The 57,671-nt window shown below is 41.0% G+C and carries 46 protein-coding genes (2 of these 46 cut by a window edge); 27 read left to right on the plus strand and 19 right to left on the minus strand.

Features of this window, described 5'->3' with window-relative positions; genetic code table 11:
* The 8 genes in view from KXJ59_RS06500 to KXJ59_RS06535 are tightly spaced (at most 35 nt apart) and all read left to right on the plus strand, a layout consistent with a single transcriptional unit that may run on beyond the window.
* Positions 1-857 carry the 3' portion of a hypothetical protein gene (locus KXJ59_RS06500; protein WP_295202298.1) on the plus strand. Its footprint begins 514 nt before the window's first position, so only the last 857 of its 1,371 coding nucleotides appear in the window; its start codon lies beyond the left edge, outside the window; the stop codon is at positions 855-857.
* Positions 847-2,094 carry a hypothetical protein gene (locus KXJ59_RS06505; RefSeq protein ID WP_295202300.1) on the plus strand — a complete coding sequence of 416 codons (1,248 nt, stop codon included), beginning with the start codon at positions 847-849 and terminating at the stop codon, positions 2,092-2,094. Before KXJ59_RS06500 ends, KXJ59_RS06505 begins: the two co-directional genes overlap by 11 nt.
* Positions 2,084-3,094, plus strand: a complete 1,011-nt coding sequence (locus tag KXJ59_RS06510; protein ID WP_295202301.1) for a hypothetical protein — start codon at positions 2,084-2,086, stop codon at positions 3,092-3,094. Before KXJ59_RS06505 ends, KXJ59_RS06510 begins: the two co-directional genes overlap by 11 nt.
* Positions 3,095-3,129: 35 nt before the next feature.
* Complete coding sequence (locus tag KXJ59_RS06515; protein ID WP_295202303.1) at positions 3,130-4,512, plus strand: hypothetical protein; 1,383 nt, start codon at positions 3,130-3,132, stop codon at positions 4,510-4,512.
* Entirely contained in the window at positions 4,509-5,972 is a 1,464-nt protein-coding gene (locus KXJ59_RS06520; RefSeq protein WP_295202306.1) for a hypothetical protein, read from the plus strand. Before KXJ59_RS06515 ends, KXJ59_RS06520 begins: the two co-directional genes overlap by 4 nt.
* 27 nt (positions 5,973-5,999) lie before the next feature.
* Positions 6,000-9,104 carry a hypothetical protein gene (locus KXJ59_RS06525; protein ID WP_295202308.1) on the plus strand — a complete coding sequence of 1,035 codons (3,105 nt, stop codon included), beginning with the start codon at positions 6,000-6,002 and terminating at the stop codon, positions 9,102-9,104.
* A 35-nt stretch (positions 9,105-9,139) separates the two neighbouring features.
* On the plus strand, positions 9,140-13,534 hold the full coding sequence (locus tag KXJ59_RS06530) for a DUF6443 domain-containing protein (protein ID WP_295202310.1): 4,395 nt from the start codon (positions 9,140-9,142) through the stop codon (positions 13,532-13,534).
* 10 nt (positions 13,535-13,544) lie between these two features.
* Entirely contained in the window at positions 13,545-13,937 is a 393-nt protein-coding gene (locus KXJ59_RS06535; RefSeq protein WP_295202312.1) for a hypothetical protein, read from the plus strand.
* Positions 13,938-14,195: 258 nt separating this feature from the next.
* On the opposite strand, the gene KXJ59_RS06540 is transcribed toward KXJ59_RS06535, so the two are convergent.
* The gene (locus tag KXJ59_RS06540; protein ID WP_295202314.1) at positions 14,196-15,455 is read right to left on the minus strand and encodes an integrase core domain-containing protein; all 1,260 of its coding nucleotides are present in this window, start codon (positions 15,453-15,455) and stop codon (positions 14,196-14,198) included.
* Between the two features lie 199 nt (positions 15,456-15,654).
* On the opposite strand from KXJ59_RS06540, the gene KXJ59_RS06545 reads away from it, so the two are divergent.
* Genes KXJ59_RS06545 through KXJ59_RS06560 form a run of 4 tightly spaced genes read left to right on the plus strand, consistent with a single transcriptional unit; the run spans position 15,655 to position 21,624 of the window.
* On the plus strand, positions 15,655-19,065 hold the full coding sequence (locus KXJ59_RS06545) for a response regulator (RefSeq protein WP_295202316.1): 3,411 nt from the start codon (positions 15,655-15,657) through the stop codon (positions 19,063-19,065).
* A gap of 23 nt (positions 19,066-19,088) precedes the next feature.
* Positions 19,089-19,922 carry a protein-glutamate O-methyltransferase CheR gene (locus KXJ59_RS06550; protein WP_295202318.1) on the plus strand — a complete coding sequence of 278 codons (834 nt, stop codon included), beginning with the start codon at positions 19,089-19,091 and terminating at the stop codon, positions 19,920-19,922.
* Entirely contained in the window at positions 19,922-20,497 is a 576-nt protein-coding gene (locus tag KXJ59_RS06555) for a chemotaxis protein CheB (RefSeq protein WP_295202320.1), read from the plus strand. Before KXJ59_RS06550 ends, KXJ59_RS06555 begins: the two co-directional genes overlap by 1 nt.
* A gap of 17 nt (positions 20,498-20,514) precedes the next feature.
* The gene (locus KXJ59_RS06560) at positions 20,515-21,624 is read left to right on the plus strand and encodes a response regulator (protein ID WP_295202322.1); all 1,110 of its coding nucleotides are present in this window, start codon (positions 20,515-20,517) and stop codon (positions 21,622-21,624) included.
* Positions 21,625-21,701: 77 nt separating this feature from the next.
* Here KXJ59_RS06560 and KXJ59_RS06565 read toward each other — a convergent pair whose 3' ends face one another.
* From KXJ59_RS06565 to KXJ59_RS06585, 5 genes are all read right to left on the minus strand, one after another.
* Positions 21,702-22,319, minus strand: coding sequence for an ABC transporter ATP-binding protein (locus KXJ59_RS06565; RefSeq protein ID WP_295202324.1), 618 nt, complete (start codon positions 22,317-22,319; stop codon positions 21,702-21,704).
* A gap of 28 nt (positions 22,320-22,347) precedes the next feature.
* A complete protein-coding gene (gene lpxA, locus KXJ59_RS06570) occupies positions 22,348-23,145 on the minus strand; it encodes an acyl-ACP--UDP-N-acetylglucosamine O-acyltransferase (protein ID WP_295202326.1) in 798 nt (265 codons plus the stop codon).
* A 38-nt stretch (positions 23,146-23,183) separates the two neighbouring features.
* Entirely contained in the window at positions 23,184-24,590 is a 1,407-nt protein-coding gene (locus KXJ59_RS06575; protein WP_295202327.1) for a bifunctional UDP-3-O-[3-hydroxymyristoyl] N-acetylglucosamine deacetylase/3-hydroxyacyl-ACP dehydratase, read from the minus strand.
* 127 nt (positions 24,591-24,717) lie between these two features.
* Entirely contained in the window at positions 24,718-25,773 is a 1,056-nt protein-coding gene (gene lpxD, locus KXJ59_RS06580) for a UDP-3-O-(3-hydroxymyristoyl)glucosamine N-acyltransferase (protein WP_295202329.1), read from the minus strand.
* Between the two features lie 85 nt (positions 25,774-25,858).
* Positions 25,859-27,073, minus strand: coding sequence for an HD domain-containing protein (locus KXJ59_RS06585; RefSeq protein WP_295202331.1), 1,215 nt, complete (start codon positions 27,071-27,073; stop codon positions 25,859-25,861).
* Between the two features lie 205 nt (positions 27,074-27,278).
* Here KXJ59_RS06585 and KXJ59_RS06590 point away from each other — a divergent pair, with 205 nt between their 5' ends.
* The 5 genes from KXJ59_RS06590 to KXJ59_RS06610 all read left to right on the plus strand — a co-directional run bounded on the left by KXJ59_RS06590 (position 27,279) and on the right by KXJ59_RS06610 (position 32,324).
* Positions 27,279-28,838: a response regulator gene (locus KXJ59_RS06590; protein ID WP_295202333.1), complete on the plus strand. Its 1,560-nt coding sequence runs from the start codon at positions 27,279-27,281 to the stop codon at positions 28,836-28,838.
* A 187-nt stretch (positions 28,839-29,025) separates the two neighbouring features.
* Entirely contained in the window at positions 29,026-29,298 is a 273-nt protein-coding gene (locus KXJ59_RS06595) for a hypothetical protein (protein WP_295202334.1), read from the plus strand.
* A gap of 55 nt (positions 29,299-29,353) precedes the next feature.
* Positions 29,354-30,130, plus strand: a complete 777-nt coding sequence (locus tag KXJ59_RS06600; RefSeq protein WP_295202335.1) for an MBL fold metallo-hydrolase — start codon at positions 29,354-29,356, stop codon at positions 30,128-30,130.
* Positions 30,131-30,176: 46 nt separating this feature from the next.
* Positions 30,177-31,031 carry a helix-hairpin-helix domain-containing protein gene (locus tag KXJ59_RS06605; protein ID WP_295202336.1) on the plus strand — a complete coding sequence of 285 codons (855 nt, stop codon included), beginning with the start codon at positions 30,177-30,179 and terminating at the stop codon, positions 31,029-31,031.
* A gap of 150 nt (positions 31,032-31,181) precedes the next feature.
* Entirely contained in the window at positions 31,182-32,324 is a 1,143-nt protein-coding gene (locus KXJ59_RS06610) for an acyl-CoA dehydrogenase family protein (protein WP_295202338.1), read from the plus strand.
* A 78-nt stretch (positions 32,325-32,402) separates the two neighbouring features.
* Here KXJ59_RS06610 and creD read toward each other — a convergent pair whose 3' ends face one another.
* The 5 genes from creD to KXJ59_RS06635 form a co-directional block, all read right to left on the minus strand.
* Positions 32,403-34,172 (minus strand): cell envelope integrity protein CreD, encoded by a 1,770-nt coding sequence (gene creD, locus KXJ59_RS06615; RefSeq protein ID WP_295202340.1) that lies wholly within the window; start codon positions 34,170-34,172, stop codon positions 32,403-32,405.
* 52 nt (positions 34,173-34,224) lie between these two features.
* Positions 34,225-34,524: a transcriptional regulator gene (locus KXJ59_RS06620; protein WP_295202342.1), complete on the minus strand. Its 300-nt coding sequence runs from the start codon at positions 34,522-34,524 to the stop codon at positions 34,225-34,227.
* Complete coding sequence (locus KXJ59_RS06625; protein WP_295202344.1) at positions 34,521-35,159, minus strand: hypothetical protein; 639 nt, start codon at positions 35,157-35,159, stop codon at positions 34,521-34,523. The genes KXJ59_RS06620 and KXJ59_RS06625 overlap by 4 nt, the downstream gene beginning before the upstream one ends.
* Before the next feature lie 177 nt (positions 35,160-35,336).
* Complete coding sequence (locus tag KXJ59_RS06630; RefSeq protein ID WP_295202346.1) at positions 35,337-36,119, minus strand: TerC family protein; 783 nt, start codon at positions 36,117-36,119, stop codon at positions 35,337-35,339.
* A 9-nt stretch (positions 36,120-36,128) separates the two neighbouring features.
* Complete coding sequence (locus KXJ59_RS06635; protein ID WP_295202348.1) at positions 36,129-37,217, minus strand: quinone-dependent dihydroorotate dehydrogenase; 1,089 nt, start codon at positions 37,215-37,217, stop codon at positions 36,129-36,131.
* A gap of 71 nt (positions 37,218-37,288) precedes the next feature.
* Here KXJ59_RS06635 and KXJ59_RS06640 point away from each other — a divergent pair, with 71 nt between their 5' ends.
* Entirely contained in the window at positions 37,289-38,464 is a 1,176-nt protein-coding gene (locus KXJ59_RS06640; RefSeq protein ID WP_295202350.1) for an acetyl-CoA C-acyltransferase, read from the plus strand.
* Positions 38,465-38,561: 97 nt separating this feature from the next.
* Here KXJ59_RS06640 and KXJ59_RS06645 read toward each other — a convergent pair whose 3' ends face one another.
* The gene (locus KXJ59_RS06645; protein ID WP_295202352.1) at positions 38,562-39,278 is read right to left on the minus strand and encodes a hypothetical protein; all 717 of its coding nucleotides are present in this window, start codon (positions 39,276-39,278) and stop codon (positions 38,562-38,564) included.
* Positions 39,279-39,474: 196 nt separating this feature from the next.
* Between KXJ59_RS06645 and KXJ59_RS06650 the strand changes: the two genes are divergently transcribed.
* Positions 39,475-40,308 carry a universal stress protein gene (locus KXJ59_RS06650; RefSeq protein WP_295202354.1) on the plus strand — a complete coding sequence of 278 codons (834 nt, stop codon included), beginning with the start codon at positions 39,475-39,477 and terminating at the stop codon, positions 40,306-40,308.
* A gap of 687 nt (positions 40,309-40,995) precedes the next feature.
* Here KXJ59_RS06650 and KXJ59_RS06655 read toward each other — a convergent pair.
* Positions 40,996-42,678, minus strand: a complete 1,683-nt coding sequence (locus KXJ59_RS06655; protein WP_295202356.1) for an NAD+ synthase — start codon at positions 42,676-42,678, stop codon at positions 40,996-40,998.
* A 117-nt stretch (positions 42,679-42,795) separates the two neighbouring features.
* Here KXJ59_RS06655 and KXJ59_RS06660 point away from each other — a divergent pair, with 117 nt between their 5' ends.
* Entirely contained in the window at positions 42,796-43,797 is a 1,002-nt protein-coding gene (locus KXJ59_RS06660) for a hypothetical protein (protein ID WP_295202357.1), read from the plus strand.
* A gap of 38 nt (positions 43,798-43,835) precedes the next feature.
* Here KXJ59_RS06660 and apaG read toward each other — a convergent pair whose 3' ends face one another.
* Positions 43,836-44,222 carry a Co2+/Mg2+ efflux protein ApaG gene (gene apaG / locus KXJ59_RS06665; RefSeq protein ID WP_295202359.1) on the minus strand — a complete coding sequence of 129 codons (387 nt, stop codon included), beginning with the start codon at positions 44,220-44,222 and terminating at the stop codon, positions 43,836-43,838.
* Positions 44,223-44,373: 151 nt separating this feature from the next.
* Here apaG and KXJ59_RS06670 point away from each other — a divergent pair, with 151 nt between their 5' ends.
* Both KXJ59_RS06670 and KXJ59_RS06675 read left to right on the plus strand, forming a co-directional pair.
* Complete coding sequence (locus KXJ59_RS06670; RefSeq protein ID WP_295202360.1) at positions 44,374-45,828, plus strand: NADP-dependent isocitrate dehydrogenase; 1,455 nt, start codon at positions 44,374-44,376, stop codon at positions 45,826-45,828.
* A gap of 130 nt (positions 45,829-45,958) precedes the next feature.
* Positions 45,959-47,593 carry a pyruvate dehydrogenase complex dihydrolipoamide acetyltransferase gene (locus KXJ59_RS06675; RefSeq protein ID WP_295202362.1) on the plus strand — a complete coding sequence of 545 codons (1,635 nt, stop codon included), beginning with the start codon at positions 45,959-45,961 and terminating at the stop codon, positions 47,591-47,593.
* Between the two features lie 100 nt (positions 47,594-47,693).
* Here the strand turns inward: KXJ59_RS06675 and KXJ59_RS06680 are convergent, their stop codons facing one another.
* The 3 genes from KXJ59_RS06680 to KXJ59_RS06690 all read right to left on the minus strand — a co-directional run bounded on the left by KXJ59_RS06680 (position 47,694) and on the right by KXJ59_RS06690 (position 52,529).
* On the minus strand, positions 47,694-50,105 hold the full coding sequence (locus KXJ59_RS06680; RefSeq protein ID WP_295202364.1) for a zinc-dependent metalloprotease: 2,412 nt from the start codon (positions 50,103-50,105) through the stop codon (positions 47,694-47,696).
* 142 nt (positions 50,106-50,247) lie between these two features.
* On the minus strand, positions 50,248-50,574 hold the full coding sequence (locus tag KXJ59_RS06685; protein WP_295202366.1) for a hypothetical protein: 327 nt from the start codon (positions 50,572-50,574) through the stop codon (positions 50,248-50,250).
* Positions 50,575-50,681: 107 nt separating this feature from the next.
* Positions 50,682-52,529, minus strand: coding sequence for a PQQ-binding-like beta-propeller repeat protein (locus KXJ59_RS06690; protein ID WP_295202368.1), 1,848 nt, complete (start codon positions 52,527-52,529; stop codon positions 50,682-50,684).
* 58 nt (positions 52,530-52,587) lie between these two features.
* On the opposite strand from KXJ59_RS06690, the gene KXJ59_RS06695 reads away from it, so the two are divergent.
* From KXJ59_RS06695 to KXJ59_RS06710, 4 genes are read left to right on the plus strand one after another with little or no spacing between them, the layout of a single operon-like run.
* Positions 52,588-53,028 carry a hypothetical protein gene (locus KXJ59_RS06695; protein WP_295202370.1) on the plus strand — a complete coding sequence of 147 codons (441 nt, stop codon included), beginning with the start codon at positions 52,588-52,590 and terminating at the stop codon, positions 53,026-53,028.
* Between the two features lie 44 nt (positions 53,029-53,072).
* A complete protein-coding gene (locus tag KXJ59_RS06700) occupies positions 53,073-53,432 on the plus strand; it encodes a hypothetical protein (protein WP_295202371.1) in 360 nt (119 codons plus the stop codon).
* A 1-nt stretch (position 53,433) separates the two neighbouring features.
* Complete coding sequence (locus tag KXJ59_RS06705; RefSeq protein ID WP_295202372.1) at positions 53,434-53,859, plus strand: hypothetical protein; 426 nt, start codon at positions 53,434-53,436, stop codon at positions 53,857-53,859.
* Positions 53,852-54,214, plus strand: coding sequence for a CoA-binding protein (locus KXJ59_RS06710; RefSeq protein WP_295202373.1), 363 nt, complete (start codon positions 53,852-53,854; stop codon positions 54,212-54,214). The genes KXJ59_RS06705 and KXJ59_RS06710 overlap by 8 nt, the downstream gene beginning before the upstream one ends.
* 42 nt (positions 54,215-54,256) lie before the next feature.
* On the opposite strand, the gene KXJ59_RS06715 is transcribed toward KXJ59_RS06710, so the two are convergent.
* Positions 54,257-56,026 (minus strand): hypothetical protein, encoded by a 1,770-nt coding sequence (locus tag KXJ59_RS06715; protein ID WP_295202374.1) that lies wholly within the window; start codon positions 56,024-56,026, stop codon positions 54,257-54,259.
* Between the two features lie 258 nt (positions 56,027-56,284).
* Between KXJ59_RS06715 and KXJ59_RS06720 the strand changes: the two genes are divergently transcribed.
* On the plus strand, positions 56,285-56,941 hold the full coding sequence (locus tag KXJ59_RS06720) for a hypothetical protein (RefSeq protein WP_295202375.1): 657 nt from the start codon (positions 56,285-56,287) through the stop codon (positions 56,939-56,941).
* A 60-nt stretch (positions 56,942-57,001) separates the two neighbouring features.
* Here the strand turns inward: KXJ59_RS06720 and KXJ59_RS06725 are convergent, their stop codons facing one another.
* Positions 57,002-57,671, minus strand: the 3' portion of a protein-coding gene (locus tag KXJ59_RS06725; RefSeq protein WP_295202376.1) for an enoyl-CoA hydratase-related protein. Its footprint extends 107 nt past the window's final position; only the last 670 of its 777 coding nucleotides appear in the window; its start codon lies beyond the right edge, outside the window; the stop codon is at positions 57,002-57,004.

The raw sequence follows: 57,671 nt of genomic DNA on the forward strand, positions 1-57,671 counted from the left end.
TACTGAATCCATATTCAGGGAAGATTGGGATTGGTACTTTAACACCTGCTACCTTGGTTCATCTTCACGAAGAGGCAGACAAGGATACTTATCTCCATATGACCAATATTAACACAGGTAAACAGTCTGCAGATGGACTTGAATTAAGTGCTAATAGAGATTTAGGTGCCAATGTCTGGAATTATGAGAATGGGTATCTGCGTTTTGCTACGAATAATGCAGAGCAAATGCGTATTACAAACGATGGCAGGATGGGTATTGGTATTTCAAATCCTGTATATAAGATGGATATTAGAAGTGTTGGTACCCCAATTGTTAATATTACACCTTTAAACGGCACTGAAGCAGGTGGATTTCGTGTAGGAAATAATGGAAATACCAGCTTCTTTGTCAATGAGAATAATACAGGGGGTTCTGTTTTCTCTGGTGCATCTCCCTATGCAACAGTTATAGGTAATTTTGAGAATCGGCCACTTCAGTTTGCGACATCAACCTTTGTAAGAATGACCATTTCCAGTAATGGCAATGCATTGATTGGCACTGCCACAGATAATGGTACAGACAAATTGCAGGTTAATGGTAGCGTAAAAGCTAAAAAAATAACTATTTCCCAAACTGGCTGGCCCGACTATGTTTTCGACTCTTCCTACTCACTTCGTCCACTTTCAGCAGTACAAACATTTATTGCTAAACATAAACGCCTGCCGGATATGCCCTCTGCAAAAGATGTGGAAGAGAAGGGTGTTGATATCGGAGATCAACAGGTTCTATTATTAAAAAAAATAGAAGAGTTAACACTGTATGTTCTGCAGTTGCAGGCGAGGATAAAAAAATTAGAGTCTTCAAATGAAAAATAGTATTGGAATGAAATATTATGTGATCAGCATTCTATGTGTCATCTGTTTGATTTATCACACAAATGTTGTTGGTAAACCACATGGTACGGTACCTGAAAAAAAAATAGCTGCTCAGGCTAGTATCTCTGAAGGTAATTTATACGCTATGGCCAACATTCAATATTCAGGCTGGTATAAAATAGCAAGAAGTACAGAGGAATTGGGTTTTGGAGGACGAAGAGGAGGCGTAAAGATATCTGTTACTGCTGCAGGTAATTATTTAATCCCAAGCCAGCAGGTTATATATGGCTTTAAAAATTGGACAAACAGCGTTCATCTAAGTTCGGTATCAGATGCGCTGAATTGTTATTTTACACGATACCGAATTGTTATTGATAACAATACCGCTTATCTGGAAGGGTATTTGCCAAATCTTTACGTTGGTGGTGATAGTTATTTTCATATTGCAGTTGAATCAATCGGTATCTACGCAACTAATTGGGTGGCTTACGACGGAGCTATGACTCCCGGATTAACTAGCCCCCTGGCCGTATCTCAATTAGATATTACTCCCAATGCCCATAATTATGCCTCGCTTGCTGTAAGTGGTAGTATTGGAATTGGAACAACAAACCCGCAAAAAAAACTGGATGTTTGGTCAGGAGCCAATGAATTTGCTGCTTCCGTTGGGAGTATGTTAGGTGTAGGACAGTGGTCAGGTATTCATTTTGGATATAAGGAAAATGGAAACGATAACTATAAACAGGCTGGTTTGGTTTTTGAGCGAACTTCTTATAATGCCCATGCTCCGGGGAAGATTCATCTTTTAAATACTACTTCATATCAAAGTGCCACTTTGGCTGATGCTAAAGTTACCATCGATGAAACAGGAAATATGGGTATCGGGACAGTATCGCCAACTGAAAAATTAGCAGTGAATGGAAATGTGCGTGCTAAAAAAATTATAGTCTCACAATCTAATTGGCCCGATTATGTTTTTGATTCTTCATACTTATTGAAACCATTAAGGGAATTGGAATCTTTTATCAATAAAAATAAACACCTGCCTGATATGCCTTCTGCAAAAGAAGTAGAAAAAAAGGGAATCAGTTTAGGAGATAATCAGGCGTTGTTACTTAAAAAAATTGAAGAATTGACGTTGCATTTGATTCGGCAAGAAAAATTATTAGAAAAGCAATCCAAACAAATTAGTGAACTGCAGAAGAAACTATATAAAAAAGAAATACATGAAAAATAGATGGATAGTTTTTATACTTCTTTTTGGTAACGGTAGTTTATTCGGTCAAACATCTCAGGATATTCAAATTCATGATACCCGGGACACCAACCTTTTACCCAATGCTTTTCATTGGCTTTCTTCATATGCTTATAGAGCCCGGTTTGATTTTAAATACAATCATATAGTTAGTATGCCGGGCTCAGGGGTGTATTCAACAGTACTAACAATTCCGCAATGGCCCGACAATAGTGGAGATAAAATGCACCAGTTAGGCTTTAATAATGGAGGTATTTTCTTTCGGCAAGGATGGCCATCAGGAGCTAATTGGGAAGGTTGGAGAAAAGTTCTTGTTGAGGATGATTATGGAAACATTGGAATTGGAACTTCTCTTCCGGGTATAGTGCCGAATGCAAGTTTAAGTGGTACTCCAGCTAAGTTAGAAGTAAATGGAAATATACGAGTGAATACAAAAAGTATGATTTCGAGTGGTGAAGTAGGGAATTTGCAGTTTTTAAAGGCACATACCCATGATATCAACACCATCTATAGCACTGCAGAAATAAGGGCTTTTACTGCTTCAGGATATGATGGAGGGCTTCGCTTTTACACAAGTCAGCACGTAGGCGAGGGTAATTACGATCTGAGATCTGCAATGACAATTAACCATTTGGGGCATATTGGAATAGGTTCTGAAACTCCATCTGAAAAGCTTTCGGTTAATGGTAATGTACGTGCCAAAAAACTAATTGTTTCCCAAACCGGCTGGCCTGATTATGTTTTCGATTCTTCCTATTCACTGCGGTCGTTGTTAGAAGTAGAAACCTTTATCGCCAAAAACAAACACCTGCCCGATATGCCTTCTGCAAAAGAAGTGGAAGAGAAGGGCATTAGTGTGGGAGATAATCAGGCTTTGCTATTAAAAAAAATTGAAGAGATGACCCTTTACCTGATTGAACTTAAAAAAGAAAATGAAAAGCAACAAAAGGAAATAGAAAAACTAAAACAAAGAATTAAATGAAAAAATACCTGTGTAGTATAAGCTTGTTTTTTTGTATGTTTTTCACAAAGGCTCAGCCTTTTGGAAACTTTAACGGCATCTATAATTCAAATGGGAATAACGGACATTATGAGAAACTGCTTCAAACATCTGTTTTCCCTAACAATGTACCAAATTTAGCTGTTGATGTTTTGTTAGGTAATTATGCTTTCTGGGGGTATATAGAAATTGAAATAACCGGGGATTATAGTCATCAGAATACACCAGGCAAGTTATCGAAACTATTTGCAATAGGGATAAATCCCAATGGTTATATCTACACAAATGAAAGTCGTGTTACAGATGCCATTGGCGCAGTAGTTGATAATATTTCAATTGTTGATTTTGCATGGGATGCTGTAAATAACAGGTATCGTATTCCCGTCTCACATACAGTATCTACTCAAAATGTTTATACAGTCAAAGTAAAGTTGTTCAGTCAGGGTGATGGAGCCAGCAATATTGGTTCACAACTGGCAATTTCTTCGCAATATTCTTTAAATGCTTTACCCCGAAACGCAGTGAACTATAACCAGGATATGGGAATAGGTACCACTGCACCCAAGAACCTGCTCCATCTGCATGGTGCGGCGGATGGTTATGGCTATTTGCGGATCAGTGATGCGCTCACCGGTAACCTGTCAACAGACGGTGCCCGTATTGGATTTAATAGTGGTGCTTTCAGGATTCAGAATTATGAAAACTCGAAAATGTCTTTTCATGTAAATGGTAATACGGAGGCGCTGACAATCAATAGCAATGGAAATATTGGTATTGGTGTCGTGAATCCTGTTGAAAAGCTTGTGGTTGATGGGGCTGGTATTTTTTCCGGAAACATTGTTGCTCATGCCACTGGCTCTCGTCCAATCTCTCTTACAAATTTAGGGAGTATTATTAGTCAGGGCGATAATGGAGGCTGGGCTTTTGGTTATCATGCGAGAGGGTCAGCGGGAACGGATAGAGGCGGTTTTGGGTTTTATGGATCGGGGAATGGACTTGATTACTATTATGTAGGAGACTCCTATGCAAATCCTACCATTACTACTTATCCTGATAATGGAAACGTAGGTATTGGTACCAGGTTCCCATCAGATAAATTATCTGTGAATGGAAATATAAGGGCAAAAAAACTGATTGTATCTCAAACAGGTTGGCCCGATTATGTTTTCGACCCGGCATACAAACTGAAACCTCTTTCCGAACTATCTGCATTTATACAAAAGCATCAACACCTACCTGATATGCCATCTGCTAAAGAAGTTGAAGAGAAAGGAATTAGTGTGGGTGATAACCAGGCTTTGTTGCTAAAAAAAATCGAAGAGCTAACACTCTATTTAATAGAAATGAAAAAAGAAATAACTGAATTAAAAAGTAATACTAAATCAAAAAAGAAAAAATGAATCTAAGACTATCAGTTGTATTGATTGTGTTATTGCTGTTTGAACAGTCTGCTACATTATGCGCCCAAACTTCTTACGATGCATTAGGTGGTTATTTTCGTTTGCGAAATAGCGGAAGTACATTAACCTATGGTGGGTTTAGTCAGAAAGGAGCATTTGAGGGTAACGCAAGTTTAGATCCTGCACTATGGGCCGAAACAAATTATGGTCTATATTTTTATACGAATGGGGCAGCCGCTGCTCCTAAAATGAGTATAATGCCAGGAGGTAATATTGGGATAGGATTATCTAATCCTTCAGCTACTTTTCATATTCATACGCCCTCATCATCCGTTTTGCGGTTTTCAAGAGCCTCTTCTAATGATTTTGGCTTTGAGTATGGAGGAGCCACTTTCGGATTATATGATTATAGTAATAACAAATATCGGTGGCAGGTAGATGGAAGTAATTTACTACTTACCCCATTAGATGGATTAGTTGGAATTGGCACTAGCAATCCAACCACATTATTGGATATAACAAAGGCGTCTTCAAATGGTGTAGCCGTTACAATACGAAATACTCAATCAACTGCTTCGGCTCTTTCTGGATTGCGGATGGGGAATGATCTTGCTGCTAACCGATTCGAAGCATTCACACTTTCTTCTGCATATGAACAATACGGTCCATATTATCCAGATGGCACTTCATTGGCAAACGAAGGAACGGGTGGATTAAGTATAGGGGCTTTACATGCCAATGGTGATCTTAGAATGTATGCTGGTGGAAATAGCAACGCTCATGAACGTTTAAGAATACAAGCAAACGGAAATATCGTCTCTTATAGTAAGATGCTGATTGGGTCATCTAATCCAGATATTGGAGGCTCTGTTAATGGAATACGCTTGGATAACAACGGAACTATCTATAGTGCAGTTTCAGGAACGGGAGCATATGATTTTCCGCTGTATGTTGATAGGCGTGGTACTAACAATACCGGTACTTCTGTCATGTTGGCAATGGGTGGTTTTTACAAATCAACTATTGGTGTGATAGGCACCAACAATTCTATCAATGATGGAGGATTGACTTTCTCGACTGTAAATCATACTAGCACTATTACAGTTACTGAACAAATGCGCATCATGTCTTCTGGGAATGTTGGTATCGGTACAACTACTCCAACAGAAAAACTTTCTGTCAACGGTAATGTACGTGCAAAAAAAATTATTGTCTCGCAATCAGGCTGGCCCGATTATGTATTCGACCCGGCATACAAGCTGAAGCCTCTTTCCGAACTATCTGCGTTTATTCAACAATATAAACATTTACCCGATATGCCTTCTGCAAAAGAAGTAGATGAGAAAGGTATTAGTGTGGGAGATAACCAGGCTTTGTTGTTGAAGAAGATTGAGGAACTCACACTCTATATAATGCAACAAGAAACACGAATAAAAGAATTAGAAAAAAAGATAAAATAATTATTAGCACTCATTGAAATCAATACTATGAAAAAAATAGCTGTAACAGTATGTATGATGCTCTGTTTAGCCAGGGTAATAGCTCAGGGAGGCGGTGAAGTAGGTACTACACAAGAACTGAAAAAGTCGCCTATTGCTCCCTCACCCAATGCATCAGCAATTGGTAAATTTGGGGAAATACCGGTTTCGCTTAGTACAGGAATACCATCGGTGTCTGTTCCGATATATGCCTATAAGGGAAGTAGTAACGGTTTTGGTCTTGATGTGTCACTTCGTTATCATGCCGGTGGACATAAGGTGGATGATATGGCATCGAATGTTGGTTTAGGTTGGTCATTGAGTGCGGGTGGAGTAGTATCAAGGTCAATGCGCGGAAGGCCTGATGACATGCCCTATGGTTATATTCATACAGGTAACCTGCCTAATTTTTTTACTGCAAATTTCGACTATGCATATACCGAGCCCGGCTCTTCAACCAGTATTAATAATGGAATATGTTATGATAACTCGGGCGATTACTTAACGGTTAAAAACATTGCAGAAGGAGAACTCGACGGTGAGTGCGATATTTTTCAGTTCAGCGTAGGTAATATAGCCGGTAAATTCTATTTTAAAAAGAATGGAGAAATTCAGTTGGTTTCTCAAAGTAATATCAAAATTACTTACTCATTTAATAGTTCGCCATTATATATAACTGAATTTATTATTACCGACGAAAGCGGCAATAAATATTATTTTAATGAAAAGGAATGGACTTCCGCCAACAGCATTTTAGGGTCAGCACCACCTGTGCCTCCTATTTATATCAGCAGTTGGTATATCAAAAAAATTGTAGCAGCAGACAGTAATAAAGAGATTGTTTTTAATTATACAGGTAATGCTGAACAGTTAATATATGAGGGTAGCTTCTCCCATAGTTACAGAACAACCTGGACATTGGGCACACAGTCTACTGAGGGAACCTATTCTTATATGGCGATTGAAACCATTGATCAAAAGAAAATCAGCTCTATTGTGCTGCCTGATGCAACGCAGGTATTATTTGACTATAACTTATCAAGGGCTGATTTTGCAGGCGATAAAGCTTTAACAGGTATCAGGATTCAGAATGGGAATTTTGAAAAGCAGTTTGTGTTAAGTTATGATTATTTCAATTCTCCATCAGGTGGCACCGTACCTTATTCACCCAATGATTATTATAAAAGACTAAAACTACTTTCTGTACAGCAGGTGAAGGATAGTGAACAAATACCACCCTATACTTTTGAGTATAACAGTACAGCGCTGCCGACACGTAATTCATTTCAAAAAGATGCCTGGGGTTACTATACTTCAGGTATGGGGTCTGGCACCAGTGTAAGTGTGCCGTCGCCTTCGGGAAGTTTTACACTTTTCTTTGGATCAAGTCTTGTATCTGAACAGTATACAAAAGCATGGGTACTTGAAAAAATAACTTATCCAACGGGTGGCTATACTACACTCGACTATGAAAGTAATAAAGGCTATAATAATGGTGTTGAAGTGTCTATTGGAGGTTTAAGGGTTAAAAAAACAGAAGATTATAATGCCATCGATAATTCGAAGCTGGTAAAAGAGTACAAGTACCTTAAAACAGATAATACATCATCCGGACGAATTCAAACTATGCCGAATTCAACTTACTATTGGACTACCACATATATTCAGGATCCATTTGCTATGCCACCTGTTTTACCGTATAAAATATATCACTTAAACCAACAGGCAAACCCTACTCAGTCTTTATCTTATTTTAACGGAAGTCCGGTCATTTATACAAGGGTTAAAGTTGAAATGACCAATAACAGCACGAATAATGGCTATTCCGTACATGAGTTTAGTGCCTTTAACAGCACATTTGTTCATGAAGATAATTTTCCCTTTGTACAAAAGCAGGATCTTGACTGGGCACAGGGTTTATCTTTAAAAGAATCCTTTTACAATAGTTCAGACCAATTACTAAAGGTTGTAGAAAATGAATACCAGGATTTTACTTTTATACATCAGAATGATGCGCAGTCACGTAACCTGATAGCAGGTCTTTTATATTGGGACAACCAGGATACGTACAACCAAAAATTATATTCAGCCCGTGCATACTATATGGCATACGGCAGAAGTCAATTAAACAAAACCACTGAAACCACTTACGAAAACGGACTATCAAGCGCGGTAGTAAAAAATTATTATTACGATAATGCGGCTTATTTTTTCTCTAACCGAACCACAACCACCAATAGTAAAGGACAGACCATCACACTGCAAAAAAAGTATCCTCAGGATTTTGTAGGCACCACTATTTACGATCAGATGATTGCCAAAAATATGGTCAACTATGTTGTTGAGAGTACAAATCTGAATAATAGCAACCTTATAGCTGGAGACAAAACTTTATATAAATGGTATAATGCGGGTACGCTTCTTTTAACAGAAGGTGTAGACAGGTATAACAGAATCAGTCAAACCTATGAACCCATATTCCGCATCAACCACTACGATGCTGCCGGTAATATGCTCGAGCAACAAAAAGTACATGATATAAAGTCTGCTTACCTCTGGGCGCATAACCAGACATACCCTGTTGCTGAAGCCACCAATGCCGATTATGGGTCGGTGAGTTACAGTTCATTTGAAGCCACCGAAACAGGTAACTGGGATTATGGTTCTTCTGGTATTATAACAACTTATCAGGGTATTACGGGTAACAAAGCGTATTTGTTAAGTAATGGAAATATCCAGCGAACAGGTTTAGTAAGTGGCACTTCCTATATACTCACTTACTGGAAACACGATGCAGCAGGGGGGGCTGTAAGTGCAGGAGGTACCGCACTAATGTCTAAAAACGGATGGACACTTTATCAGACCACCATTACGGGAGTAACAAGTGTAACCCTCAGTGGCAGTGCAGTAATAGATGAGTTGCGATTGTATCCGGTAAACGCACAAATGACCACTTATACCTACGATCCTTTAATCGGCATGACAAGCCAGTGTGATGCCAATAACCGGATTACTTATTATGAATACGATGCGTTTAGCAGACTATTGCGCATTAGAGATATGGATAAAAATATCCAGAAAACATTTGAATACAAATACAAAGAAGCGCAATAAGGCATTTTTAATTCAGACACAAAAAAATAAAACCGATGAAAAGGTTACAATATATAGCGGGTAAAGTATCAATTATCGTATTGTTATTAAGTGGCTTAAACAGTGATGCACAAACCAACAAACCCAACGGTAGTACACGCCCTGCTGCTACAGCAGCAGGCACTCCGTCTGCTTACAGTAGCGGGGTCTTGGTAAACTATGTACGCACCCGTGAAGCTGTGGCACCTATTACCGACCCCGGTACTTTTAACAGTGCTGGTTATACACAGGTAAAACAAGCCACCCAGTTTCTGGATGGACTTGGCCGCCCTTTACAAACAGTGATGAAACAGGCCAGCCCAATGCTAAAAGATATAGTAAGCCCACTGGTATATGATGCTTTTGGAAGAGAAGTGTATAAGTACCTGCCCTATGTATCAACAACCGATAATGGTAATTTCAAACTAAATTCTTTTGGTGAACAGTCTTCATTTATGGGTACCCAATATTCAGGTGAATCTATTTACTACAGTGAAACAAGGTTTGAGGCATCGCCCTTAAATCGTGTTACCAAAACACTGGCAGCGGGTAACAGTTGGGGTGGAAGTAACAGAGGAGTAAGTATGGAATATCGGTTAAATGATGCGAATGATGCTGTGCGAATCTGGAATATCGGAACCAGCTCGCTCACCTACAGTAATAATGATGTAAGTACCAATATTCCTGCATCTTCCAGTATATACGGAACCGGAGAATTATATGAAACCCATACCATTGATGAAGCAGGTAACAAAGTAGCAGAATACAAAGACAAAGAAGGAAAAGTAATTCTGAAAAAAGTGCAGACAGACAGTTCTCCTTCAGACAGCCATAGCGGCTGGCTATGTACTTATTATGTGTACGACGATTTTGGTTCATTACGTTACGTGATTCAACCCGAGGCAGTAGCATATATGGCTGCGAATGGTTGGACACTCAATACCGATGCCATCAATGAACAGAGCTTCCGTTATGAATACGATGGCTATAACCGTATGATTGCCAAAAAAGTACCTGGCGCCGGATGGGTATATATGGTATATGATAAAAGAGACAGACTGGCATATACACAGGATGCCAATATGCGCAGCCGCAACCAATGGCTGGCGACACTGTATGATGAACAAAACAGACCCGTAGCAACAGGTATGATCAGCTATTCAGGTACCCGTGATGCTTTACAGAACCTGCTCGATACCCGTTTTCTTGCAGCACAAAGCACAGTAGTAACCGTTAATTTCAGTGCGCCGGATATATTATACCTGCATGAGCCGGTAGCCGGACAACCGGCTTATCGTGCTGTAACAGAGATACAGTTTACAGGTGAATTTAATTCGGCCAATGAAAACTTTGAAACCTATATTGGGCCAGCCATACAGAGTACCAGCACCATTTTACTCAATTATGATCCTTTTCCGTCAGGGGCCAATTTTATTGCACTAACCCATACCTATTACGATGAGTATGGTTTTACAAACAAAACCTATCAGACCACGCATAACAGTTCAATAGATGCGGGTGGTAACAGTTATGCAGAAACACTGCCGGGTACTTCAAGTAAACTAACCAGAGGGCAGGTAACAGGTACCCAAGTAAGGATACTCAAAAACCCGGATGACCTGAGTCAGGGCGACTGGTTAGAAACCGTTACATTTTACGATGATAAAGCCCGGGTACTGCAAAGCCAGTCTGCCAACCATAAAGGAGGTACCGATATTACCACCATGCGATACGATTTTACGGGTAAACTCATTACCAGTTATCAGGTACACAACAATGCAGCAGCAGGTCAAACGCTGAGAACCAAAACCAATATGTTATACGACCATGCAGGTCGTTTACTGGATGTTAAAAAGACATTGAATGATGATGGTAATACCACCCGCTACCTTGCCCGTAACAGTTATGATGAATTAGGACAGTTGAAAGAAAAAAAACTGGGTCAGCAATATGGCACAAGCACCGAAATGGAATTGCAGGCATATGAATACAATATACGGGGCTGGTTACAGGGGATGAATAAAAACTACAGTAATGCTGCTAATAATAGTGCATGGTTTGGCATGGAGTTAAACTATGATTATGGTTTTGAGAGCAATCAGTACAATGGTAATATAAGTGGAGCACAGTGGCGCAGTAAGGGAGATGGTGAAAGAAGAGCATTTGGTTATGGCTACGATAAAGCAAATAGAATACTGTTTGGCGATTTTAATCAATACACCAGCAGTAGCTGGAATAAAACAGCCAATCTCAATTTTAGTATGCAGATGGGAGATGGCAGTACACATAGCAGTGCCTATGATGCCAATGGCAATATAAAAGCGATGTTGCAATATGGGGTAAAAGCCGGAGGCAGTCTGGTAATTGATAACCTTAGTTACAGTTATAACAGTTTGAGTAATAAACTGGCCTACGTAAATGATGCTGTTACTGCTGATCAGAAATTAGGCGATTTTACGAATAAGTACACAGGAACAGACGATTATAGTTATGATGTAAATGGTAACCTGATTACCGATAAGAATAAAGACATCAGCAGCATTACGTATAATCACCTGAACCTGCCTTATTTGGTAACGGTAGCAGGAAAGGGAACGATTAAATACATATACGATGCAACCGGTAATAAACTCGAAAAACAAACAATAGAAACAAGTCCTGCTTCAAAAACAACGAATACAGCTTATCTGGGGGGGTATGTATATGAGAATGATGTATTACAGTTTTTTGGTCATGAAGAAGGCCGTATACGCCGGAAGACGGACGGCAGTTATGTGTATGATTATTTTGTAAAAGATCATTTGGGGAACACCCGTATGGTACTCACGGAAGAACAGCAAACCGATGCCTATCCCGTGGCATCATTAGAAGCGGCGACATTGAACAGTGAGAAACTATATTATACGATACCGGATGATGCCGGCACCCGTGTACACAAGAATACAGTGGCCGGATATCCGAGCGACACATATACCGATCCGAACGATTATATCCACAAACTGAATGGTAATGGCACCAAGCTAGGTAGTAGTATGGTATTGAAAGTAATGAGCGGCGATAAAGTGAATATTCATGCCAAAAGCTGGTATCGTTTAAATGGTGTAACCCCCGGAAGTCCTGTGAGTCCGTTAAGCGATCTGGTGGCAGCATTGGCAGGTGGTGTGGCACAGTCAGCAGCAGGTAAATACACGGCTGGAGAGTTGATTGGCAATGGTACGCTAAGTCCGGGTATGACGGATATGCTGAATACCCAGTCGTACAGCAGTACCAAACCCAAAGCCTATGTAAACTGGGTATTATTTGATGAGCAATTTAAATATGTGGGAGGAGGTAGTGGATTTGACCAGGTAGGTGCAGACCAGGAACTAAAACAACATATATTAAGCAACCTGCCTGTTACAAAAAATGGATATTTGTATATTTACGTAAGCAACGAAACACCTAACGTTGATGTGTTCTTTGATAATCTGCAGGTAACGCATGTGAGGGGGGCATTGTTGGAGGAGACGCATTATTATCCATTCGGGTTGACAATGGCGGGGATTAGTAGTAAGGCTGCAGGTAAACTTGATAATAAGTATGAGTACAATGGAATTGAGTTGAATGAAGATTTGGGACTGAATACTTATGATGCGTTCTTTAGGAATTTAGATGCTCAAACTGGTAGATGGTGGCAGGTTGATCCGAAGATTGAGTGGGACATGGAAAGTTGGAGCCCTTATGCTTCAAACTTTAATAATCCTATTAAGTTTGATGATCCTAAAGGTGATTGTCCATCTTGCATTGTCGGATTTATAGTTGGGGGTGCAGTAGAATATGCTACTCAGGTTGCATCAAACTTAATTGAAGGGAAATCATTTGGGAAGTCGTTGACTAATGTAGATGTAAATGCAATTGGAATTTCAGCAGTTGCAGGTGCAGCAACAAGTGGCGTATCTGCCTTTGTGCCTAAAGGTGCAGCGGCTAAATTAGTAGTTGCAGGTGTAAACACTACAATTGATGCTGCAGAATCAGTTGCAAAACAATATAATCAAAGTGGCAATGTTTCATTATCAACTACCGTAAGTGATGTGGTTGTTAATAAGGTGGCAGGTAAGATTACTGAAAATATCAAAGTTAACTCACCTTCGTCCATTTCGACTACTGAAAAGCAGTTAAACCGTGCAGAAAGAGTAGCAGCAGGAGACCCAAATAGCAGTGGTAGGGCAAATGCAGTTAACACGCTTCAAGATAAATTGGTTAAACAGAATACCACAAATGCGGCGGTAAAACAAGCTGCGGGAAATGTTGTGGCAAATACAGCTCAGGGAGTTGTTAATGCGACTGGTCAGCCTGTAGTTATTCAACCAAGCAATAGACCTGTAGCGGATAACACTGTGGTAAGAAAGCCTTTACTAATTCAAAGACAATAAATGTAACAAAATGAAATTTTTATTCTTTGCAGGTCTCATTTTTTTTGTGGGTTCAATTTTTTTAATTCCTAGCACTTACGAGAAATTAAAAGTTGAAAAGAATGGTAGTATTGTTAAAATGAGAATTGAGCAACTTCCTAAAACATGTATCGGTGCAAGAGTAAATTACAATGTAATATACAGTTACGAAGGTGTTTTTTACAATAAATCAACAAGAGGGAATTTCTGCCAACTCCATTCCGTAGGTGAGATGATTGATATGAAGTATCTAAATGGATCAGAAATTGTTTTGCGTCCAAATGAATCTGCTATGATTAGCTTTATCTCATTAGCTGTACTAGGTTTTGGGGGCTTGCTCATTAGTATTTTACAATGGAAAAAAAGCCGATCAGTTAAAAGGTAATAGGAAATTTTTTTTTCACAACAACCACTCCAAAACGGGGTGGTTTTTCCTTCTTCGCAGAGTTTTCAACCCAAAAGCAGTTTGTCGCAATGTCTCTCGGAGAGGCATCTGCGGGGGTGCAACACCCACGTTTTTCCTTAATAAAAACGGTCAAATATTTGGACAAATACAAAAAGGGGGTAGTGTAAACGGGGGATTAATGAAAATAGGTCTGTGGTACTTTGAAAACTGTTAGTCGGTTGGAGTTACTGGCAGTAATTACAGACAGCAGTCGCCCGCTTTATTGATGTTGATTCTGTTTCTTATGGCTTTTTGAATATTTTCTTTGGTATGGTTTAAGTCAGGGGCATTATTATTTAATACTTCAAGTGGAGTAAGTCCATTAAGTATATGAACGGGTCTGTTATTGTAGTTGTGAACGGCCTGTTCCAGTATTTTTTCTAAATGTTGCAGGTTATTAATCTGTTGCTGATAGAGATAACGGTATTTAATGGTTTTATTGAGGTGTTCAATCATGGCATTGGAAAAGAGGATATCTTTTTGTGCAATCAGGTGTTCTAATGGAGGGACTACGTTAGCAAAATGTTGTTTCACATACTGGTTCTCGGATCCTCCATCTGTAAGCAGGGTAAGTGGAGAAGAGGATGGAACCAGATATTGATGATATACATTTCTGATCAGTTCAATAAGCGTTGATGCTTTTTTCTGATTAGAAACTGCATATTGGAGTATGCTCCTTGAACGATTGTCCTGTATAAAGTAGATATAGGAAATGGCACCATCTGCTGTTCTGAAAAGGGTAATATCGGCATGTAGTATCTGTAAAGGATTTTCGGCTCTGATGCCGGTACAATGATTTTTTCTTCTGTTTTTGGGCAGTACGGGTCTGCTCACCAATTTTGCGCAATATTTATAAAAACTGCTTAGTGAGCAATAGAGTTGTCCTGCTCGGATGAGTTGGTGATAAATAGAAGAAAGCGGCCAAGCGGTATAAGCGGGGTCAATACAAGTGTTGGTAAGTACATTGATTTCTTTGTTGAGTAATTGCGCCGGGTGCTTTTTTCTGCATAACTGAAAAGGAGATCTGGCACAAAGTTGTTTGTTCAGTAATCGCCGCCATTGTGCATAGGAAAAATTGCACCAGCGTAAAGTTTTTCGTAACCCCATCAAAGGAATAATACTGCTGACCTGTTTCATAAGGCAGTTAATAATAGGTATTCTCACCAATTTGATGCCCTGTATATTTTTACTGATATAGCGGCTTATGGCTCTTATTTTCAGAAGAGCTCTGTTAACAGCCAATAAATGTTTGTTGGAAGCGATGAGCGATAAGGTAGACAAGACGTCTTGTTGTCCGATAACATATTCATATCCTGTTAGCTGTTGAATATCTTTTTTACGCCAGTAATGTCTGGTAGATCTCGGTACTTGTTGTAAAGCTTGTTCAGGCAAAATGGACAAATGAAAAGCAAGAGGAATATATGGATGGTATTGTCGTTTATAGGTAGAGTTACTCATGTTTGAAACTACAAAAAAGCCGAACAGCAACCAGAACGCTGAACTGAGTGACACAACAGGCGATGAGCAATGACCTGCTGCTGGTAAACATAAATGATTATTCACTCTGGATAAATTTTCTTACTGGCAGGAAAGGGTAAGCATTGACAATCATTTATTTACCTATCTTACAAGATCATTTAAAATTCAATTCTTATTCATGATCCGCTCCCTGCCCCTCCGATTGTACTCCGGTTTAGGTATTGCAGTTTTATTGGTGTTCCTCGTAGGGTTTATAACCATTGATTCTCTCGACAAACAGGCAAAAGAGTCGGACCTGGTTCGTCATACACATAAAGCCATTTCCTATGTAAGAGATGTGCGTTTTTCAATTATGCAGATCAGGGGTGGCAGAAGGTCTTACTGGGTTACCGGTGAAGCGCATGATATGGATGTCTATGAAAAGGGTGCCAGTTTTATCCCCAACCGTCTTGTCGATTTACGTGAACTTGTAAAAGACAATGCCCGCCAGGTTGAAAATGTTATAGTGCTCGATTCAATGGTAACAGATTTGATGCGTTACTGGAGAACAGATGGAGAAGTTAGTCCGAATATGCCGGTGGATGCTTTCCGCAGAATAGTAATGTTGGAAGAAGGAAGAATGGTACATATTTACAGGCAACTGGAAAAAATAAAAATTAATGAAGAGGATCTGCTCATTAAAAGAGAAGCCATCGTTGCAGGTTATAACGACAGAACCAAACTCATTTTATATATCGGCATCAGCGTTTTAATGATCGTTGTGCTTTTACTGATTAATGCCGTTATTCAAACCCTCAAAAGCCGCTACAAAGCTGGTCTCCGTTTACAGGCAACCCTCGAAGAAACAGAAAAAGCCAGTAAAATGGCACAGGAAAAAAACTGGGTACTGGAGGGGATGAGTTATATCAATAACCGTTTACAGGTGGTAGACAGTTCTTCGGAATTGGCCAACCGTATTATAACCGCCCTTGTGCAATACCTGGAAGTACCGGCAGGGGTTATTTATTTTGTAGATAAAAAAAATAACAAACTCATTACCTCAGCTTCGGTAGCAGTTAGTGCAGCTTCGCGCAAAAATTTTGTTATCGGCGAAGGAATAGTAGGTAATGCCGCTTTGGAAAAAACGGTTTCCATCATCAGAAATATTCCACCCGATTACTGGAAGGTTGAATCTTCACTCGGACAGGTTACGGGTAATGGAGAAATAGCTTATGTGCCGTTATGGATGAACGAAGAATTAAAAGGACTGATTGAGCTGGGTTGTTTTTCCACTTTTTCTGAACTACAGATTTCATTGTTAAAAAGCAGCTCCGATATTCTTTCTGCAGCCATTAACTCATATCAGTCACGCGATAAAATTAACGAACTCCTCGATGAACTCCAGGAACAGAAAGAAGCATTACTGGAACAGCAGGAAGAACTGCGACAGACAAATGATGAGTTGAGCCGGCAGACAGAAGAACTCCAGGCTTCGGAAGAAGAATTAAAAACACAGGAAGAGGAATTGAAACAGATTAACCTCGAACTGAAGGAAAGAAATGATGCCATTGAAAATGCCCGTCATGCTCTCACATTAAAAGCCAAAGAACTGGAAAATACCAGCAGGTATAAATCGGAGTTCCTGGCCAATATGTCGCACGAACTGCGCACCCCCCTTAATAGTGTGCTGATACTGGCCAAGCTGCTGTCTGACAACAATACACAGAACCTCAATACCAAACAGGTTGAATATGCCAATATTATCTATAAATCGGGTAACGATCTCTTACAACTGATCAACGATATACTTGATCTTTCCAAAATAGAATCGGGCAAGGTGGATCTGTTGATAGAAGATGTTTCGGTGGAATCGATAGCACAGGATATTACCCAGTTGTTTTCAGTAGTGGCTTCAGAAAAGAAAATCAATTTCACGGTGGAAGCGGGTGAGGGCGTACCTCCCACTATTCAAACAGATAAATTGCGGCTGCAGCAGGTGGTTAAAAATCTTTTATCCAACGCCTTTAAGTTTACACCTTCGGATGGCAGTATCAGGTTAGGGTTTCATATGTCTGCCACAGACGAAAAATTATTGATCAGTGTAGCTGATACAGGTATTGGCATACCCAAGGATAAGCAGCAACTTATTTTCGAAGCTTTCCAGCAGGCAGATGGTTCTACCAGCAGAAAATATGGCGGCACGGGTTTGGGTTTATCTATTAGTCTTGAACTGATGAAATTACTGGGCGGCACTATCGCTGTAGAAAGTGAAACCAATAGGGGCAGTGTATTTACCCTTGAAGTACCGCTGGTATTTGCGGGTACAGCCAACAATGCAACAAAAGAAAATACCGATGATTTTTTATTGAACGATCCGGTATTACCATTTGAAAGTATCCGTGAACAAACAGCCGTTGCAGATGATAAGGCACAACTGAAGAAAGGGGAACGACTGATGCTGATTATAGAGGATGATGTAAATTTTGCCACCATCATCCGCGACTATGCACGGCATAAAGGTTACCAGGTAGTAATTGCACTGGAAGGAGATGAAGGCTTGTATTATGCAAGAAAATTTAAACCCAATGCCATTATCCTCGATATACAGTTACCGGTGATGGATGGCTGGACCATTCTGAAACATATCAGAAATGATGAACAGTTAAAACATACCCCTGTACATATTATATCGGCTTTCGATGACAGCCGCTTTAAACAGGCCGATGTGATGGCCTACCTGAAGAAACCTATTGATACGGATACCCTTGAACGTGCTTTTGGTATGCTGGGCGACCATATTCGAAAAGGGTTGAAACAGGTATTGATTATCTCTGCCGTTCATTTTGAGGAAGATCATCTTCACCAGCTTGCAGCTGAAAAAGAGTATAAACTGCATTTTGAGCAGGTAGCAACAGTATCGGAAGCAGCAGCCAGTATCGGAAAGCAGCAATACGACTGTGTGATTATTCATATCGGTGCTTCCATACAATTAGATGAGGCAAAACATATTTACCAGCATCTCTCCGATAAAAAATTACCGATTATCATTCACCTCGATGAAGACATAACAGCTGCTGATGAAATGGAGTTCCGGAAAGTTTCGGGTATCATTATCAGAAGTGCTGTTACGGCTAATAACCGTTTGCTGGATGAATTGGAACTTTTTCTTCATAAAATGGAGGGCGTAGATACAAAAACCACCGGCCATCCGGTAACGGCTGTAACTGACCGGACACTGATCAACAAAAAAATACTGGTGGTAGATGATGATATGCGTAATGTATTTGCATTGAGTGCCGTACTTGAGTCGAATAAAATGCAGGTGTTGGCAGCAAGTGATGGACGTGAATCTTTGGAGCAGTTAAAAAAACATCCTGATACCGATTTGGTATTGATGGATATTATGATGCCCGAAATGGATGGTTATGAAGCCATGCAGCGAATCAGGAAAGACCTTAAGTTGAATAACCTGCCCATTATTGCCTTAACGGCTAAAGCAATGGCCGGCGATAGGGATAAATGTATAGCGGCAGGTGCTTCAGATTATATTACAAAGCCAGTTGATATGCAAAAACTATTATCGTTGATGCGTGTTTGGTTAATGAAATAAGCGGAAGAATAAACGAATTCAGGATGGTAATACCCGGAAGGCCAGAACTGGCAGCGCATGAGTTTGAACAGTTGCTACATATGCTTCATCATGTGTATGGGTACGATTTCTCAGGCTATTCAAAAAGCTCTTTGCAAAGAAGGATCCATAAGTTCATGGACGATAAGCAGGTGAATAGCGGGACAGCACTGATTCAGTTATTGGCAGGAGATGTGGTGTCATTCAATCATTTTCTGGAAACGATTACGGTGAATGTTACAGAAATGTTCCGTGATCCGCTGTTTTACAAATCGCTGCGCGAAAAAGTATTGCCTGTATTAGCTACCTATCCGCAAATCAATATCTGGCATGCGGGCTGTTCAACAGGAGAAGAAGTTTTTTCCTTATGTATTCTCCTGTTTGAAGCAGGCTTACTGAACCGCACAAGAATTTATGCAACTGATATCAATGCCGCTAACCTGGAGAAAGCCCGCACAGGTGTATTACCCATGCATCATATGAGAGAGTATACCGTAAATTACAGACAGTCTGGTGCCACGAACGATTTCTCCGACTATTATACGGCCTTATACGATCATGTACTCATTAATAAAGAGATCAGGGAAAGAGTGGTTTTTCTGCAGCATAACCTGGTTACCGACCGGTCTTTTAATGAGTTTCAGCTCGTTCTATGCAGAAATGTGATGATCTATTTCAATAAACAATTACAGAATAAAGTGCTTCGTTTGTTTTACGACAGCTTGTCTTCACTGGGTTTTCTTGGCCTGGGGATGAAAGAGAGTTTATTGTTTTCAGAGCATAAGTCGAAATTTACGATGGTTGATCCGGCAGTTAAATTATTCAGGAAAAAACACTGATGGTTTTGAAAGAACAGGCATATGATATAATACTTATTGGAGGTTCAGCGGGCAGTATACCTGTTTGTGTATCGCTGCTCAAAGCGTTGAAAAAAGACCAGCCGGTTCCGGTGGTACTCATCATTCATCGCATGCGTAATGTTGTGAGTGAGCTGGATAAATTATTGTCGAAAGAAACCGGTATCAAAAAAATTACCGAGCCCGAAGACAAACAAAGTATCAGTTCAGGTAAAGTATACCTGGCCCCACAGAACTATCACCTGTTGTTTGAAGAAGATGCGAGTTTCAGTCTTGACTATTCCGATCCCATACATTATAGCCGTCCGTCTATTGATGTAAGTTTTGAGAGTGCTGCGTTGGTTTATGGAACAAAAGTGCTGGCCATTTTATTGAGTGGCGCCAATGCCGATGGTGCCAAAGGGTTATCGCTGCTGGCTGAGCTTGGAGCCGATTGCTGGGTGCAGGATCCAGCCACTGCTGAATATCCTGCCATGCCCTCCGCAGCCATGGCTCTTTCTGATAAACTCAAAGTACTCACAGAAGATCAAATGAAAGAACGCTTACATGAATTATAATTATATTGCTGTCTGACATGAATATCCCCCCCATACCACAACATGATTTCACCATTCTTCTGGTAGACGACAGACCTGAAAACCTGTTGTCGTTGGAAGAAATATTACTTAAACAGGGGCGTAAATTTATCACCGCACAATCTGGCAATGAAGCACTGAAGCATGTGTTAAAGCATGAACATATCGGTCTTATTATGCTCGATGTACAAATGCCTGAAATGGATGGTTTTGAAGTGGCGCGGATATTAAAATCGAACCCAAGAACAAAAGATATCTCCATCATATTTGTAACGGCACTCAGCAGGGAAGAGCAGTATGTATTAAAAGGGTTTGCAGAAGGCGCCGTTGATTATCTCCAGAAACCACTTGATATAAACGTGGTACGTGCCAAAGTAAATGTGTTTGAACAATTGTATTTTAACCAGTACCGTTTAAAAACAGCACTTGCAGAACTGGATCGTATCAATAAACAATTAGAGAAATTTGTATACATAGTATCGCACGATTTAAAATCGCCGCTATCCTCAGTCATTATGATGCTCGAACTGATCAAGAGCGACCCCTATGTACGAGCCAATGAGGAAGTAAAGGAAAATATTGATATGGTGTATCAGGCATCGGACCGACTCTCGGAAATGATTATGGCATTACTGGAATATTCAACTACCAGTTTGTCGCAGCAGACGATTGAAGAAGTAGATGTACATGAGCTGGTACAACAATTATCGGCATTATTATTTCCTCCCAAACATATACAGATTCAATTACTGAATCAGTTTCCGGTAGTAATGACGAAAAAGGTAAAATTGGAGCAGGTATTTCAAAACCTGTTGAGTAATGCTATTAAGTACAACGACAAGCCACAGGGACTTATACAGATTGGCTATACGGAAAAAGACATATTGTACGAATTCTTTGTAAAAGACAATGGTCCCGGTATTGCTGAAGAAGATAAAAACCGGATATTCAAACTCTTTGAAACAACCAGTAATATTTCTCAAAGAGACAATAGTACAGGTATAGGTTTAAACCTCCTTAAAATTATCGTGGAAGAACAGGGTGGAAAAATATGGGTAGAATCAACACAGGGAGAAGGAAGTGTTTTCTATTTCCAGTGGATGAAGTAAGGAATAGGGAATAACGAATATCCAATATCGAATAATAAATTTCGAAGTTCGATATTGGATATTCAATATTCCTCTGTTTACTTATAGTCTGTAATCTGTATTCGCTTCGTGCAAAAATCAATTTCCTGCTGGTCGTTACTGCTTACAATAATTGTTTTCTGTCTGCAATAGTCAAGGATCAGTTGATGGTATAACTGATAACCGGAAGTATCGAGATTGGTGCAGGGTTCGTCTAACAATAATAAGGGTACATCACTAAAAACAGCCTGTGCCAGTTTTACCCTTTGTTTCATACCACTGCTATAATAACGGATTTGTTTATGGGCCGCTTTTTCCAGGCCAATCAATTGTAATACGCTATCAATAGTTACAGAAGGCATCAGCGGTTTGAAAGATGCATGAAACTGAAGGAATTCTCTGGCCGTCATTTCTTCAATCAACTCTAAATAAGGGGCTGCGAGTGATAGGTAATTATATATTTTGTCATCAGGTACAGCGGTATGGTTGGCCTGCCAGTTAATTTTACCGGCAGAGAGGTTCAGGCTGCCGGCTATGGCTTGTAAGAGGGTACTTTTACCACTTCCGTTCGGTCCGGTGATGGCATAGGCTGTACCGGGTAGAAAACTAAAATTGATCCCACGAAATATCCATTCCCGGTTAAATTTTTTACCTGCATCCGAGAGTTGAATCTGCATAGAGGGAGAATAAAATAATGAGGTTGGTTTAATCTTCTTCTGTAGCGCCTTTGGTAAAACGTTTGATAATACCTCTTCCACTTTCGCGGATAAAAGTTACGATCTCATCTCTTTCATCACTGGCTGTTAATTCTTCCTCAATAAATTCAAGCGCCTGAGAAGTGTTCAGTCCTTTGTTGAATATAATACGATAGATATCCAGGATATGATTGATTTTCTCCAATTCAAAACCTCTTCTTTTCAAACCAACGCTATTAACTCCACCATAACTCAGCGGGTTACGCACGGCTTTAATATAGGGTGGTACATCTTTACTTACGAGACTACCTCCGGCAATATAAGCATGCTGACCAATGGTTACAAACTGGTGAACAGCACTTACACCTGCTATCCAGGCCCAATCGCCCATTACTACGTGGCCGGCTAACTGAACGCTGTTGCTCAGGATGCAATTGTCGCCAATTAAACAATCGTGGGCAATATGGCTATAGGCCATGATAAGACAGTTATTGCCTACTTTGGTTTTCCAGCGGTCGGTGGTACCACGGTTAATGGTAACAAATTCGCGGATGGTGGTATTATCACCAATTTCAACGGTTGTTCTTTCACCGGAAAATTTTAAATCCTGTGGAATAGCGCCCAATACTGCGCCGGGAAATACACGACAGTTCTTGCCAATTCTTGTACCGTCCATAATGGTAACATTACTGCCAATCCAGGTGCCTTCACCAATCTGTACGTCGCCGTGGATCACCGTAAAGGGATCGATTTTTACATTAGGAGCGACCCTTGCATTGGGATCTATATAGGTATAAGGATGCGTCATTGTAACTGGGTTCGGTTATTAAATTGGTAAGGATTGAATTAGGGTCTTTTAACGATTTGTGCTACCAGGTCTGCTTCAGTGGCCACTTTGCCGCCAACATAAACGGTACCTCTCATTTCGCAGATACCACGGCGTATGGGTCCGGTGAATTCCATCTTTAATAACATGGTATCACCCGGACGAACCATTTGTTTGAATTTACAGTTATCTATTTTGAGGAAATAAGTATCGTATTGTCCTTCTGGCATAGAGTTGATGCAAAGTATGCCACCTGTTTGAGCCAGTGCCTCAATCTGCAATACACCGGGCATAACAGGGTTGCCGGGAAAATGCCCCGGGAAAAACCATTCGTTGAATGTTACATTCTTTACACCTACAATATGGGTATCGGTTAATTCAATGATTTTATCAACGAGCAGGAAGGGATGACGATGTGGTAATGTTTTTTCAATCTTCTCCAAAGGAAAAATGGGAGGCATGGTGGGATCGTATACAGGCACATCTTTTACATGTTTGTTCTTTTTGATGTACTGTTTGATTTTTTTTGCAAACTCCACATTGCTGCTATGCCCCGGACGGTTAGCAATGATTCTTGCTTTGATAGGATACCCAATCAGTGCAAGATCGCCAACCACATCCAGTAATTTATGGCGTGCAGGCTCATTCGGAAAACGGAGTTCGAGGTTATTGAGGTAGCCTTCGCTTTTTACTTCAATCTTATCGCGTTTAAATACTTTGGCAAGTCTTGTCATTTCTGCATCTGTAATGGGTTTGTCCACTACTACGATTGCATTGTTGATGTCGCCGCCTTTAATAAGATCATTATCAAGTAACATTTCCAGTTCATGCAGGAAACAGAAAGTACGGCAGGGTGCTATTTCTGTTTTGAAATCTTTAATGGTCTTTAAGCCGGCATGCTGTGTACCCAAAACAGGGCTGTTAAAATCAATCAACGTGGTAATCTGGTAATCGAGTGAAGGCAGGGCTACCATTTCCACCCGCTTGGCATCATCGTAATGATAAATATTTTCATCGAGGCTGTACCATGCTTTGGCCGCTTCCTGTTCCAGTACACCTGCTTTTCCAATGAGGTCAATAAAAGGAGCAGAACTACCATCCATGATAGGAATTTCGGGGCCATTCAGTTCAATCAACACATTGTCAACCCCCATACCTACCAATGCGGCAAGTACATGCTCTACCGTACTTACTTTGGCATCACCTACCTGTAAAGTGGTACCACGGCTGGTATCGGTAACCAGATCGCAGTCGGCTTTAATGATGGGCTGACCTGCCAGGTCTACACGCTGAAACTGTATACCAAAACCCGGATTGGCGGGTTTCAGGGTCATATCAACCAAAACACCGGTATGTAAACCTGTGCCGCTGATACTAACGGCACTGCAAAGCGTATGTTGTTTGTCGGGATTGAAGTTATTGTCCATGCTGTTGTTTTTTCCGGTGAACCCACTGGGTTCCTAACGGTACTTATGATGCATAAATGATATCCATCACAAGTCCATGATGTAAAATATAGCGCAAAAATAAGATTTCAGGCGCTTAATTGATGTTTTAGGAGGCATTTACACGGTCGGCAAGCAGTTGTTCTACCAATTTTTCCAGTTCTTTAACCCTTTTTTCCAGATCAGGAAGGTTACGAAGATGGGCCTGGGCACGAAGTGAGCGGGTAAAATCATCGGCAGGTGTACCGGTTAAAGTGCGGTTGGGTTCCTTGATGGTTTTGGTGATACCACTTTGCCCGTTGATCTTGCTGCCATCGGCAATGGTAATATGTCCGGCAATACCTGTTTGCCCGCCAATCATTACCGACTTCCCGATTTTAGTGCTTCCGCTTACACCTGTTTGAGCGGCGATAACGGTATTAGAACCTACTTCTACATTATGGGCAATTTGTACCAGGTTATCGATTTTAGAACCAGACCTGATAATGGTAGAGCCCATGGTGGCACGGTCGATGGTGGTATTGGCGCCAATTTCAACATGACTTTCGATTATTACATTACCAATCTGTGGCACTTTTTTAAAACTGCCGTCTGCCTGTGGTGCAAAACCAAAACCATCACTGCCAATAACTGTACCTGCATGAATCAACACATGATCGGCAATTATGCAGTCGTGGTAAATTTTTACACCTGCATGCAAAATCGTATGATCACCCACTTGCACATTATTACCCAGTACTACACCGGGAAATATTTTTACGTTATTACCAATTTTTACCTGCTCACCAATATGCGCAAAAGCGCCTATAAAAAAACCTGTGCCAATTTGTGCAGTCTTGGAAATATAACTGGGTTCCTGTATACCTGTTAACTGTTGTGTAGCCAATTCCTGGTACTTACCGAGCAGTGTAGCAAAAGCAGAATAAGCATCAGGTACACGAATAAGGGTATTGCTTACCGCCTGCTTTAAAATTAATGTTTCATTAATGATGATGACAGAAGCTTTGGTGCAATAAAGGTATTCTTCATATTTAGGATTGGCCAGAAAAGAAAGCTGCCCGGCAACGGCTTCTTCAATCTTTCCAAAAGAAGTAACAGCAATATTGGCATCTCCCTCAAGCTTGCCATTGATCAACATTGAAATTTGTGCAGCGGTAAATTGCATACAGCGTGATTTAGTCTTTAGTCGATAGTCCATGGTCCATAGTCCATGGTCCATGGTCAATTAACTATGGACCATGAACTATCGACTACGTCAATAAACAAATGTAATTTTTTTTGACGGGTGCAGAAAGGTTTTGGTGAATCAGGGCATTATCAACCTGCGATATATCTTTCACTTCACCATCCCTGAACAGTATATTGATGCGTTCATCAACCGTCTGGTAAAGGGTATTGGTGGCTTCACCCGTAAAACATACATAGTGAATATCTGCAAGTGCAATGCCAAACTGTGCTGAAGCCTGCTTTTCTTTGGATCTTACAAAATCATGGTCAAAAGTATCGGCCTGTATCCTCGATTTGTAGAGCTGACGGTTTAAAAAACGATTACATAATAGAGACAATATCCTGTCGGGATGTTTGGCCCATCGTTTCAATGCGTGCATTATATCATGATCATCGAGGGAGCAGAAAAGATCGAGGGTTTCATCATTCATTTGTCCATCAAAACTACCGAGGAAAAAATCGAGTGCCGACTGGGTTTGTAATGCGTTGTCGTTATGGGTATAAATACTGCGAACCCTTTCCAATATTTTTACCAGCATTTTTTCGGCCGATAAAACTGTTTTATGGAGGTAAACCTGCCAGTACATCTGTCTCCTGGCCACCAGGAATTTTTCAACACTGTAAATACCTTTTTCTTCAATCATCAGCTGACCATTGTGTACTGTCAGCATTTTTAAAATACGGTCATAACCAATTACACCTTCACTCACGCCACAGAAAAAACTGTCGCGGCTCAGGTAATCCATACGATCCACATCTAACTGACCACTGATTAGCTGGTGTAAAAAGGGTTTATGGTATTGATCGGTGAAAATGGCAATAGCAAGTGAGAGTTGTTCGTTCAGGTCGCGGTTCATTTTCTGCATAATCTGTAACGACAGTTGTTCATGGTGTACACCCTGAACAACCACATGTTCCAGTGCATGAGAAAAAGGACCATGTCCGGCATCGTGTAATAAGATGGCTGCTTTAACTGCAATTTCTTCTTCTGTTGAAATATCAATCCCTTTACTCCTCAGTTCATTTACCGCATTACCCATGAGATGATAGGCACCTAATGAATGATGCAAACGGGTATGAACGGCACCGGGATATACCAGTTGTGCCATGGCCATTTGTTTGATACGACGCAGCCGCTGGTAATAAGGGTGTGAAATAATATCAAATATCAATGGGTGATTAATGGTGATAAAACCATAAACCGGGTCATTGATGATTTTTCTTTTTTGCTCAGACATACCTGTTGTTGATTTGTTAAATCGGCCGCAGGGGCAGTTGGCAAAAATACAAAGAGATGATTGATATGCCGGAATGAAATAGATTTACGCCATAAAGCTGTCCTCAAACAGCCAGTGCCTATCGGAAATTGTTACTCATAACCATTTATTTGATTATTTTGAACTGATCCCGTCTGTACGGGATTGTAACAATTAAGCACTGCTTATGCCACTAGCCAGCATTTTATGGGTTGACGATGAGATTGAAAGCCTGCAATCGCAAAAAATATTCCTTGAACAAAAAGGATATACTGTTACCACATTAACCAATGGTTTTGATGCCATTGAATACGTAAAAAATAACCTGGTTGATGTGGTACTGATGGATGAAACCATGCCTGGCATAACCGGTCTTGAAACATTGGTACGAATTAAAGAAGTAAATGCAAATGTACCGGTAGTGCTTATCACCAAAAATGAAACCGAGAACCTCATGAATGAGGCGATAGGCCGGCAGATCAGTGATTACCTGATTAAACCTGTAAACCCCAACCAGGTATTGCTGAGTTTAAAAAAGATTATCGATAATAAAAGACTGGTTGCAGAAACCACTACCACTGCATACCAGCAACAGTTCAGGGAACTGTTTATGGCACTGAACGACAATCCTGATTTTAACCAGTGGATGGAAATTTATAAGAAACTCGTTTACTGGGAACTGGAAATGGAGAAAAGCGACAGCCCTGAAATGCGTGAAGTATTTCAGGCACAGAAGCAGGAAGCCAATACGGAGTTTTTTAAATTTATCAGCAAACATTATGCATCGTGGATATCACCCAAGTCGAGTGCGTCTCCTATCATGAGTCACCAGTTATTTCAGTTTAAAGTATTGCCACATGTGGAGAAAGGGGTACCTACTTTTTTTGTGTTGATCGATAATCTCCGTTTTGATCAGTGGAAAGCCATACAACCCATATTTGCAGAGAGTTTCAGGATACTGGAAGAAGAAACTTTTTATTCCATCCTGCCCACTGCCACACAGTATTGCCGTAATGCCATTTTCGCCGGTATGATGCCGATAGATATAGAGAAACAGTTTCCGCAATTGTGGAAGAATGATGATGATGAAGGAGGGAAGAATACTGAAGAAGAAACTTTTTTCAGGGCACAGTTAAAGCGACTGAAAAAAGATGATCTGAAAGTGAGTTATCATAAAATATTGAATCACCAGGACGGGCAGCAACTGGTAAACAATATCCATAACCTGATGCAGAACGATTTGAATGTGATTGTGTACAACTTTGTAGATATGCTGAGCCATGCCCGAACAGAAATGGAAGTGCTGAAAGAACTGGCAAGCGATGAAGCCAGTTATCGCAGTCTTACCAAAAGCTGGTTTGAACATAGCCCATTACACCAGGCTTTAAAGAAAATAGCAGATAAGCCTATTAAAGTGGTATTGGCCACCGACCATGGCAGTGTAAGGGTAAAAACACCGCATAAAGTAATTGGTGATAAACAAACCACCACCAACCTCCGTTATAAACATGGCCGTAACCTTAATTTTGAAGCAAGGGATGTATTGGCATTCAGGGATCCCAAAGAAGCGGGGTTGCCGGTGCCAAACGTAAATTCATCCTACATCTTTGCCAAAGAAGATGGCTTTCTCTGTTATCCCAATAATTATAATCACTATGTAAACTACTACCGAAATACCTTCCAGCACGGCGGAATCAGCCTGGAAGAAATGATAGTACCGATTATTAAGATGGTGAGTAAGTCGTAGGATGAAGCTGCTAGCTACGAGCTGCCAGCTTCTAGCTATTAGTAGTTTTCTGACTGGCAGCTAGCAGCTAGGAGCCAGAAGCTGACGGCTTGATGTGAATAACTAATCCCCGTTGCCAAACGCCAAACCCTGCCTGAATGGTACATTTGCCCAGTTATTGTTTCATGTTTAACGACAGAAAATCAGGATGAAATACACACAAACTACTTTAGACAAGTTGGAAGATATTCTTGGAGAATCAGCATATGTGGTGCGTTATGAGCGGGGTACTTTTCAAAGTGGGTGGTGCCTGCTGGAAGCCAAACGTATTGTAGTACTGAATAAGTTCCTGAATATCGAGGGTCGAATCAATACATTGATGGAGATTATACCACAACTCGCCATCGATTATGATAAGCTCACATTAGAGTCACAAAAACTCTATGAGGAAGTGGTGAGAAAATCTGTTACCGAAGCCTGATTTTTTGCGGGAAATACGGTACTATGATCTGACCATATTTCAATAGATTTGACCTGTGTTCATTCCAAAACTCTCCATAGAATTTTTAGGAACAGGTACCAGTAGTGGTGTACCCATGATCGGTTGCGATTGCCCGGTATGTACCTCAACCGATAAAAAAGATAAACGCTTAAGGAGCAGTATTCTTGTACAATCACCACAAACATCTCTTGTGGTAGATACAACACCCGATTTCCGTTACCAGATGCTGCGTATCAATAACCGTAAGCTGGATGCGGTTCTGTATACGCATCCTCATAAAGACCATCTGGCCGGATTGGATGATATAAGGGCCTACAATTATTTTACAAAGAAACCGATGGATATTTATGCCAACAGGCTAACGGAGGAAGCATTGCGGCGCGATTATTATTATGCTTTTTCCGATACCAAATATCCAGGTGTTCCGGAAGTGAAACTTATTACCATCGATGAGAGTCCGTTTATAATTGGTGATATACCAGTATTGCCGGTGGAAGTATTGCATCATAAAATGCCGGTACTGGGTTTTCGTTTTGGCGATTTTACTTATATCACCGATGCCAATAAAATTGAAGAGAGGGAGAAAGAAAAAATCAAAGGGTCGAAAATACTGGTGTTAAATACTTTACGGAAAGAAGCACACCTGTCTCATTTTACTTTGCAGGAGGCAGTTGACCTGGCTACTGAACTTCAGATACCCGAAGTATATTTTACGCATATAAGCCACCAGTTGGGAAAAAATACTGCTATCAATGCAGAATTACCCTCACATATGCAACTGGCATATGATGGGTTGAAACTGGAACTGTAAATATTATTCATCACAAACAGAAGAAAGGCATACAATTTACCATTGTATGAAAAACAGCTTGCGTCCTTACTTCAGCTTTACCAAAAAAGAAAGAACCGGAATTGTGGTGCTTGTCTGCATAAGTCTGGTACTTTTTTTTCTGCCACATTTTTTTCCTGCGAAAGAATTGCAAGTCACCGATATAACATTGAGCACAGGCCTGCAAACCTTAGCGGAACAGGAAAACAATTCAATAACTGAAAGAACAAACACTGCTGGAAGAGTGGTTGAATTATTTCCGTTTAATCCCAATACGATAGATGCAGCCGTATGGATGCGTTTGGGTTTGGATGAAAAGCTGGCGCAACGTATCATTCATTACAGAAACAAGGGCGGCCGCTTTTACCGGGCAGACGATCTGAAGAAAATATGGGGACTTCAGCCTGAAAAAGCTGCCCGGCTTATTCCTTTTGCAGTGCTGCCAGAACAGGAGATAAAAACATTGCCTGCAAAAAAACAGGTTGCTGTGATTGATGTTAACACAGCAGATCTGAAAGATTGGGAATCGCTGCCGGGAATAGGAGAAACTTTAGCTGGACGAATCATCAAATACAGAAACCAGTCAGCCGGTTTTGCGCGGCTGGAAGAACTGGAGAATGTATTTGGTTTATCAGATAGTACATTGTTACTCATCAGGCCCTATCTGCAACTAAATGAAAACAGTATTCAGAAATTGTCATTAAACAGGGCATCCGCGTATCAACTGATTCAAAAAGCCGCTCTTCCGGCAGAATTGGCGCGTGAAATTGTAAAAAAAAGACAGGAAGAGGGCAATTACAGCAACTGGTCGGCACTGGAAGCCCTGTCTGGAATGAATAAAGTATTGCTGGAAGCCATCCGCAAAGCATTTATGTTGGAATAAAAAACTGTTAAGACAAGAAGCTTTTTTGGATGGTATGCAGAAAAGACATTCTTTTGCACTGAAAACTAACAAACGGTCGTTTGTTTTCAGAAGGTTGCCTTGATAACGATTGTTTAGTAGGGCAACCTTCGTCTATTTAAACCTATAGCTATGGAATTCAGGCCAACAGAACTTACAGAACAGGTAGCACAAACAGCACGCGATTTTGCCCAGCAATATATACGTCCGCATTTGATGGAATGGGACGAGAGTCAGGAATTTCCGGTAACCATATTTAAAGAAATGGGTAAACTCGGACTGATGGGAGTGCTGGTTCCGGAAAATTATGGTGGAGCAGGATTGGGCTATTTTGAATACAATGCTATTATTCAGGAGATATCCAAAGTCTGCGGATCGATCGGGCTCAGCCTTGCAGCCCATAATTCCTTGTGTACCAATCATATTTTATCATTTGGTACAGAAGCCCAGAAAACTAAATGGCTGCCCAAACTGGCTACGGCTGAATGGATAGGCGCCTGGGGATTAACAGAACCCAATACCGGCAGCGATGCGGGTAATATGAAAACAGTAGCGGCGAAGGAGGGAAATGATTGGGTCTTGAACGGAACCAAAAGCTGGATCACGCATGGAAAGAGTGGAGATATTGCTGTTGTAATCTGCAGAACTGGTGAGCCCAGAACAAGCGGTAATTCAACTGCATTTGTGGTTGAAAGAGGTACAGCAGGTTTTTCTGCGGGGAAAAAAGAAAATAAACTGGGTATGCGCGCCAGTGAAACTGCCGAAATGATTTTTGAAAACTGCCGTATACCTGATGAAAACCGGCTGGGTGAAGTAGGGGATGGTTTCCGTCAGGCCATGAAAATACTGGATGGGGGAAGGATATCCATTGCGGCATTATCTCTGGGCATTGCCAAAGGAGCTTATGAAGCGGCTATTCAGTATTCAAAAGAAAGATACCAATTCGATCAGCCCATCTGCAATTTTCAGGGTATCAGCTTTAAACTGGCAGATATGGCCACCGAGATCATGGCAGCCGAATTATTGATCTGGCAGGCCTGCGACCTTAAAAGCAGGGGGCAGAAAGTAACCAAAGAAGGTGCTATGGCCAAGTATTATGCCAGCGAAGTAGCGGTAAAAACAGCCACTGAAGCCGTACAGATTTTTGGCGGTTATGGCTATACAAAAGATTTTCCTGTAGAAAAGTTCTATCGTGACGCAAAATTGTGTACTATTGGAGAAGGAACTTCAGAGATACAGAAACTGGTTATCTCAAGAGAGGTTCTCCATAGTTAGTCTCTTTTCGATTGCTTGCTTATATTAAAGTCCCGCCAATTGGCGGGACTTTTTTTATAAAACACCCCCCAAAAAAACTTATGCTGTAACAGTAGTTGTTGTAACCGGCTGATACCAGTTGATACGTCTGCTTGCATACATCACAATCGCCAAAATGATAAATAAACCAATACTGCCTACCAGTAAAGCAGTGTCTTCCAAACGCAACAGGATAAAGATGAAACCATATAAGAGTGAAAGCAGTACGGTAAAATAGGCAGCTGTTTTAGCCTGTTGAAAATGACTGTGTACATAAACAGTAATAAGCAGTATGGTAGCAGAAGCAGCAACAAAATAAGCAAGGTCGAATGAGGCAATTTCGCTGATGGAAAGTAATAAGGTGTAGAAGATAATGAGCGCAAGCCCTACCAATACATATTGAACAGGATGCACAGGTTTGTTTTGCATGATTTCCATAATAAAGAAAAGTGCGAAGCTGAGACCGATTAATAGTATGGCATATTTACTGCAACGATCTGTTTGTGCATACTGATCTCCTGGTTGTAATAAACTCACACCAAATGCAAGTGATGCATTAATGGTTTTGGCATCAGTAACCAAAGTATTGAAAGGTAGGTTGGCTTTGTTGAATGACCAGTTGGCGAAAAAACCGGTTTTGTCAACTTTGCGACTGGTAGGAATGGTATTTCCATCGAAAGAAGGACTTAACCATTTAGAGCGAAGGTTAAACTGGCTATTACCTGCCAGTGGCATGAAATGCAATTGTGCGCTACCACGTAAAGCAAGTGTAGTGGTAAAGGGAATGCTGGTACCCAGATCGGAGGCACTCAGTGCAATATTGACTGATAAGCCATTGCTGTCGATATCTGAAGAAGGTAGGCCGGGTAAAAGACTTAGCTGGTTATCTTTGAAATTGACTTTTATTTCTTTTTCAATGCCTTTAAAATCACTGATACCCACACACAGTTTAATATCCTTCCACTGAATCTCATCTGCGTTAATCCCTTTGGGAATTTGTAACTGAAAACTGCCCGTACCAGCAACCTGTGTTTTATATAACAACACTTTATAAATAGAACGTCTTCTTTCTTCTGTATCAATATTGCCAGTGATCGAAAGCTGCTCGGGCAGGATAAAAAAATCACCAACTATTTCTGAGGGTTTTCCATTCACATCTTTTACCTGTTTTATATAGGGCACGTAGAGATAAGGCCCCGAAACAGTTTGAGGTGCGGCCCATTTCTCGCTTACATCTTTCTCTACTTCTTTTCTTCTTGCTTCTCTTTCCTGTACAAGGTTGGAAACAAAAATCATGGGAATCATCATTACCAGTATCAGAACGCCGGTAACAATGGCTTTATAAAGAATTCTATTATTCCCTGCTGAAGGAGGTGTCGGGTTGTCATTTGATGTGTACATGATTGATTGATTTGAATGAGTAAAAGAATAATATTGATAAATCTGTTTAAGATTAATGAGTACGGACAAACTGCTGATAAATGCCAGGAAAATAAAGGCATAAAAAAACGAATGCTCATTGTTGTGATCTCTAAGTGGCCAGTATAGAACAGGCCCCACTAAAAAAGCATAGCCAAATGAAAGGATGATATTTAGTATCAGTAAACAAATTGTTTTTTGCTTGTTATCTAACGCTGCTTTTCTGATTAATGGCAACATAATCAGGTAAAGTATAAATACTGGTAAACTTGCACCAGATGCAGTGATAGCTATATATACAGCAATCATAGCGGCAATGCCAAACAGTGAATTTTGTACCGACAGTAGAAATATCCAGATAGCTAGTATGGTTAGCAATACGCTGCTGATCCAAAGTCTGAATGCGATCATTGTTTAATTATTTAAAAGTGCTTTGTATTTCAAAGTAAATGAACAAAAAAATTTAGTGTATGCCCTTAATCATTTTTTCAAGTGCTTCCAAATGACTCTTGAATGCTTTTTCACCGGCTTTGGTAACTGCATAAGTAGTATTGGTTTTCCGTCCTATAAATCCTTTGTTCACTTTGATATAATTGTTTTCTTCCAGTGTTTTTAAATGACTGGCCAGGTTACCATCGGTAACCTGTATCAGTTCTTTCAGTTCATTAAAGTTTACTTCAGCATTTACCATTACAGCACTCATGATACCGAGTCTGATACGGCTGTCGAAAACTTTATTCAGGTGTTCAATCGGGTTGTTCATACGCGTTCATATTTCCACCACATCAGTGCGCCGTATAAAATATGTAATACTCCAAAACCAATGGCCCAGGCAACAAGCCCGTAACCGATAAACCATAAATTAATAATACCCAGTATAATTTCACAAATACCCAGCCACCTGATTTCCGATACCGTGTATTTACTGCCATTCAGTAAAGCCAGTCCATAAAATATCAGACAGGAGGGCGCTATGAGTCCCACCAATTCCAAGTCCAGTAAACGGTAAGTAACAAGACCACCGGCAATCAAAGGGATGGCAGTATTAGTCATCAGTCTTTTTGCTGTACTGCCCCACATGGATGTATTGGTTTTCCTGCTCCGCATCCAGGTAAAGAGTAAGGCCAGTAATAAGGCGGTTAAGAAAGTAACGATACCGGTCATAATAAGCAATCTCTGTACATCGGTAGCGGGATATGGATATACCTGCAAATCGCCACCCGTCCTGAGTTTTTCTCTCACAGCTAACCATACCGGCCAAATATATATGGTAGCAGCCAATGCACATAAACCGGCGCTGATACCACTTAATCCGCTTAAACTGATGAAGCGACTGCTCCTGTTCATCATGTCCTTGATGTCGTGCAGGGCTTCAATATGTTTTTGCTCTTCTTTCATAAAAGCACTTTGAGATTCAAAGTAACTATTGGATTCTCATATTTCCAAGTCTTTGTAAAAAAATATTTGTTAATCACCGATCATCTCTGCGAAAACGCTGTGTTCTCCTTTCTCTGTGGTGAGCCATACGCGAAATTTCACTGCAGAGAACATGAGAAAACAGAGATAACCGCAGGGTTATTCTTTGGCATCAGATTCGGGTAGTTTGGGGTGGCGGAGTTCTACCGGTTTTCGATAGGCTTTCCGCATACGCATATTCAGTAGCTCCACAATAAAAGAGAATGCCATGGCGAAATACACATAATTTTTCAGGTGTAACTGGTGTGCATTCACGCTATCCCATCCTTCTACAATCAATACAAAACCAATCATCACCAGAAAGGAGAGGGCCAGCATTTTTAAAGTTGGATGTTTATGTATGAAATTGGAAATATCAGCACTGAACAAAAACATCACCGCCATGGCTACTACCACTGCTGCAATCATTATTTCAATATGTTTAGCGGTTCCGCCGGCAGTAATGATACTGTCGAAACTGAAAACCATATCAATCAGCATGATTTGAAAAATGGCATTACCAAAGCTGAGTTTTTTGCCCGCTTTTCCAATCGCTTCTTCCGCTTCGCCCTCCAGTTTATGGTGTATTTCTCTTACTGTTTTATATAACAGGAATAATCCACCTGCCAGCATTACAAGACTCGCCAGATCAAAGTCTTTACCCCATGCACTCACCACGGGCTTGCCTTTCTGCGCCAATAACCAGCCCAGACCAAACAACAAAATAATACGGGTACTCATACCCATGATCATCCAGAGCAGGCGGGCTTTTTTCTGTTGCTTTTTCTCCATGCGGTTCATGATAATGCTTACAAAAATCACATTATCAATACCCAGTACAATTTCAAGAATTACAAGGATCAGAAAACTGATCAAACTTTCAGAAGTAAATAAATGTTCCATATAATCAGCTTATGCTTGAACTAAATGTTTGCAAATATTTTTAACGATAGAAGGGCCTTCATAAATAAAACCTGTCCAAACCTGCACCAGTGATGCACCTGCATTTATTTTTTCGGCAGCATCAGTTCCGGTAAAAATACCACCACTGGCAATGATGGGAATTTTTCCCTCTGTTCCGCCGGAAAGATACCTCACTACTTCTGTTGACCTTGCACGCACAGGTTTTCCGCTTAGTCCACCAGCGCCAATAGTTGTAATGCTTTGTTCGGGTGTAGCCAGTCCTTCACGACTAATGGTGGTATTGGTAGCCACGAGTCCATCGAGATTCACTTCAAATGAAAGTGAAATAATATCATCCAATTGCTCCTGTGTAAGATCAGGTGCAATTTTCAGTAAGATGGGTTTGGGTTTGCTTTTACGCTGGTTACTATTTTGCAATACAGAAAAAATCTGTTTGAGTGAATCTTTATCCTGCAAAGCCCTTAATCCTGGGGTATTCGGTGAACTCACATTCACAACAAAATAATCTACATAATCAAACAACTCTTCAAAACAGATGCTGTAATCTTTCCAGGCATCTTCATTGGGAGTAATTTTATTCTTTCCGATATTTCCTCCAACAATCAGTTGTGAATTTCCTTTTTTTCGAACAGCCAGTCTTGCCGCAACTGCTTTTACACCATTGTTATTAAATCCCATTCGGTTAATAAGGGCTTTATCTGCCGACAACCGAAATAAGCGAGGCTTATCATTACCAGGTTGAGGTAATGGGGTAACAGTACCAATCTCCACAAATCCAAACCCAAGGGCTTCCAGTTCGTTCAGGTACACTGCATTTTTATCGAAACCGGCACCCAATCCAACGGGGTTGGTAAAACGGAGCCCAAAAACTTCTTTCTGTAAAACCGGATTATTGTAAGAAAAACTGTTGCTGATCAACTTTTTAACCGGTGCGAGCGAACAGGCCGACCGTAATATGTCCATTGAAAAATAGTGCACATCTTCAGGCGGAAAACAGAAAAGTAATTGTCTGATAAGCGGGTAGATCATGATGCTGCGAAGATAGGGTGCATTTGGCGACCAGCGGAACCGTACCATGAGGTTAAATTTGGTTGCATAAACAACTTTTTTAAAAAAAGTCCCTACATTTGATAGGTAAAACCAAGATTATGCAGGAAGCATATATAGTAGCCGGTTACAGAACCGCAGTGGCCAAAAGTAAACGTGGCGGATTTCGTTTTTTTCGTCCCGACGATCTGGCGGTAGAAGTCATCAAAGGTTTGATGGCTACTGTGCCACAACTCGAAGCAAAACGTGTAGATGATGTGATTGTAGGTAATGCTGTTCCGGAAGCTGAACAGGGATTGCAGTTTGGCCGCATTATTTCTGCCCGTGCATTGGGGATTGATGTGGCAGGTTTTACCATTAACCGTTATTGTGCCAGTGGACTGGAAAGCATAGCATTGGCCACAGCCAAAATACGCACCGGAATGGCTGATTGTATTATCGCCGGTGGAACAGAAAGTATGAGTCTGGTGCCTACCGCAGGATGGAAAACTGTTCCTGCCTATTCCATTGCCAAAGAGGAGCCTGATTATTACCTGAGTATGGGGCTAACTGCCGAGGCAGTGGCCAAAGAATTTAAAGTGAGCCGTGAAGACCAGGATCAGTTTGCCTTTCAGTCGCATCAGAAAGCGATGAAAGCTATTGAGAGTGGACATTTTAAATCAGGTATTCTGCCCATTACAGTAGAAGAAACATACCTGAATGAAAAAGGAAAAAAAGCCGTTCGTTCTTACGTGGTAGACACCGATGAAGGTGTACGGGCCGATACCAATATTGATGCACTTGCCAAATTGAAACCGGCATTTGCCATGGGTGGCTCTGTTACTGCCGGCAACTCATCTCAAACCAGTGATGGCGCCGCTTTTGTTATTGTAATGAGTGAAAGAATGGTAGTGGAGCTTGGCTTAAAACCCATTGGCCGTCTGGTGAACTGTGCATCTGCTGGTGTACACCCACGCATCATGGGCATAGGTCCTGTAGCAGCCATTCCCAAAGTATTGAAACAGGCATCCATGAGTTTGAATGATATCGACCTGATTGAACTGAATGAGGCCTTTGCTTCACAATCACTTGCAGTTATCAGAGAACTGGGATTAAATCCTGACATCGTAAACATCAATGGTGGTGCTATTGCATTAGGGCATCCATTGGGTTGTACCGGTTGTAAACTAACCGTTCAGTTATTGAATGATATGAAAAGACTGGATAAAAAATATGGAATGGTTACAGCCTGCGTAGGTGGCGGTCAGGGAATTGCAGGTATCATTGAACGAATGTAAGACTGTCCATAGACAATAGTCGATAGTCCATGGCTATAAGCGCAATGGGCTTTCACTATGGACTATGGTCTATCGACTATTGTCTATGGACCAAGAACTATCTACCTTGTTCAATAAATTCTCCTCTTCCATTCATCATGCCTCTTCTTTCTCTAAACAAGCCGGATACATTACTGGCATTTCTGTTGGCCATGGAAATGATATCCTTTTTGTTGGCCTCATAACCAGGGCCCCTTGCCAGTAAGCCACTGAGTACGGAACGGTTAGAATGTTCTCTGCTGGCTACAATTCTTTTGCGGTATAATTGATCGCCCTGTATAACAGTGATATCTGTATTGAAGAAAACAGAATAATACGCAGTTTTATTGGTGCTGCCATCATTGTTTTTAGTACGAACTACTTCATCCTGACTAAAGCCGCCTTCATAATTCTGTAAGATGATGAAAATATTAGCTCCGTATTTAGTTGCGAGTTTTAGCTTCACAGCATCATCATTTTGTAGCAACTTTGTTTTCTCATCATCTGTAAGAATGGTATCTCTGAATGCAGGAACTTGTAAATCTTTTTTCAGTAGATCGGGTAGGTTGGAGAAATACATATTCTTAATACTGGTAACTACGGCTTCCCTTTTTTTGGTGATGGCGAGTCCGGGAGTGTATACATCACCTGCGTCAATGACAACAATCGATTTGGAGTAATCCTGAACGGGTATTTCGGCTGGTAAGGTTTTCTGGGTAAAAGACAGGCTTTTACAACCCGGTAATATACTTGAGGTTAATAAAATACCAACTGTTATCAGGTATAAAGGTTTCATGTATAAAATTTCAAAAGCGAAAGTAGTTGCGGTTTTCTTAAGCAAATGCAAATTATCCATGATCAGCAGGGAATAACGATAAACGGCATGAAAATGAGTACCATCTGCAAATGCTGATTAAAAGCAGTTGGGTATCTGACCAATGTCATATTTTTTGCGCATGGTTCTTGATAGTTTTACCACATAATCATGTGATATGAAAAAAATACTTGTCCCGACCGACTTCTCCAGCGCATCAAAAAACGCAGCTCTATATGCTTTTAAATTGGCAGCTCAGCTTACAGTAGATGAAGTAATACTGTACCATGCGTATGAGGCACCTGTAAATATTGATCCGATGGTACCCACAGTGGTTATGCCCGATATTGATACGTTGAAAGAAAGCAGTGAAAAAGCGCTGGAACATTTCAAATCTCTGATTTGTCCCTTCTGTCCATCATCCATTAAAGTAAGTACACTCGCCAGGTACGATCATTTAGGAAATGGGTTGGATGGAATATGTAAGGAAACGGGAGCGGATTTAATAGTAATGGGTATTACCGGAGGCAACCTGTTGGAAGAGAAAATAATTGGCAGCAATGCGTTGAGTGTAGCCCGAAATGGAACGGTGCCAGTAATCATTGTGCCACCCAAAGCCATTTATACCAAAGTAGAAGAAGTAATGCTGGTCTGCGATTTTACTAAAGTAGTGGAAACAATACCTGTAGAACCCATTAAACAGATATTGGATGCTACCAGTGCCAGACTTTTTGTATTACATGTTGACAAAGAAAATCAGAACTGGTCGCCCGAAACACCTTTTGAGAGCCTGATGCTGGATACACTGTTACAAGGGTATAACCCACAGTATCATTTTGAAAACAACAACAATTTTGTTGAAGCAGTAAATATTGTGGCACAGGAAAAAATGATTGACCTGATTATTACCATACCCAAAAAACATGGTTTGTTTGAAGGGTTGTTTCATGCAAGTGCCACGAAGAAATTAGCGTATCATAGTCATGTGCCGATTATGGTGATACATGAGTGATCTTTGATTGTTCGGTGTCTTACATTTATTTGAAGTTATAATGTTTCTATTTTCTTAATCTTATTCTCTATGTTATCGATTTGATCAAAAAAATAAACGGGCGAGGAATTAATCTATTGAACTAAGTCATAAATTTTATTCCTGATGTCTAACGCATAAGTGCAATCAATTTTAAACTGACTCAACATAGGGTGGAACGCCTGAGTCAGACGAATATTGGCAGTGTATAATTATTTTTCCCGGCTTTTATTATAGTCAGTGGCTGTTAAATAACGGGTATACCTGGGTGAGGACAATTATTTGTTCCTGAGATCAAACTTCATACTTGTTTGTTTCTTAAAACTGTAATAGTATTCGTAGTATACAGACTTGATAAAGCCTCTTTCTTTCGTAGAAACATAATCAGGTAAAGATTTTCAGGGAACTTGTAAAACAGGTTCCTTTTTTATTTGCTTTAGAGCAGCAATGATCCTTTACCTGATCAGGTAGTGATGTAATAAAATTACGTAATTACGCAACGCATTTTTGCGAGTAGAAAAGAATCTATTTTACTACAAAAATTTCTAAAGACTCCCCTCTTCCTTTCTCTTTGTTAAAGAACCAGGAATATTTCGAGTTTACTTTTTCTAAACTTTTGTAACAGGGAGAAAAGGAGAAGGGGAGTCGTTTGTAAAGTAGAAAAGATTATCAGTTTAAATACTTCCCTACAATCGGCATTCTTCTTCCTACTCCAAATGCTTTTGGTGATATACGAATGATGGGACAGAACTGGTTTCTTTTGTACTCATTGTTATTCACCATTTTCAGTGTTCGGTCAACCAGTGTACCATCATACCCCATGGCTTTAATTTCTCCCGGCCCCATTCTTTTTTCTATGTATTGATAGAGTACCTGGTCGAGCAAACTGTAATCTGGTAAACTGTCGCTGTCTTTCTGGTTGGGTCTTAATTCTGCACTGGGTGCTTTGCTGATAATATTTTCAGGGATGATTTCTTTTTTTCTGTTGATGTATTTTGCCAGTGCATACACTTGTAATTTGTAACAATCACCTAATACACCGAGACCACCCGCCATATCGCCATATAAAGTACCATAACCGGTGGCCAGTTCACTTTTATTGGATGTGTTGAGCAGTATGTATCCAAATTTATTGGCAATGGCCATTAACAGATTACCTCTTGTTCTGCTTTGAATATTTTCTTCAGCAAGCGAAAAAGGGAGACCATTAAAAACAGGTTCAAGCGTTTGTGTGAATGCAGAGAACACTTCATCAATACGGATGATGTCGTAAGGGTTGAGCAGGTTTTTGCTCAGCTCAACAGCATCGTTTATTGAGTGATCGGTTGAATAGGGGGAAGGCATCAGGATGGCCCTTACATTTTCGGCACCCAGTGCATCGCAGGCAATAGCCAGTGTTACTGCTGAATCTATTCCACCCGAAGACCCGAGGATGGCTTTGCTGAAACCCATCTTCGAAAAATAATCACGGATACCCATGATCAGTGCATCGTATACCTGTGCAATATTTAACTCGGGTTCCAGTGTAGCGGGGTTCAATTCTTTATCTGGCACACGGCTGGCCGGTTCTAATATAGGAGCCTGTATACTGCCATCATCATTCAGGTGAACTGTTACCATCGCTTCTTCAAACATGGGTAATGCAGCACAGAGATTGGCATCTTTATCAAATACGAGTGAAGCTCCATCAAATACAATTTCTGTCTGGCTACCCACTGCATTGCAATAAAACATCGGGATCTTATACTTCTGAACATTCGCTTTGATAACAGATTTCCGGTCTTCATCATGTGTATAATCAAAAGGGGAGGCGCTGATATTCAGCATCAGGTCGGGGAATTGTTCCATCAGCTTATCCATAGGACAAATCCTGTACAAAGGGTTATCGCCCATGTTCCAGATATCTTCACAAATAGTAATCGCTAATTTTTTTCCTTTGAAAGAAACGATATTCCATTCATAAGCCGGTTCAAAATAACGATACTCATCAAACACATCATAAGTAGGTAGCAGTGTTTTGTGAATCTCGGCTTTAATTTCTTTCTCATAAAGAAAGAAGGCTGCATTAAACAGGTCTTTCCCTTTTTGAATACTGTTACGAGCAGGTGAGCCAATCAAAACACCAATGGTATCGGCATGTTCACGTATCAGATCAACCGCTTCATAACATTTATTGATAAAATCACTGAACTCAACAAAATCTCTTGCAGGGTAACCGCATATGCTCATTTCGCTGAACATAACCAGATCGGCACCGGCTGCTTTAGCCTCTTTAATAGCACTGATGATCTTTGCTGTATTGGCTTCAAAATTCCCGATATGATAATTCTGTTGTGCGATACTGATCTTCATAGAAACACCTGTTTAATAAGCTTCAGACACAAAGTTCCGTAACTTTTGCATAGGTTTTACAGGGTTCTTTGATTTGACTCAACGTTTTATCAGCATCTTTGTAAAAACCAGCTCGATATGAACCGATGGTATGTGGTATTGTTGATGATGATATGTTTTTCCTGTGGCAGTAAACATAATGTGCCCGATGTGTCGGCTATTAAGGCACCCATCAGTCTGCAGCGTTTCGAACAATCTTTTTTTGCGATGGATACGGTTCAAATTGAAGAATCATTACAGGAATTAACCGCAGAATACCGGGGTTTTACACAGGACTTTTTGTTCAATATCCTGGGAAGTTCACCCGAAACCATTACACAGGATATCCCTGTTTTTATCCGCACTTACCAGTCAATAGCCAGAGACGTAGCCAAACAGTTTCCGGATCTCAATAAAGAAATCAATGAAGTGCAGCAAGGACTTCAGTTGGTGAAATATTATTTCCCCGATTATCGCCTGCCCGAAAAAATCATCACCTTTATTGGTCCGTTGAACAGTTATGGAAGTATTATAGCACCCGACGGGCTGGGAGTGGGTTTGCAATTGTATTTAGGCAGCAATCATCCGCTCTACCTGAGTGAGGAAGGACAGCAATTATATCCACGTTATATTTCAAGAAGATTCGACAGGATATATATTCCGGTGAATGCTGTTAAAAATGTAATGGATGATTTGTATGCGCCCGTCTATGCCGGAAAACCATTGATTGAACAAATGGTGGAAGCGGGTAAACGTATGTATCTGCTGGATCGGTTGATGCCTTATGCACCAGATACGCTTAAAACCGGATATACACAACAACAACTGGACGGTTGTTATGAAAACGAAAAAAATATCTGGAGCTTTTTTATACAGAATAACCTGCTTTATATTATCGATCCCGAAATCATCCGCGATTATATGACCGATGCGCCCAATACACCCACACTTGGCCAGGCATCGCCAGGTTTTATTGGTCAGTTTGTGGGTTGGCAGATTGTAAAAAAATGGATGTCACAACAGAAAGATTCAGAAAACATGAAGATGCTGATGGAAACTCCGGCTAAAAAAATATTTGAAGAAGCAAAGTATAAACCCTGATACCCTAACTCCTAACCCTTAGGAAAAGGTGTTAGGGATTAGTTCATTTTAGAGGGGACAATCATATCAAAAGCCGGGATATTCACTTCGAACAATTGTTTGGTATGCTGGTTTTCCATCTGGTAGATGCCATGCATTTTACCCATTTCGGTACGGAGATTACAACCACTCACATATTGGTAGTGTTCGCCGGGTTGTAAAACGGGCTGAATGCCTACCACACCTTCGCCTTCCACTTCCCTGTGTTCGCCATTGCTGTCGAAAATTTGCCAGTGGCGGCGTAATAATTTGATGGTAAAATTATTATGATTCTCGATGGTAATCCGGTAAGCAAACATAAATTCTCCATTCAGCGGGTTGCTGTAGTCAGACTGGAAAAAAGTCTCCACACTGATCTCTACCCCTTCTGAAATTTTGGATACCATAAGGTTGGTTTGAATAGGGTAAAAATAAGGAAAATAGGTTGATAGTCCATAGTCAATAGATCATAGACCACAGACCATGGTCTATTGACTTTTTTAACACCAAAAATTCCTCCCATCCCTTACCTTCGCAGCACTTTAAAAAAGAGGAATTATGACCAGGATTGCCGTAGCAAAAGGAGATGGAATTGGTCCAGAGATCATGGACGCTGTTTTATCGGTTTTTACCGCCGCCAAAGTGCCTTTGGAATATGATTTTGTAGATATGGGTAAGTGGGTATTTGACAAAGGCTACAGCAATGGAATGACCCCAGAAGCGCAGCAAAGTATTGAATCGCTGGGGATTCTTTTTAAAGGCCCAATGGAAACACCAAAAGGCAAGGGGGTAAAAAGCGTTAACGTTACCGCCCGTAAAACCTGGAATACGTATGCCAATAAACGCACTTTCCAGACCCTGCATGGGGTTGATACTGTGTTCAGTAAAGCGGGTATTCCTATTGATATTACGATTGTAAGAGAAAATATTGAAGATACTTATGGTGGTATTGAGCATATGCTTACGCATGATGTGGCACTGAGCAGGAGATTTATTACCCGCCCGGGTAGTTTGCAGGTGATCAAATATGCGTTTGAAATGGCCAAAAAGAAAGGGGCAAGAAGAATCACCTGTGGGCATAAAGCCAATATCATGAAGATCACTGACGGATTGTTTCTGGAAGTGTTTTATGAAGTGGCCAAAGAATACCCTGAATTAAAAGCAGATGATGTAATTGTGGATGATCTCTGTATGAAACTGGTAAGCCGGCCCGATTTATTTGATGTGGTAGTACTTACGAATCTACAGGGTGATATTGTGAGTGATCTTTGTGCCGGACTGGTTGGTGGACTTGGTTTTGCGCCTTCTGCCAATATCGGTGACCATATCTCCATTTTCGAAGCCGTGCATGGTACAGCACCCGATATTGCCGGAAAAAATATAGCCAATCCAACTGCTTTACTGTTAAGCGGTATCGGTATGTTAAGACACCTGGGATTGATGCAAACAGCCGCCATGATAGAGAATGCACTGTTATTTACCCTGGAAAGCGGGGTGCATACTGGAGATTTTGGTGACAAGGGTATCCCATCAGTAAATACCACGGAATTTTCTCAATCCATCATCAATAATTTTGGAAAATTACCGTTTCATAATCCCAAGCCCATGCTGGCCGATCAGCCAGTGACACCTACTATTTTCAAACTGGAAAAAAATCCGATGCTGGAAAGCCTGGATACGGCAACAGAAAATATTCTTGGTGTAGATGTATTCATTGAAAGCAATGAACAACCCTTGGTGGTTGCAGAAAAATGCCTGAAACATACACTTGATCTTTTTAAACTGGTAACCATTAGTAACAGGGGCACACAGGTTTGGCCCAAGGGCTCTTCGTTTACCAACCTGGTAAACCAATATGGCTGTCGCTTTGAAAGCGTGGGAGAAGTAGCCTTAACACAGGTGGATATACTGGAGTTGTATAAAAGGCTATCGGCCGACTTTAAAATCTGTTCAACCGAATTGCTGAATGCCTGGGGCGATAAAAAAGCCTATAGCCTGGCACAGGGTCAATAGTCTGAAATACATTATTTACAGGCAAAATCTAATAATAAAGGTCAAAAAACAAGGCTTAGAGCTTGTAGCTTGAAGCTTGCCGCTTTTTTCCTAATTTCACGGCTTCAAACAAAAGCGCAATCGAAACCATATGGCAGAAGTGATTTTAATGCCCCGACTGAGTGATACCATGACAGAAGGTGTTATTGCCGCCTGGCATAAGAATGTGGGTGATGCAGTAAAGAAAGGTGATCTCCTCGCAGAAATAGAAACCGACAAAGCCACCATGGAGCTGGAAAGCTACCAGGATGGAATTTTATTACATATTGGTACGCCCAAAGGAGGCAAATTACAGGTGAATGACCTGTTGGCTATTTTCGGCAAAGCAGGTGAAGATATTTCATCCCTCGTTGCTCAACATGCCGGTGGAGCACCCGCCCCCACACCCGTAGCTGCTGCACCAGCACCTGCTCCTGTTACAGAAGCACCTGCGGCAGTTTCAAAGCCTGTTGCTGATGTGGCAAATATGGAAGAAGTAGTACTGATGCCTCGTTTGAGCGATACTATGACAGAAGGCGTAATTGCCGGATGGCATAAAAATGTAGGCGATACTGTTAAAAAAGGAGAAGTGCTGGCTGATATCGAAACCGATAAAGCTACCATGGAACTTGAAAGTTATAAAGATGGTGTTTTACTCTACCAGGGCGCCAAAGCCGGTGAAAAAATACTGGTGAATGACCTCCTGTGTATAATCGGAAAACCCGGACTGGATGTAGATGTTATTGTAAAAGCAGTAAAGGGTAGTGCCGCACAACCTGCCGCCACTGCATCGGCAGCACCAGCTGCTCCGGCGGCAACTGCCCCGGCGCCTGTTGTTGCAGCTGCAACGGCACCAACAGTGGTAAATGAAGGACGGATACTGGCTTCTCCATTAGCCAAAAAAATTGCCGATGAAAAAGGAATTGATCTTCGTTATGTAAAGGGTACCGGCGATAATGGACGCATCACTAAAAATGATGTGGATGGATATGTTCCTGCTGCAGCCGCACCTGCTGCTCCTGCTGCTAAAGCCGCTTCACATGTTGCTGCTGCCCCGGCCGGACAGGTTAGTTTTGAAGATGTACCTGTATCGCAGATGCGTAAAACCATTGCTCGCCGTTTAAGTGAGAGCCTGTTTACTGCACCGCATTTTTACCTAACCATGAGCATTGACATGGATGCTGCAGTTGCAGCCCGTGGAAAAATCAATGAAGTGGCTCCCGTGAAAGTAAGTTTTAATGATATGGTATTGAAAGCAACTGCCATGGCTTTAAAACAACACCCGAAAGTAAACAGCAGTTGGCTGGGAGATACCATTCGCTTCAATCACCACATCAATATCGGTGTTGCCGTAGCAGTGGAAGACGGATTACTGGTTCCGGTGGTACGCTTTGCCGATACCAAATCGCTGAGTCAGATTGGTGCAGAAGTAAAAGAATACGCACAGAAAGCAAAAGATAAAAAATTACAACCTGCCGACTGGGAAGGAAGCACATTTACCATTTCCAACCTCGGTATGTTTGGTATAGACCAGTTTACTGCCATCATCAATCCACCCGATTCATGTATTCTGGCAGTAGGTGGAATTTCGCAGGTGCCCGTGGTTAAGAACGGGCAGGTAGTGCCTGGTAATATCATGAAAGTAACCCTGAGTTGCGATCACCGTTCTGTTGATGGTGCCACAGGAGCAGCTTTCCTGCAAACGCTGAAATCATTACTGGAAGAGCCTCTGCGGATGCTGGTGTAATAGTGAGTGGTGAGTAGTCAATAGTAAATATAAATTGTTTTATAAAAGAAGCCGCCGTTAAAACTTTAACGGCGGCTTCTTTTATAAAAACACTCACTATTCACTCCCAATCACATCCAATCGGTGCTCCGGGAGCGATTTCTCTGTGTTGAGGCAGTTCAATGTCTTTGGGCTTTTCAATACGTTCTACCGCATACAGATAATGTGCCCGTAAAGCAATATTTGCAGTGGCCTGTTGCTTGGCATATGCTTTTAAACTATTGAGCCGATCAAAACAAATGGCTTTTACCTGATAATTGGCTGTATTGTCCTGACTGAGTGCCAGTAACCAGGTAAGTACAATTTGTTGTGTTTGAGCCTGTACCTGTGCTTTGAGTCCATCCTGTTTTTTACCCATCCATGTTTTTTTGATGAGTGCATCCAGTACATCACTCCATCCAATAGTACCTGCCTGTGCTTTGAATTGTTCAAGGCGGTTGGCCCTTTCTGCATTAAATAAAAAGCCCAGTTCAAAATGAGCAAGTGCTTCAGCAGCAGCCATAGGATCGAAACTCATACCGGTACGTTTGGCAAATGTTTCACCAACACCATAATACATGGGCGGACGGGGAGGAATCAGCATACTGATACGATCAGGTAAAGTAAGCACTTCGGGATTCAGGCAATCCAATGCAGCTTGTAATGCTTTTTGCTGAATGGCATTATCGAGTACCTGTGGTTTTTGCTGTGCATCGCCACGAACATTATAACTGTAATTCATTCCACCAATCAGTTTACATACAGCTTCTACCTGGTAACGATGATAATTATAAACCGGTACCAGTACATCTTCCAGTTTGGACATAGGCACAGATTCTTTAATGGCATTCTCAGAAAACTGATCCAGTGCTTTCTGACGAACCTGTAATACGCTTTTCAATTCATCAGTTACGTCTTTACCATTATCCCATAAATGGGCATAAGGGTGAAGTCCACCGGCAGCACGGGCATCAGCATCTGCTATGAATAATAATCCCTGTTTAGTATTCTCATCGAGGATTTTTTTCAGACCCTCGCTCTCATTCACTCCATCCGGAAAATCCTGATAACCATAAGTAATGGCTCGTTTGTCCCATTCACCAATCTCATTGGTATATACTTTACTGAAATCTATTTCACCTTTACTGTTTACAAAAACATTCGGGTGAGGATAATCCATCACCGATCCGCGGTCATTAAAGCTGGAGGCATAATTGTGTTGTAAACCGAGTGTGTGACCAATTTCGTGGGCCGATAACTGACGCAGACGTTGCAAAGCTGCTTCACGCATGGTGGCAGGAACAGGTTTACCCGTTTCATAGGGAGATAATAAACCGGTAAAAATAAGATGGTCCTGACGCACACGCAGGGAACCCAGTGTAACCTGCCCTTTGATGATTTCACCGGTGCGGGGGTCTGTAACCGATGCACCATAACTCCATCCACGTGAAGATCGGTGAACCCAGTTTATCATATTGTAACGGATATCCATCGGGTCGGCATCATCGGGTAATACTTTTACGATAAATGCATTTCGGTAGCCCGCGGCTTCAAAAGCCTGGTTCCACCAGCGACCACCCTCTAACAATGCAGAACGAATGGGTTCTGGTGTACCGTTGTCGAGGTAATATACAATAGGTTCAACAGGATCACTTATTTTGGCAGCCGGATCTTTCTTTTCAAGCCTGTGTCTGGAAATAAACATTTGTTCGATAGGCTCGGTAAATGGACTACTGAAATCGAAATAAGTGATGCCGAAATAACCACTGCGGATATCATGTTTACGGGGTTTGTATTGATTATCGGGTAGCTGCACAAATGAGTGATGCATACGTACTGTAATGGCTTCACTGGATGGGGTTACGCTGTTTACATAACGACCTGCGTCGCTGCCGCCAGTAAAAGTAATGCTCGCTTCAAATTCACTGTTCAAAGGAAAATTACGGGTATTGGTAAGGAAGATGGCTGAGCGCGATTCGTTGAAAGTATATGTACCCTGACGCATGGTACGGATCCTGTCTGCTACGCCATGGGCATCTCTCAGGAAAAACGAAGTGGCATCAACCAGCACTTTATCGCCCTCATCTTCGTCGATGGTAAAACCGGCAATAGTAGACTGGGCAAAAGATTCCTGTACAGCTTCTTTTTCTTTCTCATCACCGGAAAGTGCCCGGTAACGGTAATTGGGCTGAATCATCATCAGTTTCTTTCCTACTTTATGAAAATAGACGATCCGGGTACTGCCCAGCTGACCACGGTCGAGACCAATATCATTGGAACCCAGACCTGCGGGTAATGAGTTGACGTATAAAAATTCCTGGTTGAGTTTATCAACCTGTAACCAGATTTTGCCGGCAGCAGCATCCCACCAGAATGTGAAATAGCCATCATACCGTTTCATGTTTTTTGTTTTGTCTGCAATTTTTGAAGACGGGGTTTGTGCTTGAATGCTGCTGAATAGCAAACAGGAAAATGCCAGTAGCCAGGTACGCATGTATGAAAGTTTTGGTGAAAAAGATTCGGGCTGAACCCGTATAAAGATATTTTAAAAGAAGTCATGCTGTTTCATATCATCGAAATAAAAAATCCTGTTACCGAACGGCAACAGGATTTATATAGATGTTGTAAAAGCTGAATTAAGCGTTAAAAGGAATCTCTGGATTACCTGGTGCTGCAGGCGCTTCAACAGGTGCAGGAGCTGGCGCTGGTGCAGGTGTTGCTACAGGAGCCGGTGCTGGTTTAGCGGCTGCTTTCTTTTTTGGAGCTGCTTTTTTCTTGGGAGCAGGTTTTTTTGCAGCTGGCTTTTTGGCTGCAGGCTTTTTAGCTGCTACCTTTTTTTTCGGAGCTGCTTTTTTCTTTGGTGCTGCTTTCTTAGCAGCTTTTTTTACTGATTTCTTAGCAGGTTTCTTTGCAACTTTTTTTGGAGCTGCTTTTTTTGCGGCTTTCTTTTTAGCTTTTGCCATGATGGTATTAGTTTGTTGTTGTAAATGATGAGGTATGAAAGTTAGAAAATTATTTGTGAATTAAAATGAATAGTTGCTTTAAAAAATTTTAACGGTCAATACACATTTTACTCTCTTACTTCCAAAAGACTCAATTTCCCGTCCATGGTAGCAGCTAATATTCTGTTGCTGCTAAGCATATTTACTGTATTCACCATCGAATTATCGATTTTATATACCCATTTCTTTTCCCTTTTAATGGGGTCAATGGCATATACACGGCCGCTTTTGGTGCCGAATACAACTGTATGCTGCTTTTCAATCAGCATAGAAGGTACATGTTCATAGCCAAAACCACAGTCAATCTTCCAGGCAACAGCCTGTTTCTCGCGTGAAGTTGGGAAAGCCACCATATAATCGTTCATGGTTTTTCCATATACCCACTGACCGTCTTCAGAAATACCAATTGATTCTCTCACTGTTGCTTCATTGTTTCTCCATAAAGTAGTACCGGTAAGCAGATCTATGGCGGTGAGGTAACGATCGGGAGCTACTATATAAACCACATCATCTTTTACAACCGGGATACAGGCGGCCGGCGAAAAATTGCGCACCAACGATCCGTTGTTCCATTTCCAGTTGAGTTTACCCGTTTTTATATCCAGCGCATATAAGTGACGGTCCCAGGCACCAAATAAAACCTGATTGCCATGTATTACAGGAGTGCTCATTACGGGCCCTTCCAGTTCAGCAAAACGCCAGATTTCTTTGCCCGAATTCAGTTCAATAGCCCGGAAACAATGATCGCTGGCACCTATATAAACTATTCCGTCCTTAATCAGGGGAGAACCCAATACAGCCGCATTGGCTTTGTATTTCCATAACAGTTTGCCTTTTGTTGTTTCAAAACAATACACAAAGCCATCACCAGCACCTATTACCATTTGCTTTTTATCGATGGCCGGTGAAGAAAATACGGAACCTCCGGTTTGAAAGCCCCATTTCTTTTTACCCGTTTGTATATCGAGGGCAGTAATATTACCAAGGCTGTTACCAAAGAATACCAACTGGCCATTGGTGGCCGGTGTAGAAATTACATTTGCTTCAGAGCTGTAATACCATTTGGGCTTCACCTGAGGGAAACTGTCATTCACTGCATAGGAAGGGCGCAAACTGGCTGAACTTTTCTGGTAGGCATGCTTCTCAATCTTTACTCCTGCCCAGGGCGCGAGTGTTTGCTTGCCTGGTCTTCTTTCTGAGAAAATGAGGGAATCTGATCTTACATCTACCAGGTTATATCCTCCAAGTTCAGCTTTGGCCCGTAGGTTCGACCTGCCCATTACGGCAGGAATACCTTCAAAATTCATGGCACGGTTGGCATGGCCATGCCCACACAAAGCGGCAATGGTATTTTTTTGTTTCAGACGGTCAATGGCTTCATACCAGTTGTCTAGCCCATTATCAAGGGGGTAATGATTAAGGAAGATAAGGGGCTGATCATCTGCCGTTTTACTCAGTTCCTTATCGAGCCAGTTTACCGCATCACGGGGAATATGACCATCACTCATGCGAACATAGGGTCCGGAAGCACAACCAATAAAACGAATGCCATTATAGGTAAAAACAAATTTATCGTAACCGAATACCTCAGCAAATGCCACGCCGCCGCTTTCACTCCAGCCTGTATCATGATTACCGGGGATGATATAGTAAGGCACTTTTAACTCGTCGAGTATGGCCCGGGCTTTTTTAATTTCTTCTGTGGTACCCAGTTCAGTAATATCGCCGGTTAATACCACAAAAGCGATATCGGTCATCTGGTTAATATCGGCAACCGTTCTTCTGAGGTCTTCCTCGGCACTGCCATTTGGGGAACCAATATGTGTATCGGAAATAAAAGCAAAACGAAAAGGCTTGATCTGGGCCTGAGTGGAAATAGTAAAACAAAGAAATAGAAAAGCTATAAAATATTTCATAGCGGAAAGGTACAGACTATATAAAAAGAAAATAGATAGATGCCGTAATTTTAGTGTTATGGATGCAATAGAACAAGATAAGTCTGTAAAGGTGGAAGGATTTGATGTTTATGGTCAGTTAATCATCTGGATATTGACAGTATTGGTATTTTCTATTTTTTGGGTAGATACCCGTTATTTAAATAACAGTGCATGGGTATTAGTGGTATTTTATCATGCTGTTGGCCTGCTCGTTTTAGGAGTATGGCAAATGTTTAGTTCTATTGTTTACTATATACAGCTTAAAGAAAAAACTGCCGAAAATATCTTTTTCAGAAATAATATTTTGACGGGTATAGTGCTTGTAATTTTTTTCGCTATAGTGGTATATGCTCTTTCAAATACAGCAGAAAGTAAAACGAAGGAAATTACTGGTACCTGCTTTGTGTGTTTTTATTTTCTGCTGATTCATATTCTTGCTATACGCTATTGGTTATACATAAAAAAGCTATATTCATAATGCAAGAGGTGAAAACAACTATCTGTAAGCTTTAATATTAAAGTATGTCATTCAATCAAACCTTATTTAAAAAAGCCGATATCATAATCCAGTCGGCAGCACTGGTTATCATTGGAGCCATCTGGTTTTTTGATTCAGATTTAGCCATGATGAGCTTTTTTCTGGGTATTGGAAGTTGGCAGTTAATCAGCATGACCATCCACCTTGTTCAACGATGGAACCAGGTTTTTTTAGGCAGGCGGATTTATCAGTATACTTTGTTATCTCTCATACTTATTTTCCTGATTAGCCTGGTGAATGCCACAGTCATGGTTTGGGTTTTATACCTGTTGCTTTTTATTACACCGCTTCTCGCATTTTATTACCTCGTTATTTGTTATGTAGAAGTTTTTGGGAGAAAATAATATGAAAAAATCGATATGGTGTAATGCAGATATCTATGGGCAACTGGCGGTATGGATATTGTCGGTTTTACCCTTTATTTTTTTCATTCAGGAAGCATTTAAAAAGAATGACTTTTATATGTTATTGCTCGTACATGGGTTGGGGTTGTTGATTATAGGTATCTGGCAAATGGTGAGTACACTGGTAAACTTATTGTTTGCTGTTGAGCAACATAAAATGGTTTTCAGGAGGAATCTGTGGGTTGGCCTGATACTAGGTGCGGTATTCTTTGTATGGGCGTATACAGACAATACTGAATTTGTATTACCACCTGCTAAATATCCTCAGGCTTATTTAATGGCTGTTTATTTTTTAATTATTGATATAACTGCCTTCAGGTATTGGAGACATATTAACTTGTATTACAAACAAATCAATCATGGCTAAAAAAACCATTGTGCTGGGAGCTTCCGAAAATCCGTCTCGGTATAGCTTTCTTGCGGTAAACAGGTTACGTGCCAATGGTCATCCGGTAGTAGCCATAGGCAATAGAAAGGGGCAGATAGGTGATACTACTATTGTTACTGAGCACCCGCCAGAAGAAGGTGTAGATACAATAACACTTTACCTTAATCCACAATTGCAGCAACAGTATTACGACTATATTTTTTCAGTGAAACCGAAAAGAATCATCTTCAACCCCGGTACGGAGAATGAGGAGTTGGAAGAACTGGCAAAGGAAAAAGGTATTGAACCTGTAGAAGCCTGCACACTGGTACTCCTAAGTACAGGTCAATACTAAATTCAACCCTTCCCGGGATTTAAATCCCGGGAAGGGTTGAATTTATTTCTTTGGAGTTTTTGTAAGTTTAAACGCTCCGATTTTGGTAGAATAGTTTCTTGCTCCTTTTTTTAAATAATCACCCACATACCAGATGGTTTCATCATCAGTGGGGTCAACAGCAGTTTGTGTATAATCTTCCCAGCGAAGTGTTGTTGTTTGAGGAGCTTCACCATTTACCAACACCACTTCATTTAAAGTCAATTGCCCCAACGGATCTCCATAATGACGGCCGGCAAAACGCTGACCCGGATAAGCTGATTTACCACCGAAAGAATAACCGATACCAATATTGCCTTTTCCATCAATAGCCGGACTGGCCATCCACCGGTAATTGGTATCGGGTGCGTAAGTGCCTTGCTGATATAAGCGGAGACTACGGTCTTTATTTACCAGAAATTCATACCAGCGAACGCCACCACCACCTGCAGAGGTATTTACAGAATGAACACCTACAACCGATTCGCGGTTGCCGATTCTCCGGTATACCAAACGAGCCATGAGTTTATCTCCCTGTGAGTCGAGACGCTGATCGGTATCGGGTTGGGGAACGGTTTTGGTGAGCTGACCACCGCCGAGGTATTCATAAGGAGCCACATCAATCTTTACCGGACCTTCTAAACGGGTTTTGGAATGATCTTTCCAGTCAACATAAAATTTCCAAGCATAAATGCCATCATCACCCAATACTTTTTTCAACTGCGAACCACCTGCTGCCAGCATAATACTCGGTGAGCCTGGCGGCGGTAATTGTTTACCATCGAGATCGGCATTGATGATAAAGTTTACATCTTTAATAATAAAGGATTGCTCTTTGGCATCTTCTCCTTTCAGCATTTTACTCCGATCAACCACGTATGCGTGTTTTTCAATTACATCGTCACCCGTACTCGTGGTGGTATAGTAACCGTCGGGCCATACGGTAGGACGTGGATAATCAGGAAACAACTCACGCTCAAATTCATAACGATAATAAGTTCCCATGGGATCGGATGTAGTACTGATGGCATAACACATACAATAAGTTCCTTTGTCGGGCGGTCTAGGTCCGGCAGGACGCTGCGCAGGTGGATTATTGTTTACAGAAGCAGCCGGAGCCGGAGGCTGGAAGAGTAAAGCGGCTTCTCCCGGTTGTGGCAGCACTCTTTTTGTACCTGTTGTTGTATCTATATTTCTTGAAATGCCTTTGCGGAAAGTGGGCATTACAATCAGCCATCTGTCTGCCAGTTGGTCGTAACGTACTACTGCATCTCCATTATTAATCTGTTCGCAGGGGCCACCAAATCCACGGAATACATTTTTTGTTTCAACAGGACCATACAATACACGACCCGATTCAGGATATTTTTTACCTTTTTTAGTAAAGATGGCCATGCGTGAGTTGACCGTTTGTACTACATGATCCAATCCTACAGCCAGTGAATTATCGGAAGGGTTGCGCATGACTGCGGTACCCTGCGGACCAGTAAAACTTTCACCAAGTCCGTCGAAACTGGCTACCAATAAAGGAGCGGTTTTATTGCCAAAACTGGTTTGTTCAACTGCAATGGCTTTTTGATCGAATATTTTTTTATTGCTAACAGGTGCTGTGAACGCTGTTTTATTTTCATTTACCTGTGGTATTTGCCCGGCTTCTTTTTGAAGCGTACTGAATGGCTTTGAAACATCGTGTTTAACTGATGTATTGGTTTTACCCAGGCTTGCTGCAGGGGTATCCTGTGCACAGATACAAGAGCAGGATAAAATCCCGAAAAGGAGGAAAAAAAATTTCATGTTAGTAGAATCTAAAGGGTGACAAAACAATGATGAGTATTGCATTTTGCAATAAATCAATCATTCCCTGAAACTATAAACTCCATTACTCGCGGGGTTCTTATTTTTTGTTGGGTATTTATCTGTTTTTAACAATAGCTACGATTCATCGTGTTAGCTCTATAAGTCAGCGAAAAAATCAGTGTTTTCACCCATTTTTATATTAAAACAAACGCCTATTCTTGTGTCAATTAATGAGTTCATTTTAATACATGTTTTATGAGAAAAGTACTGAGTCTTGGTATATGCATATTGATTATGGGAACAGGTGTTCTTTATGCACAGGAAAAAAGAATATCCATTGAAGCAAACTATGGGTTTCAGCGTAATTTTTTTGTAGATGATTATGATGAGTCCCCAAACTCTTTTTCAGACATTAATTTTTACAATAAATCAGTTATTGGTGCAATTGGTGGGCTTGAAATAAAATACCGTATTGGTAAACGAAATAAACTTGGACTTGGTTATGCCAGTTCATCAAACAGCCGGGTACTTTCTTATTCAGGCGTGGTAAATGGGGTTGGGATCGGAATTCTTGATTTTCCCATCACACATAAAAACCAATTTTATCAGGTGAATTATGAATTTGGTATAGGAGGTTCTAAGTCAAACTTTTCTGTAGAAGCAGGATTCTTTTACTTAAGATCTTTTCAGCAAGAGGTAGAAATATCTTCCTTTCGGAGAACTGTCCTGTTTGAAGAACGTAATTTCAAAAATAGCAGGTTAGAAGAAGGTGGTGCTTTTATCGGATTTTCCTATATGGCGAAGATTGATACAAGATTTCGTCTGGGTATCAGAAGCAGGTTCTATTACCTCATATCTACAAATAGCCCGGAAGCCCTTACAGTAACACCAACACTGTCATATAATTTTTAATGAACAGTGTTGGTGTTATGTATTTCCAAAATTAAACAGGGTGGACTTGTATTGGGAGAATTAGTTTCCCTTAAATATTGCTTTTCTTTTTTCCAGAAAGGCGCTTGTTCCTTCTTTCATATCAGCCGTTGCAAAACAATCACCAAAAGCATTCACCTCAACAGTAAAACCATCTCTGGTTTCATCAAATACGGCATTGGCACTTTCAATGCATTTGGCAACAGCTATGGGTGCTTTGGTATTAATCAGTTCCAGTATGGCAATTGCTTTTTTTATGAGTTCATCCTGTGGTACCACATAATTTACCAGACCCAGTTGAAGGGCTATATTGGCATCAATCATACCGGCACTCATCAGTAACTCTAAAGCACGGCCTTTGCCAATTAATTGAACAAGTCGCTGTGTACCACCATAACCGGGTATCAGCCCAAGATTTACTTCAGGCTGACCAAATTTCGCATTTTCAGCAGCCAGTCTGAAATGGCAACTCATGGCCAGCTCACAACCGCCGCCGAGTGCAAAACCATTTACACAGGCAACAACAGGTTTGGGAGAGCGTTCAATCTTAAAGAAAATATCCTGCCCTCTTTTAGCCAGTGCCTTACCTTCTTCCACAGAAGCTCCACTGAATTCGCTGATATCGGCACCAGCTACAAATGCCTTTGGTCCGGCGCCGGTAATGATGACAGATTTAATTTCATCATTTCGGTACACTTCATCCATTACATTA

Origin of the sequence: Sediminibacterium sp., assembly GCF_019264485.1 — a bacterium.
In the GTDB taxonomy this organism is placed as follows: Bacteria; Bacteroidota; Bacteroidia; order Chitinophagales; family Chitinophagaceae; genus Sediminibacterium.

Bases quoted from the DNA above. Each gene is read 5' to 3' on its own strand.
- KXJ59_RS06505 (WP_295202300.1), top strand. From the start codon at position 847: ATGAAAAATAGTATTGGAATGAAATATTATGTGATCAGCATTCTATGT.
- KXJ59_RS06510 (WP_295202301.1), top strand. From the start codon at position 2,084: ATGAAAAATAGATGGATAGTTTTTATACTTCTTTTTGGTAACGGTAGT.
- KXJ59_RS06515 (WP_295202303.1), top strand. From the start codon at position 3,130: ATGTTTTTCACAAAGGCTCAGCCTTTTGGAAACTTTAACGGCATCTAT.
- KXJ59_RS06520 (WP_295202306.1), top strand. From the start codon at position 4,509: ATGAATCTAAGACTATCAGTTGTATTGATTGTGTTATTGCTGTTTGAA.
- KXJ59_RS06525 (WP_295202308.1), top strand. From the start codon at position 6,000: ATGAAAAAAATAGCTGTAACAGTATGTATGATGCTCTGTTTAGCCAGG.
- KXJ59_RS06530 (WP_295202310.1), top strand. From the start codon at position 9,140: ATGAAAAGGTTACAATATATAGCGGGTAAAGTATCAATTATCGTATTG.
- KXJ59_RS06535 (WP_295202312.1), top strand. From the start codon at position 13,545: ATGAAATTTTTATTCTTTGCAGGTCTCATTTTTTTTGTGGGTTCAATT.
- KXJ59_RS06540 (WP_295202314.1), bottom strand. From the start codon at position 15,455: ATGAGTAACTCTACCTATAAACGACAATACCATCCATATATTCCTCTT.
- KXJ59_RS06545 (WP_295202316.1), top strand. From the start codon at position 15,655: ATGATCCGCTCCCTGCCCCTCCGATTGTACTCCGGTTTAGGTATTGCA.
- KXJ59_RS06550 (WP_295202318.1), top strand. From the start codon at position 19,089: ATGGTAATACCCGGAAGGCCAGAACTGGCAGCGCATGAGTTTGAACAG.
- KXJ59_RS06555 (WP_295202320.1), top strand. From the start codon at position 19,922: ATGGTTTTGAAAGAACAGGCATATGATATAATACTTATTGGAGGTTCA.
- KXJ59_RS06560 (WP_295202322.1), top strand. From the start codon at position 20,515: ATGAATATCCCCCCCATACCACAACATGATTTCACCATTCTTCTGGTA.
- KXJ59_RS06565 (WP_295202324.1), bottom strand. From the start codon at position 22,319: ATGCAGATTCAACTCTCGGATGCAGGTAAAAAATTTAACCGGGAATGG.
- lpxA (WP_295202326.1), bottom strand. From the start codon at position 23,145: ATGACGCATCCTTATACCTATATAGATCCCAATGCAAGGGTCGCTCCT.
- KXJ59_RS06575 (WP_295202327.1), bottom strand. From the start codon at position 24,590: ATGGACAATAACTTCAATCCCGACAAACAACATACGCTTTGCAGTGCC.
- lpxD (WP_295202329.1), bottom strand. From the start codon at position 25,773: ATGCAATTTACCGCTGCACAAATTTCAATGTTGATCAATGGCAAGCTT.
- KXJ59_RS06585 (WP_295202331.1), bottom strand. From the start codon at position 27,073: ATGTCTGAGCAAAAAAGAAAAATCATCAATGACCCGGTTTATGGTTTT.
- KXJ59_RS06590 (WP_295202333.1), top strand. From the start codon at position 27,279: ATGCCACTAGCCAGCATTTTATGGGTTGACGATGAGATTGAAAGCCTG.
- KXJ59_RS06595 (WP_295202334.1), top strand. From the start codon at position 29,026: ATGAAATACACACAAACTACTTTAGACAAGTTGGAAGATATTCTTGGA.
- KXJ59_RS06605 (WP_295202336.1), top strand. From the start codon at position 30,177: ATGAAAAACAGCTTGCGTCCTTACTTCAGCTTTACCAAAAAAGAAAGA.
- KXJ59_RS06610 (WP_295202338.1), top strand. From the start codon at position 31,182: ATGGAATTCAGGCCAACAGAACTTACAGAACAGGTAGCACAAACAGCA.
- creD (WP_295202340.1), bottom strand. From the start codon at position 34,172: ATGATCGCATTCAGACTTTGGATCAGCAGCGTATTGCTAACCATACTA.
- KXJ59_RS06620 (WP_295202342.1), bottom strand. From the start codon at position 34,524: ATGAACAACCCGATTGAACACCTGAATAAAGTTTTCGACAGCCGTATC.
- KXJ59_RS06625 (WP_295202344.1), bottom strand. From the start codon at position 35,159: ATGAAAGAAGAGCAAAAACATATTGAAGCCCTGCACGACATCAAGGAC.
- KXJ59_RS06630 (WP_295202346.1), bottom strand. From the start codon at position 36,119: ATGGAACATTTATTTACTTCTGAAAGTTTGATCAGTTTTCTGATCCTT.
- KXJ59_RS06635 (WP_295202348.1), bottom strand. From the start codon at position 37,217: ATGGTACGGTTCCGCTGGTCGCCAAATGCACCCTATCTTCGCAGCATC.
- KXJ59_RS06640 (WP_295202350.1), top strand. From the start codon at position 37,289: ATGCAGGAAGCATATATAGTAGCCGGTTACAGAACCGCAGTGGCCAAA.
- KXJ59_RS06645 (WP_295202352.1), bottom strand. From the start codon at position 39,278: ATGAAACCTTTATACCTGATAACAGTTGGTATTTTATTAACCTCAAGT.
- KXJ59_RS06650 (WP_295202354.1), top strand. From the start codon at position 39,475: ATGAAAAAAATACTTGTCCCGACCGACTTCTCCAGCGCATCAAAAAAC.
- KXJ59_RS06655 (WP_295202356.1), bottom strand. From the start codon at position 42,678: ATGAAGATCAGTATCGCACAACAGAATTATCATATCGGGAATTTTGAA.
- KXJ59_RS06660 (WP_295202357.1), top strand. From the start codon at position 42,796: ATGAACCGATGGTATGTGGTATTGTTGATGATGATATGTTTTTCCTGT.
- apaG (WP_295202359.1), bottom strand. From the start codon at position 44,222: ATGGTATCCAAAATTTCAGAAGGGGTAGAGATCAGTGTGGAGACTTTT.
- KXJ59_RS06670 (WP_295202360.1), top strand. From the start codon at position 44,374: ATGACCAGGATTGCCGTAGCAAAAGGAGATGGAATTGGTCCAGAGATC.
- KXJ59_RS06675 (WP_295202362.1), top strand. From the start codon at position 45,959: ATGGCAGAAGTGATTTTAATGCCCCGACTGAGTGATACCATGACAGAA.
- KXJ59_RS06680 (WP_295202364.1), bottom strand. From the start codon at position 50,105: ATGCGTACCTGGCTACTGGCATTTTCCTGTTTGCTATTCAGCAGCATT.
- KXJ59_RS06685 (WP_295202366.1), bottom strand. From the start codon at position 50,574: ATGGCAAAAGCTAAAAAGAAAGCCGCAAAAAAAGCAGCTCCAAAAAAA.
- KXJ59_RS06690 (WP_295202368.1), bottom strand. From the start codon at position 52,529: ATGAAATATTTTATAGCTTTTCTATTTCTTTGTTTTACTATTTCCACT.
- KXJ59_RS06695 (WP_295202370.1), top strand. From the start codon at position 52,588: ATGGATGCAATAGAACAAGATAAGTCTGTAAAGGTGGAAGGATTTGAT.
- KXJ59_RS06700 (WP_295202371.1), top strand. From the start codon at position 53,073: ATGTCATTCAATCAAACCTTATTTAAAAAAGCCGATATCATAATCCAG.
- KXJ59_RS06705 (WP_295202372.1), top strand. From the start codon at position 53,434: ATGAAAAAATCGATATGGTGTAATGCAGATATCTATGGGCAACTGGCG.
- KXJ59_RS06710 (WP_295202373.1), top strand. From the start codon at position 53,852: ATGGCTAAAAAAACCATTGTGCTGGGAGCTTCCGAAAATCCGTCTCGG.
- KXJ59_RS06715 (WP_295202374.1), bottom strand. From the start codon at position 56,026: ATGAAATTTTTTTTCCTCCTTTTCGGGATTTTATCCTGCTCTTGTATC.
- KXJ59_RS06720 (WP_295202375.1), top strand. From the start codon at position 56,285: ATGAGAAAAGTACTGAGTCTTGGTATATGCATATTGATTATGGGAACA.